48 protein-coding genes, 2 tRNA genes, 1 other RNA gene and 1 pseudogene (1 of these 52 cut by a window edge) are annotated in these 41643 nt (G+C 45.5%); 10 read left to right on the top strand and 42 right to left on the bottom strand.

The features are described from left to right. Together WKT10_RS09640 and WKT10_RS09645 are read right to left on the bottom strand one after the other, a co-directional pair. Positions 1-397, bottom strand: partial view of a hypothetical protein gene (locus tag WKT10_RS09640; protein ID WP_066546871.1) — the 5' end (the start) only. It extends 1241 nt beyond the left edge of the window; 397 of the gene's 1638 nt are visible here — the first part of the coding sequence; it begins with the start codon at positions 395-397; its stop codon lies beyond the left edge, outside the window. An 81-nt stretch (positions 398-478) separates the two neighbouring features. After that, positions 479-1150, bottom strand: coding sequence for an ABC transporter ATP-binding protein (locus tag WKT10_RS09645; protein ID WP_340276894.1), 672 nt, complete (start codon positions 1148-1150; stop codon positions 479-481). A 268-nt stretch (positions 1151-1418) separates the two neighbouring features. Here WKT10_RS09645 and ssrA point away from each other — a divergent pair. Beyond that, positions 1419-1758, top strand: a transfer-messenger RNA (tmRNA) gene (ssrA, locus tag WKT10_RS09650). Positions 1759-2285: 527 nt separating this feature from the next. Continuing rightward, on the top strand, positions 2286-2378 hold the full coding sequence (locus tag WKT10_RS16035; protein ID WP_445293008.1) for a putative holin-like toxin: 93 nt from the start codon (positions 2286-2288) through the stop codon (positions 2376-2378). Positions 2379-2522: 144 nt separating this feature from the next. Here WKT10_RS16035 and WKT10_RS09655 read toward each other — a convergent pair whose 3' ends face one another. The 18 genes and pseudogenes from WKT10_RS09655 to WKT10_RS09740 form a co-directional block, all read right to left on the bottom strand. Further along, complete coding sequence (locus tag WKT10_RS09655) at positions 2523-2846, bottom strand: hypothetical protein (protein WP_066546860.1); 324 nt, start codon at positions 2844-2846, stop codon at positions 2523-2525. A 4-nt stretch (positions 2847-2850) separates the two neighbouring features. Then, a complete protein-coding gene (locus WKT10_RS09660) occupies positions 2851-5856 on the bottom strand; it encodes a phage tail protein (RefSeq protein ID WP_340276899.1) in 3006 nt (1001 codons plus the stop codon). An 88-nt stretch (positions 5857-5944) separates the two neighbouring features. Next, a complete protein-coding gene (locus tag WKT10_RS09665) occupies positions 5945-6079 on the bottom strand; it encodes a hypothetical protein (RefSeq protein ID WP_278283957.1) in 135 nt (44 codons plus the stop codon). Positions 6080-6087: 8 nt separating this feature from the next. Beyond that, positions 6088-6585, bottom strand: a complete 498-nt coding sequence (locus WKT10_RS09670; RefSeq protein ID WP_340276902.1) for a hypothetical protein — start codon at positions 6583-6585, stop codon at positions 6088-6090. A gap of 261 nt (positions 6586-6846) precedes the next feature. Beyond that, the gene (locus WKT10_RS09675; protein WP_340276904.1) at positions 6847-6996 is read right to left on the bottom strand and encodes a hypothetical protein; all 150 of its coding nucleotides are present in this window, start codon (positions 6994-6996) and stop codon (positions 6847-6849) included. 44 nt (positions 6997-7040) lie between these two features. Continuing rightward, positions 7041-7742, bottom strand: a complete 702-nt coding sequence (locus tag WKT10_RS09680) for a hypothetical protein (protein WP_340276906.1) — start codon at positions 7740-7742, stop codon at positions 7041-7043. Further along, a complete protein-coding gene (locus WKT10_RS09685) occupies positions 7739-7951 on the bottom strand; it encodes a hypothetical protein (RefSeq protein ID WP_066546813.1) in 213 nt (70 codons plus the stop codon). The genes WKT10_RS09680 and WKT10_RS09685 overlap by 4 nt, the downstream gene beginning before the upstream one ends. A gap of 28 nt (positions 7952-7979) precedes the next feature. Beyond that, positions 7980-8348, bottom strand: coding sequence for a hypothetical protein (locus WKT10_RS09690; RefSeq protein ID WP_066546811.1), 369 nt, complete (start codon positions 8346-8348; stop codon positions 7980-7982). Then, on the bottom strand, positions 8349-8525 hold the full coding sequence (locus WKT10_RS09695) for a hypothetical protein (RefSeq protein WP_167544871.1): 177 nt from the start codon (positions 8523-8525) through the stop codon (positions 8349-8351). Positions 8526-8693: 168 nt separating this feature from the next. Continuing rightward, complete coding sequence (locus WKT10_RS09700) at positions 8694-9236, bottom strand: hypothetical protein (RefSeq protein WP_340276910.1); 543 nt, start codon at positions 9234-9236, stop codon at positions 8694-8696. 56 nt (positions 9237-9292) lie between these two features. Further along, a complete protein-coding gene (locus WKT10_RS09705) occupies positions 9293-9499 on the bottom strand; it encodes a hypothetical protein (protein WP_066546805.1) in 207 nt (68 codons plus the stop codon). A 111-nt stretch (positions 9500-9610) separates the two neighbouring features. After that, positions 9611-9691 (bottom strand): annotated as a pseudogene (locus tag WKT10_RS09710) (hypothetical protein); the annotation flags it as partial. 138 nt (positions 9692-9829) lie between these two features. Then, a complete protein-coding gene (locus WKT10_RS09715) occupies positions 9830-10051 on the bottom strand; it encodes a hypothetical protein (RefSeq protein WP_143331341.1) in 222 nt (73 codons plus the stop codon). Positions 10052-10088: 37 nt separating this feature from the next. Then, on the bottom strand, positions 10089-10859 hold the full coding sequence (locus WKT10_RS09720) for an ATP-binding protein (RefSeq protein ID WP_340276912.1): 771 nt from the start codon (positions 10857-10859) through the stop codon (positions 10089-10091). Then, entirely contained in the window at positions 10819-11550 is a 732-nt protein-coding gene (locus WKT10_RS09725) for a helix-turn-helix domain-containing protein (protein WP_340276914.1), read from the bottom strand. The genes WKT10_RS09720 and WKT10_RS09725 overlap by 41 nt, the downstream gene beginning before the upstream one ends. Next, entirely contained in the window at positions 11547-11696 is a 150-nt protein-coding gene (locus WKT10_RS09730; RefSeq protein ID WP_340276917.1) for a hypothetical protein, read from the bottom strand. The genes WKT10_RS09725 and WKT10_RS09730 overlap by 4 nt, the downstream gene beginning before the upstream one ends. Beyond that, entirely contained in the window at positions 11696-11902 is a 207-nt protein-coding gene (locus tag WKT10_RS09735) for a hypothetical protein (protein ID WP_317439178.1), read from the bottom strand. The genes WKT10_RS09730 and WKT10_RS09735 overlap by 1 nt, the downstream gene beginning before the upstream one ends. Before the next feature lie 338 nt (positions 11903-12240). Further along, on the bottom strand, positions 12241-12432 hold the full coding sequence (locus WKT10_RS09740) for a helix-turn-helix domain-containing protein (protein ID WP_340276920.1): 192 nt from the start codon (positions 12430-12432) through the stop codon (positions 12241-12243). A gap of 148 nt (positions 12433-12580) precedes the next feature. Between WKT10_RS09740 and WKT10_RS09745 the strand changes: the two genes are divergently transcribed. The 6 genes from WKT10_RS09745 to WKT10_RS09770 all read left to right on the top strand — a co-directional run bounded on the left by WKT10_RS09745 (position 12581) and on the right by WKT10_RS09770 (position 17462). Then, a complete protein-coding gene (locus tag WKT10_RS09745) occupies positions 12581-13138 on the top strand; it encodes a helix-turn-helix domain-containing protein (RefSeq protein WP_340276922.1) in 558 nt (185 codons plus the stop codon). Next, positions 13135-14085 carry a restriction endonuclease gene (locus WKT10_RS09750; RefSeq protein ID WP_340276924.1) on the top strand — a complete coding sequence of 317 codons (951 nt, stop codon included), beginning with the start codon at positions 13135-13137 and terminating at the stop codon, positions 14083-14085. The genes WKT10_RS09745 and WKT10_RS09750 overlap by 4 nt, the downstream gene beginning before the upstream one ends. A 53-nt stretch (positions 14086-14138) precedes the next feature. Then, positions 14139-14687 carry a Uma2 family endonuclease gene (locus tag WKT10_RS09755; RefSeq protein WP_340276927.1) on the top strand — a complete coding sequence of 183 codons (549 nt, stop codon included), beginning with the start codon at positions 14139-14141 and terminating at the stop codon, positions 14685-14687. A gap of 1047 nt (positions 14688-15734) precedes the next feature. Next, positions 15735-16769, top strand: coding sequence for a site-specific integrase (locus WKT10_RS09760; RefSeq protein WP_340276929.1), 1035 nt, complete (start codon positions 15735-15737; stop codon positions 16767-16769). 498 nt (positions 16770-17267) lie between these two features. Beyond that, positions 17268-17339: transfer RNA gene (locus tag WKT10_RS09765), tRNA-Glu, on the top strand. A 51-nt stretch (positions 17340-17390) separates the two neighbouring features. After that, positions 17391-17462 (top strand) — tRNA-Glu (locus WKT10_RS09770). 292 nt (positions 17463-17754) lie between these two features. On the opposite strand, the gene smpB is transcribed toward WKT10_RS09770, so the two are convergent. The 4 genes from smpB to WKT10_RS09790 form a co-directional block, all read right to left on the bottom strand. After that, on the bottom strand, positions 17755-18219 hold the full coding sequence (smpB, locus tag WKT10_RS09775) for an SsrA-binding protein SmpB (protein ID WP_317438943.1): 465 nt from the start codon (positions 18217-18219) through the stop codon (positions 17755-17757). An 80-nt stretch (positions 18220-18299) separates the two neighbouring features. Next, positions 18300-20483, bottom strand: coding sequence for a ribonuclease R (rnr, locus tag WKT10_RS09780; RefSeq protein WP_340276951.1), 2184 nt, complete (start codon positions 20481-20483; stop codon positions 18300-18302). 112 nt (positions 20484-20595) lie between these two features. Beyond that, a complete protein-coding gene (gene secG, locus WKT10_RS09785) occupies positions 20596-20847 on the bottom strand; it encodes a preprotein translocase subunit SecG (RefSeq protein WP_066546771.1) in 252 nt (83 codons plus the stop codon). A gap of 120 nt (positions 20848-20967) precedes the next feature. Further along, the gene (locus WKT10_RS09790; RefSeq protein WP_066546770.1) at positions 20968-21939 is read right to left on the bottom strand and encodes a hypothetical protein; all 972 of its coding nucleotides are present in this window, start codon (positions 21937-21939) and stop codon (positions 20968-20970) included. Positions 21940-22376: 437 nt separating this feature from the next. Here WKT10_RS09790 and WKT10_RS09795 point away from each other — a divergent pair, with 437 nt between their 5' ends. Together WKT10_RS09795 and WKT10_RS09800 are read left to right on the top strand one after the other, a co-directional pair. After that, positions 22377-23516 (top strand): RtcB family protein, encoded by a 1140-nt coding sequence (locus WKT10_RS09795; protein WP_340276935.1) that lies wholly within the window; start codon positions 22377-22379, stop codon positions 23514-23516. A 2-nt stretch (positions 23517-23518) separates the two neighbouring features. Beyond that, positions 23519-23695, top strand: a complete 177-nt coding sequence (locus WKT10_RS09800) for a hypothetical protein (protein WP_167544869.1) — start codon at positions 23519-23521, stop codon at positions 23693-23695. Here the strand turns inward: WKT10_RS09800 and WKT10_RS09805 are convergent. The 18 genes from WKT10_RS09805 to WKT10_RS09890 all read right to left on the bottom strand — a co-directional run bounded on the left by WKT10_RS09805 (position 23677) and on the right by WKT10_RS09890 (position 41575). Continuing rightward, entirely contained in the window at positions 23677-24669 is a 993-nt protein-coding gene (locus WKT10_RS09805; RefSeq protein WP_296038741.1) for a hypothetical protein, read from the bottom strand. The two genes, WKT10_RS09800 and WKT10_RS09805, sit on opposite strands and share 19 nt — an antisense overlap. 26 nt (positions 24670-24695) lie before the next feature. Next, positions 24696-25481: an HAD family hydrolase gene (locus tag WKT10_RS09810; RefSeq protein ID WP_066546762.1), complete on the bottom strand. Its 786-nt coding sequence runs from the start codon at positions 25479-25481 to the stop codon at positions 24696-24698. Then, entirely contained in the window at positions 25474-26097 is a 624-nt protein-coding gene (locus tag WKT10_RS09815) for a Maf family protein (protein WP_066546760.1), read from the bottom strand. The genes WKT10_RS09810 and WKT10_RS09815 overlap by 8 nt, the downstream gene beginning before the upstream one ends. A gap of 140 nt (positions 26098-26237) precedes the next feature. Then, complete coding sequence (locus tag WKT10_RS09820) at positions 26238-26678, bottom strand: divergent PAP2 family protein (RefSeq protein WP_081422999.1); 441 nt, start codon at positions 26676-26678, stop codon at positions 26238-26240. 73 nt (positions 26679-26751) lie between these two features. Then, positions 26752-28194, bottom strand: a complete 1443-nt coding sequence (glgA, locus tag WKT10_RS09825) for a glycogen synthase GlgA (RefSeq protein ID WP_066546758.1) — start codon at positions 28192-28194, stop codon at positions 26752-26754. A 100-nt stretch (positions 28195-28294) separates the two neighbouring features. After that, the gene (gene spo0A, locus WKT10_RS09830) at positions 28295-29125 is read right to left on the bottom strand and encodes a sporulation transcription factor Spo0A (RefSeq protein WP_066546756.1); all 831 of its coding nucleotides are present in this window, start codon (positions 29123-29125) and stop codon (positions 28295-28297) included. A gap of 215 nt (positions 29126-29340) precedes the next feature. Beyond that, positions 29341-30627 carry a SpoIVB peptidase gene (gene spoIVB / locus WKT10_RS09835; protein WP_337433463.1) on the bottom strand — a complete coding sequence of 429 codons (1287 nt, stop codon included), beginning with the start codon at positions 30625-30627 and terminating at the stop codon, positions 29341-29343. 71 nt (positions 30628-30698) lie between these two features. Further along, on the bottom strand, positions 30699-32375 hold the full coding sequence (gene recN / locus WKT10_RS09840) for a DNA repair protein RecN (protein ID WP_066546752.1): 1677 nt from the start codon (positions 32373-32375) through the stop codon (positions 30699-30701). Between the two features lie 5 nt (positions 32376-32380). Beyond that, positions 32381-32833: an arginine repressor gene (argR, locus tag WKT10_RS09845; protein WP_066546748.1), complete on the bottom strand. Its 453-nt coding sequence runs from the start codon at positions 32831-32833 to the stop codon at positions 32381-32383. 54 nt (positions 32834-32887) lie between these two features. Further along, positions 32888-33727, bottom strand: coding sequence for an NAD(+)/NADH kinase (locus tag WKT10_RS09850; protein WP_066546742.1), 840 nt, complete (start codon positions 33725-33727; stop codon positions 32888-32890). 20 nt (positions 33728-33747) lie between these two features. Further along, the gene (locus tag WKT10_RS09855; RefSeq protein WP_340276940.1) at positions 33748-34575 is read right to left on the bottom strand and encodes a TlyA family RNA methyltransferase; all 828 of its coding nucleotides are present in this window, start codon (positions 34573-34575) and stop codon (positions 33748-33750) included. Positions 34576-34593: 18 nt separating this feature from the next. Then, positions 34594-36507: a 1-deoxy-D-xylulose-5-phosphate synthase gene (gene dxs / locus WKT10_RS09860; protein ID WP_340276942.1), complete on the bottom strand. Its 1914-nt coding sequence runs from the start codon at positions 36505-36507 to the stop codon at positions 34594-34596. A 29-nt stretch (positions 36508-36536) separates the two neighbouring features. Next, positions 36537-37448 (bottom strand): polyprenyl synthetase family protein, encoded by a 912-nt coding sequence (locus tag WKT10_RS09865; protein ID WP_066546735.1) that lies wholly within the window; start codon positions 37446-37448, stop codon positions 36537-36539. Further along, positions 37441-37662, bottom strand: coding sequence for an exodeoxyribonuclease VII small subunit (gene xseB, locus WKT10_RS09870; RefSeq protein WP_066550643.1), 222 nt, complete (start codon positions 37660-37662; stop codon positions 37441-37443). The genes WKT10_RS09865 and xseB overlap by 8 nt, the downstream gene beginning before the upstream one ends. Positions 37663-37682: 20 nt before the next feature. Beyond that, a complete protein-coding gene (gene xseA, locus WKT10_RS09875) occupies positions 37683-38948 on the bottom strand; it encodes an exodeoxyribonuclease VII large subunit (protein ID WP_296038755.1) in 1266 nt (421 codons plus the stop codon). A 21-nt stretch (positions 38949-38969) separates the two neighbouring features. Next, the gene (nusB, locus tag WKT10_RS09880; RefSeq protein WP_340276945.1) at positions 38970-39488 is read right to left on the bottom strand and encodes a transcription antitermination factor NusB; all 519 of its coding nucleotides are present in this window, start codon (positions 39486-39488) and stop codon (positions 38970-38972) included. Between the two features lie 169 nt (positions 39489-39657). Beyond that, the gene (locus WKT10_RS09885; RefSeq protein WP_066546722.1) at positions 39658-40038 is read right to left on the bottom strand and encodes an Asp23/Gls24 family envelope stress response protein; all 381 of its coding nucleotides are present in this window, start codon (positions 40036-40038) and stop codon (positions 39658-39660) included. A gap of 733 nt (positions 40039-40771) precedes the next feature. Beyond that, positions 40772-41575 (bottom strand): N-acetylmuramoyl-L-alanine amidase, encoded by an 804-nt coding sequence (locus WKT10_RS09890; protein WP_340276946.1) that lies wholly within the window; start codon positions 41573-41575, stop codon positions 40772-40774. Positions 41576-41643 lie beyond the last annotated feature (68 nt).

The following is a 41643-nucleotide window of genomic DNA, read 5'->3' on the forward strand; positions in this document are numbered from 1 at the left end:
CATCCCCATAATAAAGATCCAGATTTACCAGATCCATTCCATTGTAAATGATTCCCATATTGGCACTGACTTTATTGTTTTCCACATCGTTTTTCGCATCGATCCGCAGTCCGCTCCCTGCATAGGTATTTACCGCAGGCTCAGAGCAGCTGTCCAGCTTTAACATCAGCCCCGAATTCTGGCTGGCAGAAACCCCTGCCTTCGCAAACTCCGACAGGCCAAACAGCTCCTCCATAGGGTCGGTCTGTCCCTCTGTATAAACATTTTCAAAGGCCTGGATCACCGTTTCCTTTGGATCGCCGCCGGCCAGCCGGGTATAAGCAAATACTCCTCCGCCAACCACTGCCACTGCTGCCGCTCCGACTGCTGCCATTTTCATCTTTTTTGTCATTTCCATACACGTTTCCTCCATTATTAACAGCACACGCCAACGTGCGCCTTTTTGTTCTTCGCCAATCCTTTTATCTGTTTGCTGCCATTAAAAATAGTGGATCAGTTCCCTGGAGCTTAATCCTGCTTCAATCTCTTTCAGACATCTGTCCTTCATTACATACAGACGGTCACAAAGCGATAGCTCTTCCATTTCATGGGAAGTAAGGATCACCGTTTTACCTTCATTTACATAACCTTTCAAATATTGCCGGATGGACTCCTTACACTCCAGATCCAACGCTGCTCCAGGCTCATCCATAATAAGGACAGGCGCATTTCCCGACAGAGCACAGGCAATACTGAGGCGTTTTTTCATTCCTCCGGACAGCTTTCCCGCTCTCATCCCCAGCATAGCAGGGATTCCCAAAAGAGCCGCGGAACCCGTTTTAAGATCCTCATTCATCTGCTTTTTATTTCCCCTGTGCCACAGGAGGAGATTATCTCTTACCGTAAGCTCTTCCATAAGAGGATTTTCCTGCGGAACATACGCCACATTCCGGGCAAATACCGATGGATGGCCAAGAGCCTCTTCCCCGTCAATCTTTACACTTCCCCTATCGGCTTTCCTGGTTCCGGCCAGAATAGATAAAAGGGTCGTTTTTCCGCAGCCATTTGCTCCCACGATCCCTACGCAGCTTCCCCTTCCGGCAAAAAACTCTGCCTGCTCAATAATCCTGCGTTTTCCATATGATTTACAGATTCCGGACGCCCGCAGCATCTTCTTCCCCCCTTCGCCATCGCACGATGTAATTTTTGTGCATTTTTAACATTTAATCTGCCAGTATCTTGAAATAAGTGTACCATATTCCCCCATTACAAGCAAAATATTTATATTTACAAATTTCTTAATGTTTTTCACCCCTTGTGTCTGCACCTGCATTTACGCTTAAATTACGTTTACGACCTTGACAGTCCGGTTTTGACCTGCTAAGATAATAAACAGCGAATTGCTTCGTTGGCACACCAGAATCCAATCTGAATATTCAGGGGTTGTACTGGTTTCGACGGGGATCATGCAGCTGGTGAAGCTATCCCTATGCGATGGGTTAAATGGCAAAATTAAAAATAAACGCTAACGACGAATTAGCATACGCTGCCTAATGGCAGCTGTCAGACTTAAGGCACCCACACTTTAAGACCCTGGCATCGACTATGTGGGAAACGACGTATACAAAGCTTTGAGTATATGGGCGTATTATGAAGCTACTAAAACCGTCAGAGTGTCTTTTCCCGGGCGGCGGAGGGAATGTTAAATAAGAGACTATGATAGTAGAAGAACAGGGAATTGGTTTTCGGACAGGGGTTCGATTCCCCTCAGCTCCACTTTTTAAAAACCGCGTAAATGCTGGGAAAGTCAGTGTTTATGCGGTTTTTTCGTGGTTTGAGGGGGTAAGGACAGGAAGCCAGAAAGTAATAAAAAACCCCTGTTTTCCGGGCAAGTATCACACGAAATATCACACGAAAAAAGAGCCGGAAAAGCCTGATTCTGCAAGGGTTTCAGGGCCATTGCAGAGGGCAAAATATCACACGGACAGCCAAAAGACAGCGGATAGTAATATAAAGGCCGGGGAAGCATGAGCCTCTCTGGCCTCTTTTGCAAAATGAAATTTTATGAAGTTGTTTCCGTGTCCTCTGGTTTGATTGGAGGAAGATTCTCATACTTCTGTAATGCCTCTCTGGCTCACAGAAAGGCCCTTTCCCATCCTTCCGTGGCCTTACATGATATTTTTATTGTGTTAGCCTATTTTGTGTGCTATACTGTCCACACGGAAAGTCAGAGCACATAAAGGCGGCCTACCCTCCCATTTTTCGGAGGGGCTAACCCTCCAGACGAAAGAAAGGAGGGCTTGCCAATGTATGTTACATATTCGGATCTGATCCAGATAGGTATCTTCATTGTATCCCTTATAGGACTGTGTTACACAATCTTTAAGGGAAGAAAATAGCCGCCACTACTGCCAATAGTGACGGCTTATGTTATATAGTCGCTAAACTATTCGGGTAGGCCGTGTGCTTCTGGCTTTCCCTTTTTACATCTTTACTATACCACATCTTTCTGGTCCATTCAAGGGTAAACCAATTTTTCTGCCCTATTGCGATATCGCAGCAAAGCAGTTCGTTCCCATTCTATTCCCCTGATCTTTCAGTAATAGTTTGAAAATATACAGTGCCCTGCGCCGATATGCGTAAAAATCATCTCTTTTTATAGGAATATATCTGCTGTGTCCCATGGCATCATACCCAATCCCTGTTGTCAATGAAATAAACAGCATTTCTGACAATCCCGGATTGCTTTCCATTACAGCATTTCTTATAAAGACTGCATTCTCTTCCCGTTTTGCCAGCTCCATAAGCACATTTTTTTCCTCTTCATCAATCCCGTAATCACAAAATTTCATTTTTCTGATTCTCATATGATTATACTCCCTCTGTTACCATGCGAACGCCTACACGGTTCTTTTCGCTATTTCCGAACTTAACTACTAACTGCCCGAATTTTGTACTGTCAAGCACCAGATCAGCTTTTATAACCTGATTTCCGCCCGAAATGTTGCTTTCTGACAAAGCTTCTTTGAGAGCCTGCTTCATGGTGGACAGCGGGGAAACCACTTCTGTCTCGCGGTTATTGTCACCGAGGATAGCTGCAAACATGCCTGCTCTGGGAGGCACTACCGTTCCGGTGGCAAGCATAGGCATTTTGTATGGGATGGATGCGTAAGCGGATGCAGGGTAGCCATATTTCCCCAGCAGATTCATCTCAGGAATAACGGGAATTGAAATTCCCACCTTATCCATTACATTATTGACCGCCTCTATAATTTTGTTTATTCCGGATATAACCGAATTCACCATGTTTTCCACACCAGAAACGATCTTTTCTATGGTATTCTTAATTACTGTCACAATGCTATCCCATATTTCAGCTGTCTTATTTTTCACGGAATCCCACACTGTTTCTATTGCCTGTCCGATTCCTTCAAATATGGTTTCCGCATCTCCCTTTAAAGTATTCCATAGCCCCTTAACAATATCGACCGTTTTCGCCCATGCAAATTCAATCCGTCCTATAAGAACGTTTAACGTCCTTTCTATTACTGCGCCAATAACTTCCAGCCCATCGCTGATAAAATCCCCTAAAAATGTTATCAATCCTTCCACAAGGCTCATTATTGCATCAATGACACCTTCTAATATCTCCTTAATACCTTCCCATGCCTTTTCCCAATCCCCGGAAAATACACCTGTCAAAAAATCAATAATTCCGGAAAATGCCGTTATTATCCCATCCAAAACGGATGCTGCCGTATCAATCAGATTAAGCAACGCTGTTCCTATTGTTTCCAGAATCGGAGCAATCACAGGCAGTATATTAGACGATATCTGACTAAGCAGAGGCTTTAAGCTTCCATCCCATATTTCCTTAATCAAATCGGCAATCTTACCTATCAGCCCAATAATCTTATTGAAAAGAGGCAGTATTGTTCCTTCGTATACCTCCGCAAACTTATCCGCAAGTTTTTGAAGTGTCGGGGCAATATACTGATTATATCCATCCAGCAAATTCCCCAAAATTTCAGACAGCCCATTTTTGATAGATTCAAACAGCGGGGCAATATGCTCATCATACATTTTATTTAAGTTCTCAAAAGCTTCCGTCATGCCACTCGAAACAGAATCAAGAACCGTTTTTATCGGCTCCAATGTATTTGCCAGCGCTTCTTTTATCTTATCTTTGTTCTCTACAAACGGGGTGAGGATTGTATCCAGCACATCTCTGAACAGCTTTGCAGATAATTCCGTGATCCCCATAAATACATCTGCAAAAATCGATATAATGTCAGCAGTAATCTGCTTTGCCGTATCACTTCTGAACACTGAAAAAATATCTGCTGCAGCTACGGCAAAATCAGCCCCTATTGTGCTGATTTCTGCTGTAATATCAAACATACTGATCAGATATCCCTTGATCCTGTCTTTGGCGCTTTCAAGATATAAAGCCATTCCCCCGGTTAGATTGTCCGCTATTGTAAGCCCGATACTGGAGAATGCTCCTGCGGTTCTGCCCAAATTGTATGAAATAGTGTTCAGCATCGTATCAAATGCAGATATAACTCCCTGATCTGTAAAAATATCCTTTAAGCTCTGTCCGATTCCTGCTATGTTTCCCTTTATGGAATCCAGAACAGGCGTGCAGTCTCCCAATCCCTGCCAGAATCCGGCGTGAAAGATATCCCCTATTTCAACTAACCTCTGTTTAATGGCATCCAGCGTTTCCACAACCTTATTTAAAAACGGGGATTCTTCCGGCTCTTCATCTGTAGATAGTGCCGGCGGCATTATTGCATTGTTTTCCGTATTTCCTGAACTTTCCTTTGCATCGCGCTGAATCTGAATCAGATTGTCGAATGGCGCCAATGATTTTTTTGCCTGTTTGCCTGCGTCCTCTACTCCGTCTGCAAATTCCTCTGCACCAGCGGCAGCCCCCTCATACCCGGTCTGTACTTCCGCCATTTCACCAGACATTTGGGCCATTCCGCTGCTTGCAGACTTACCGCCCATTACTGTCTCTGTAAAATTCTTAAATGCGGCTGTTGCCGCCGACAGCCGTTCAAGAACTACATTTACGGCCTTTATAACCGGAGTAAACAGATTGATAAAACCCTGCCCTATTGTGGCTTTTAAAGATTGTAATCTCAGCTGAAAAACCCTTACCTGATTCACCCATCCGTCAGAAGTCCGGATAAAATCGCCTGAGGCGGCGGAAAGCTGATCCTGCACAAACTTATACCGCAGGGCCACTTTCTCCATCTCAGACATCTTTGCTGTGGTCTTACCGTATCCATTCGCCAAGGCATACGCATCAAGGGCGCTCTGGGTCATAACAACCCCCAGCTCCTTCAAGGTTTCCGTTTCCCCGGTAAATACGCTTTTTAATTTGGTATAAGCCTCTTCCTGAGATAAATTATAAAAAGATGCCACATCCCCAGTCAGTCCCGTCAGGGCTGTTGCCATATCATAGGCCGCCTTTTCTGAGTAGCCGAATGACTTTGCCATACTTCCAAATGTACCAACATATTGCTTTGCCATTGTCTCAGACAAACCAAATGAATCCGCTGCACCTCTGGCGAATTCCTCGACCTGTGCACTCATTTCCGGAAATGTTACATCTACAACATTCTGTACCTCCTGCAAGTCCGATCCAAGCTCCAGGCATTCTTTCCCAAACTGCACGATCTGTTTTACTGCAAATACCGCCGCTATCGCAGAACCTACCTTCTTTGCAGCTCCTCCCAGCCTGGATATAGAATCCTGTACATCACCGATTTTTCTTGTTATTGAGGTTTTAAGCTCGTTTACCCCAGCTTCCACACCATCAGTCTCAATACTGGTGTTGATAATAATACTTCCATCAGCCTTACTCATTCTGTCATTTTCCTATCTAATAAAAAAAGAGCCGCCAACCTGCATCCAGCAGGCTAACAGCTCCCCTCAGCTCTTAATAGGTACCTTTTTACCCATTGTCCTGATATGTAATTTTTCTGTTTACTTCAAGAACGATTATTCCGTCCTTTCTCTGTTTGACTTCTGCGGTATTCCCGCGTTCTAATATTTCCCGAATCGCCTTAAGCATACGTTCATTATCCATACTCTCATTTACTCCACCGGAAACGGATATTTTTTCCCATTCATCTCTGCTTTTTTATAAGCTCCGCTATATTTTGCTGCTCTATCCTCCATACTTTTTGCAGCTTTCTCCAGACGTTCCTTTACAGCCTCAAGCGCCGATTCTAAAAACACCTCAAATAAAAAGCGGTTATCCCTGCCGGTTAAAGATAACGGGGACTGCCTTCCAAATGCTGCACTTGTTACATCCGCATTAAAAATATAATTCAGCTTCTCATTGATGGATTCATTAAACTCCTGCAGCCTCCTTGCATTCTCTGAAAGTTTTGAATGCTGCATTTCCGCAAGACTCCCGTCCGCTCTGACCTCAATATCCGATATACTGGAGCTCTCTTCCTTCAATTCCTTCATGCTTTTTTCAAAACGTGTCAAGATGTTCACATCCTTGGGATTAATGCGAATAACCCGCTGCAGATCGCCATTGATTGTAAATTCTTCAAACCCATCATCAAAACGAATATCAGCCATTTCCGCATCCCTCCCCCTCGTTTTCCTGTTCCCCACAAGCCATGCTTTCACACATAGAAGCCAATCCCAAACGCATAATTTCTACCTGATGCTTTTCCATCTCTAAAGCATTCTCTGATAACTTTGCGCACCCACATACACAGTCCTTAATTATTGATATCTCTCTGCTCATTTTTCATTTCTCCAATCTTCTCATAAATTGCCGCCAATTCACACACAATTACAAACAGCAAAATTCCTATTATTATCACTGTCGCCCCCCTAATCTACATTCGGGCGTATTGGAAGCGCCTGAACACTTGTTACAACCTTCTCCGCCGCCTCATTAAACGCCTGCTCATAAGTCGGGGACATACCCTTATCGCGAATGACTTTTGTGGCAAACTCCCGCAGATTATCAAAATATTCCATCTCTGTCTTTCTGCCATGGTTAATATAATATTCAAGGGTCGAAATCAGATCGGAGCGCAGCCCATTTTTTTAGCATACTGTATCAGTATACGGAGCATAGTAGGATTATCTGTATATCTGGCAGCCAAACGGTCAAATTCCTCTTTTTTAAACGGGAATCCAATATTCAACAGCTTCATTGTCATATCATCAATCCGGCTTCCGTTAGGATCATAAAAATCATTCAGATGCTCCTGTAACTGCTCCCTCACATTGTCAAATGCCTTACCCGCTTCGGATTCCAAATCTGCAATACCCTTCTTAAAATTCTCTTCCTCCTGTAGGTACTCTGCTTTCCAGGATGCCTTGGAAACCTCGCTTGCGTCCCTATCATTACATACCTTTTCCCATTTAGACCGGGCATTCTCCACTGTGCTGCGGATTTTCTCAGCCCTGGGCCTCATATCTGCCTCTATCTTCTGTACATCCCGCATATATTCAGAAAAATCCTTGTGTATCATCATTTTGTACTCCTTTCTGCCGTCCCTTGAAGAATAATATTCCCTGATTTCTGCTTTTACCTGTTCTGTAATCTCCTTACATCGGTTTTGAATCTCCGGATATTCTTCCAGATCTCTAGAATTTGCATAAATAATTACCGTTTCAAGCGGCAGGTTTTTAAATTCCTGTGTAACATCATATCTCCTTGCCGTGAATGTTTGGTACAGTTCATCGTCAACCGTAACCCCCGCCAGCATCCTGCTCATAAAATAAGCTCTCCTTTTTCATTGAATCTTGGTAAATTGTTAATAATGGCTACCTCTGCCCCACACCCATGCATATAATCCTTTAAGTCTGCAATGGGTTCTCCGTCAACATAATATTGACCCTTATAAAACCGCGGAAAAACAATATACTTCCGACGTTTCCTCTCCTGTTTTTCTTCCAGTTTTTCTATTTTCTGCCTTAAATTCATTCTGCATAGCACCCCCTAAGTCCGTCAATTATTCCTCTTGGCTCTGCCTTTCTAATGCTTCTACCCGTTCTGCCAGATCTGCCGTTTCTGTCCAGGACTTACACTGTGACATCATAATCTGAATTGCATTCACTCTTATTTGGGGAGAAATGCTGTCATCAGCGATAATGCGATTCAATACGTTCACGCAGTCCGTCAATGACTGCTGCATCTTCTGGACGCTTCTTCGGATAACCTGAACCCTGCGCTGATTTAAAATATCCTGAAATTGTGGATCATCCCGGTACCGCGTCACAGTATTCCGGCTTAAGCCTGTTGCCCGCATAATATCTGAGATCTTATCATGTTCCAGAAAGGCCGCTATCATACTCTCTGTAAAAACCCGTTTTCTTGCCACTCAATCAACCTGCCTTATCTCTCCGATTGCCCTCAATATTTCCTCTCTGCGTTTTTCCGGGAGTTCATGCCGCATCATTCGGTAAAATGTACTTTCAGCCACATTGAGCGCATCTGCAAGCTGCCAGCAATAAATACCTGACCGCTTCATTTCCTGACGAATTTTTTCATTGCACATGATTTTCCTCCTTCAACTTCTGCCACTACTACTATTTTACTACCTTTTCAGTAATCATCCATCCCCACATTTTCAGAGAAAACAGGGCCAGATTCACACTGTTTTAAGTATTTTCACTTATACAGCCAGAATCCGGCCCCATAATATCCGTGCTACGTCTATCAGCCGCTATTTAATAATATCTTTCAGCGCTCCTGATCCCAGGAGATATCCAAAATAAAATTCATACATATTACCATAATTTGTTAGCCTGTTTAGAGTGGGTCTGTTGAGGTCATATCCCTGTTTCCATATTTCATGGGCAAGAAATTCGTCATATTTCACTATCGGATTTTCGTTATTTATTTCCTTTTCAATCAATGGGATAATCTTTCCGGCGGTTTCCGCTGCCCGCCTCTTCTCTTTCTGCTCCATACGCCACGCATGGGCCTCTGTTAATGCCATGTATACATAATGTCCATATTTTTTGTACACATAATCAAGGATTTTTCCTGTTGGGGATTCATCATCACACACCCAATATTCAGGAAACGTAATTATCTTTACAAAGCCGTCAATATCCCTCTGCGGAACCTCTTTATTGACGAACAGAATTTCTTTCCTGTCATCTACCATCACGATAAATTCGCTTAATTCCACATGATAGCGATATTCTAAATAAAATACATACTCTGATGGAAGTTCTTCCGGTGCTATTCTTTTTATATACATTTTTTTCATCCTTTCTCTGATCCAGTTAATAAGGCATCTCCAATGGGGCCTCATACTTAATTGTTTCTGCCTGTATTGCTTGTCCTTTCTGACTGCTCGCTGTTGGTTTTTGTTACTCTTCTCATCCCTGAAACTCTCATAACCTGCTCCTGCAGGGCATATGCAACTTTCTTACGCTCCTCAGGGGTAAGAGAATCCATAGGAACGTCATTCCCCGTGTTGCCTATATCAATGTAATTCGTAAATCCGTATTCCTTCACCATAATCACCTCCTTCCTAAATTTTATGCGTTGTAGGTTGTTTTTGCGGATTGCCGGAAGGACCTCAGATGTTACCCAGCGTTTAAAGCGTTTAGCTGATTCCAGTTTGCTTCCAAAGATTAAAGAATAAAGGCCGGATTCGTTAATGATATACATTTGTCTGTTCTGACCTGAGTCGGCAAAACACCGAGTCAGCTTATCCTCATCGCTGACATGGTTCGGGACTGCATTTCTTGCATTTGCCTAACGCTTCTGCAGCATCCTTGCCAACGAAATAATTTTCTCCATCAACCTCAATTTCAAAGCTATATCGTCCATTTATAAAGCCTTGTTTTATCCTCTGCCTAATAACCATAGTGGATTGATAACCGCAGCCATACAAGCGGCAACGTAAGCCATCAGGAACGCCACAAGGCCATCAGCCTGAAATACCATTGCCGTTACCATAAAAGCCACTGTTCCAGCCCCGGCAGAGGCCAACAGCGTGTTAATAAATAATCCTGCCTTTTCTTTGCTTCTTCTCTTCTCGTTTCTGATCCGTGAAATTCTGTCCATAATATCCTCCTTCCCCCCTCCTGCATCAATGGGGGCTTTATCCATTCTGCAATATGCTCTGTATAAAGTTCCGGTTTTCTTCCTCTGCCGTTTTGGCCCTTATGCTTTCCTCCGGGAAATGCAGAGGGATGCAGAGCCGGTTCAGCCGGTCTGAAATCCTTGTATCGCATTTCAATTCCGAAATCGGCAGATTAGAGGTCACAATCAGCAGTTTCCCGTGATTCATGCGGTAATCAATCAGCCGGAATAGTTCCTGATCCTGCCACTCTCCCCTTTTTTCGCTCCCAAAATCATCCAGAACCAAAAGGTCGCAGTTCATATAGGCGTATAAGCCATCCTGCTGCCATGGCTCCCTTTTGTACGCTTCGGAAACTCTGGAAAGGTACTCCGGGGAAGAAATGAACTTTATACGCCGCCTGTATTTCACCTGTACAGAGGATGAAAGGCAGCAGGCCAGAAGCGTTTTCCCGCTCCCCCTCGTTTGGCTCCAAAGGTACAACCCCTTATTTCTCTGTTCCCAGCGTTCAAACTGTTTCCAGAAGCTGGAGGCCACTGTTTCAAAGTTCGGGTTAATGGCTTTATACCGCCCGAAATCAAAATGCCTCATATCTGCCTCAAAGAATACAGCCGGGATTCCCGTTGCATCATCCTGACAATGCCCTTTGCATACCGGGCACGGATCACAGATCTCTACCGGCGTTTTGGGATCGTACTCCGGTACGATTGCCGACCGGATAACATAGCCTGTATCATTGCAGAGGCGGCAGTTATATGTATGAATCAATGTATCCCTGTTTGTTTTCTCCACTGCGTACTCCTATCTGCTGGCCGTTTGTGCCTCTGCCCTGGTTCTGGCTCCGATCCAGCCATGAGTTAATAAACTTTGTAACGCCCCTTCGGGTTTTCCTCTTTGTGGGATTGGCATCACACCAGGCAATTATCTTTTTCAGTTCCTGATCTATGTTTACAGCCGGATATGCCTGCTTCCATAGCGGTATTTTATCCTCTGGAACGTCAAAATAAGTGCCATCTGCTAACGGAATCTTGATTCCGGTTCCGCTCGGAGCGGATTTTTCCGGCTCTGAGCAAATAGTATTTATATTATTATTTGTATTGTTATTATTTATAATGTTATTATTACTACCCACATTTTCTACACTTAGGTTTTCTACACTTTCATTTTCTACACTTTCATTTTCTACGGGTTGAAAATGGATATTTGGAGTTAAGACATAAAGGTTATTTGACCTTTTTCCGTTTTTTCTACATATCTGCTTTTCTACAATTCCCGCACCTATCAAAAGATTCATGTGAGTATAAAAACGTCTTTCGCTGATTTGTAGTGAACTGCACATAAATTCTACACTTGGGTAAGCTGTTCCGCCTGTTCCGGCATAACTACACAACATACCATAAATAGCCTTTGCTTCAATGGTGAGGTTGTCCATCAAATAAACATCCTGATAAGTCAAACCCCATCCCCCTCTCTCTTTCTTCATTCATTGTATGATCTCCTTTCTGATCTGGGCGCTACCTCTGAAAACCCCGGCCCTGTAAGCTCATAGCCATAAATCCGCAGAAAAAAACATTTATCAAGCCTCATATCCGGCCTGATGCTCTGCAGCAGTTCCTCACGGCTTGCCATTAGTATTTTTCCTTTGCTTCTTTGAGCATTGACTGTACTTTAAGAATTAAAGCACCGTTTACGCTACTGGGATTCCGGCGCATATTGCCGACCGTCCGGGCCGTAACCCCCAAACGCTTCCCCAGTTCTTCATCCGTCCAACCTTTGAACTCTTTCAAAGCGTACAAATCCACTTTGAACTCTATCGCCCACGCTGGCATTTTCATGTAATCACTTCCTTTTCTATTTTCGTTTTACCCTCTTATACGCTCAGACTTCCGTATCGGCATTTTAAGGCCATCAAGCACATTTATGTGAAACTTTATCATCTCTCAGCGCAAAACAGCAGGAAACTGCCTTTCCGTTCGCCAGAGTGGTATTTTAAATACAGTGTGGGTATCAACTTCACCCGTCAACTGTCATATACCGTAAAAAATCTAAAAATATTCATCTATCAGCCCAGCCAGAACGGCCAGCCCTTACCCGATCGGGAACCAGCGCAGAGTTGCGCCGGTACAATGAAGGGATGTTTCTTCCCCTCATCCATGCGCCCCAGCCCGGAGCGTTATTCAATAATTTCTTCTGGTTCTACTCCCAGAGCCCTGCTGATTTTCCCCAGCAGCTCCGGGCGGCAGTTTCTGCCATTCATTACGGCAGAAAGCGTTTGACGGCTGATCCCGGCCTTTGCGGCAAGAGATGCCTGATTGATTACCTGTTTCGCCATAAACAGGTGAATCTTGGTTGCATTAATCCTCATGTTATTCACCTCTTTTTATTTTAGTGCTATATGCACTAAATATATTAGTGCATATAGCACTATTTGTCAATACATTATTTTATTTATCTTGCATTTTGCACTAATTCGTTTTACAATATAAATATCTACTATAGTAAAGGAGTTAATTGTGGGATTTGGTAATAAATTAAAAAAAGTATTAAAAGAAAAAAATATGACAATAAAAGAATTATCTGAAAAAACAGGCATATCGGTAAACACTCTTTATTCGATCACTAAAAGGGATACTCGCTTTCCTAGCGACGATATTCTATTTAAAATTTGCAAAGCACTTGACACTGAAGTTGGAGATTTACTTACACTTGAAGACACCACAGATTGCAAGAGTATGCCTATACAGAAACGCCATTCCTCAGAAATTAAAAATAAACCTTCAAAATCCATTCAAACAATAAATGACTATGTATCAGAACCATCACCTAAATCACTCGTGCAAAAACAAGACACACCAAGCAAATATCTTAACGCCTCAAAAGTCAACAAAGAACCTACACATACAATAGCCACAACCTCTGATTTCACTGGGTTTTTAACGAAAAAAGAGGATGTTGTCTTTATGAAAAAATTTATGGAGGTCTATATGGAATTAGATGAAAGTTCCAAAGAAATTTTGACAAAAATGGCAGAAGAAATGGCAAAAAAATATACGAGAAGGAAGAAAAAATGAGTATCAAAGGCAAGTCTCAGGAGCTCTTTGTTGGGAAAAGCGGAATAAATATCATTACTTTTATGGGAAATAGGATATCTATTAAATATACAGAAATGAAACGTATTGATTATTGTTATGCCAATGCCATTCGTTCAGGATACATGAACTTTGTTTTAAAATCTGATAAAATACAAAACTTTGCTTTTACCATATCCGCTAATGAACCTATCGGGAGAACAGTATTCTTTATAAAAGAGCATGCCCCTACACTTATATTTAAAGAGAACTGCTTCAAAAAAACAAAATACGAACTTAAAGCCCAAATATCTCCCAATGAATTAGATCCAAAATTTAAAGAAGCTGGAGAATTTATTATAGTTCGAGGCAAAGCCTCTATCGGAATGGTTCAAAGAGCTTTCAAAATAAATTTCAACTGTGCTGCAAAAATTATAGATCAGTTAACCAGTTGTGGAGTAATTGAAGGGCAAAATGGAATCAAGCCAAGAAAAATCCTCGTTTCTCTTCAAGAATTTCAATATTTTGTTTCTGATTATGAAAATATATATTATGCAATCAACTCCGAAATATCTCATAAAGCTCAACTATATAATAATCAATATGATTGCATGGAAGGTCACGATTTTGAATGTTTTTGTGCTAATCTCTTACGAAAAAATGGATATAAAAACGTTGAAGTTACGCCCAAAAGCGGAGATCAAGGAATTGACGTAATAGCCTATAAAGAAAAGGTGAAATATGGAATACAGTGCAAATGCTACTCTTCTGATATCGGCAATAAAGCTGTCCAAGAGGCTTTCTCAGGTGCTAGATTTTATGATTGTCATGTGCCTGTCGTACTGACAAACCAACATTTTACAAAATCAGCAATAGAACTTGCTTCGAAAAATAATGTTATATTATGGGACAGAGAACATCTCAATAATTTAATCAATTCAATTAAATAAAAACCTCCTCTGCGCAAATAGAAACGATCCCAACAAAGAAAGGACGGTACTTCATGCCATTACCAAAAGAACAGTACACCTCAAAAGACTATTGGGCCCTGCCAGAAGGTTCACGGGCTGAGCTGATTGATGGACAACTTTACAACATGGCCCCACCCAGCCGAATCCATCAGGAAATCACATTCCAGTTAGCTCGTAAACTGGCGGATTATATTGATTCAAAAGAAGGAAACTGCAAAGTATATCCCGCCCCCTTTGCTGTAAATCTGGATGCTGATGATAAAAATTGGGTGGAACCGGATATTTCTGTTATCTGTAATCCTGATAAGCTGACTGACCGGGGATGTTCCGGTGCTCCTGACTTTATTGTTGAGGTAGTATCTCCCAGCAGCCGCCGCATGGATTACGCCCATAAAGTTTCCCTTTATCTGGATGCCGGGGTCCGTGAATACTGGATTATAGATCCCTTAAAAAAATATACTACTGTATACCTCAATGAGCAGGATCCGGCAGAGTTTGCCCCCATTATCTTCCCGTTTGAAAGCAGTATAAAGGTCGGGATCTTCTCCGATCTGTCTATCAATATCAGTCAGCTGCTGTGATTGTTGCGACGTCGCAACACCATGGAGTAACAAAACGTTACCCCGTCGAGAAGATCTACACCCTTTCGCAAATGCGGCGCCACTGAATAACAAAACGTTATTGAGCTGTCGTGAAACGCGACACCTTTTTTGCTGAGGTTGCCATATGCCCCTACCGTTTTGGTGCCTGAGGCTGCCAGAACGAAACGTTATAGCCCTGTTCTCCTCCAAGGGTAGGACATTTGTGGGACACCCTTTAGAAAACGAACCAACTCAATTTTGAGCGGGTTGATTCTGAGGGGCAGAGGCCTAAAAGTGGCAGCTGAATTTTCAGCCGAGCGCAATTTTGCGTCCAAGTGCGAAACCTCACCACCAGTAGCAGGCTGAGCGAATCGTTCACCCAGTCGAATCCAGAAATGGACAGAGCTCTATACCTGTACCCCAAAACAAGGGACAGGTATTACAGATCCCGGAAGTTGGTTTAACCAACCGCCCAAAGGGTATACGGTAAAATACCGTATACTTTAAAGTCGGTATTCCAGACCTTAGACTTTCAGGTGTGACTAATGGCAACATCTGGGGGTGTCCAAGATCTGGACACCCGACACCTTGACAATATAATATACTTAACCGGGGAGCCGGGGGACGTGCTGCACCCGTTCCGAGCCTGTCGAAGGTGGTGCCAATGAGTACATATGAGGAATTAAACCTGATAGTAAGCGTTGCCTTACTCATTGTTGCAATTCTGAATTATACGCATAAAAAATAGCCCATCCTGACCCTGCAAAAGTCGACGAGCTATTTTTCAATAGTTTAAAGCTTAATCACCAGGGCGGGAAGCCTTGACCTCCCTTACTGGCTGTCTTGTTAAGTATATTATATTCCAATCACACCTATTTGTCAAATACGCTCTTCCTTCCATCCATGCGCCCCAGCCCGGCAGAGGATCAGGAGGAACCGCATTGAAACACATTACAACGTATACAGGGGGCCTCTGCCCTTTTGTAGAACTATCACGCTGTCTTTGCCGTCCTGTGCGGCTCTCCCGATCAGAAAGGAGCAACGCACATGACAAACGCAAAGAAAAAGAACACTCTTCCATCTGGAAACTGCCGGATACAGGTATACGATTATACAGACCTGGACGGGAAGAAGCATTACAAGAGCTTTACAGCTCCCACTAAGAAGCTGGCGAAAATGGCTGCTGCTGAATGGAAGGCAGCCAAGGAGCAAAACCGCATCACACCGGACAATCTAACGGTATACGATGCCGCAGGGCGCTATATCGCAGCCAAAAAAGGCGCGCTTTCCCCTTCAACCATAGTCGGGTATGAAAAGATACGCCGGAACTATTTAAAAGGCCAGATAGGCATGACACGGCTTCCGGAGATAGACAGCGCAACCGTGCAAATATGGGTAAGTGAATTATCTGCCTGTTTAAGCCCCAAGAGCGTGAGGAACGCCTATGGTCTTCTTTCCGCTGTTCTGGATATGTTTTCCCCAGATACCCAGCTGCACATCAAACTGCCAGCCGCTAAAAAGCCGGCCCTGTATTGTCCAAATGATACGGATATAAAAAAGCTTCTTGCCAGTATCAGGGGAACAGATCTGGAGCTTGCTGTACTGCTGGCAGCCTTTGGGCCGCTTAGACGGGGTGAGATCTCTGCTCTTGATTCGGACCACATCCGGGGGAATACCGTGACAGTAGAGTTTTCTATGGTTCTGGACGAAAACAAAAGCTGGGTTATCAAGCAGCCTAAAACCTCCGGAGGATACCGCACCATTGAAATGCCGCCTTTTGTCATTGAACGCCTGAAACAGAAAAAAGGCCGGGTGGTAAACCTCACCCCAAACCAGATCACGCAGCAGTTTGGGCGCAGGCTTAAACAGCTTGATGTACCTCACTTCCGCTTTCACGACCTCAGACACTATGCCGCCTCGATCATGCACGTGATCGGCGTACCGGATCAGTACATACTACAGCGGGGCGGCTGGGCTTCTGATAACGTAATGAAAGCCGTATACCGGAATGTGATTGATCTGGAGACAGCCCGGCAAAACAGGAAGATCAACGAGCATTTTAAACAGTTCAAAATCATGTAAGTATCACACGAAATATCACACGCGGCCCGGAAATGCTGATAAATACTAGGGTTTTTTAGGGGTTCGATTCCCCTCAGCTCCACTTTTTAAAAACCGCGTAAATGCTGGGAAAGCCAGTGTTTATGCGGTTTTTTCGTAGCCCGTTTTCCAGATCTGCCAAGGTTTTATCCTGCATTTCAGACCTCTCACAATTTCCATTCACAAACTTCTTACACTCTGTTCATAATTCTGTTACAGATTGATCAAACTCTCTTCATGTTTGCTTTCTATACTGAACATTGTAAAGAGTTAATGCTATTAAACTTTTTTTCATAATACTCGGCCGGCTGAAAAGAATTCAGCCGGCCTCCTCCTTTTTTAACAAAATGAATTTTCTGAATATTATCTTTATTTTTATCAATTAAACATCTTTATTTTTTTTACAAAAAACACTGGACAAATCGAAAAACTCATGGTAGACTATACGAGTTCTCAGCGATGAGGATACAGTATTAATAAGGCCTGATGGTCAAGCGGTCAAGACGACGCCCTCTCACGGCGTAAACCCGGGTTCGATTCCCGGTCAGGTCATTTGAAAGTGTTTTATAATTATACTTTCGTATTTATGTGTCAATTTAATAAGGCCTGATGGTCAAGCGGTCAAGACGACGCCCTCTCACGGCGTAAACCCGGGTTCGATTCCCGGTCAGGTCATTTGAAACAAGCAGTGTAATTTTCTGCTTGTTTTTTGTGTTTTTACCATCTACAGATAAGAGGACGTGAAAAAGGTCAGCGCCTTCAATATTCCCATGCTGTTTCTGTTAAATGCCGTCTTTGGCATGTATGGCCTTGTTTGGTCTCAGTTTACAGCTGATATATTTACAGTAATCCTGTCCTTCCAGGTCTACAGAAAACATTTTAATAAACTGTAAACAAAAACGTACAGCCTTTCGGAGCACAAGCTTCCTGCAGCTGTACGTTTTCATTTGCATAAACTCTTTTCAGATTAATACAGATTCCTCACCTTGAATTCTTTTTCCAATTCTCTGCGCTGATCCTTTTTGGCAATATCCGCTCTCTTATCGTAAAGCTTCTTTCCTCTTGCCAGTCCGATCTCCACCTTTACCAGACTTCCCTTAAAGTATACCTGAAGAGGCATCAGGGTGTATCCTTTTTCGGATATCTTTCCATTCAGCTTCATAATTTCTGATTTATGAAGAAGAAGACGACGGGTTCGCAAAGGATCTTTATTGAAAATATTTCCCTTTTCATAGGGGCTGATATGCATTCCGTAAATGTAAACCTGTCCCTTATCAATCTTTACAAAAGCTTCCTTCACACTGCACTTTCCCATGCGGATCGATTTGACCTCTGTACCGAAAAGCTCAATTCCGGCTTCATATTTATCATCAATAAAATAATCATGGTAGGCTTTTTTATTATTTGCTACCAGCTTAATACGATCGTTCACCTTTTACCTCCCTCTGCCTCTCTTTTGCTCAGACAGATGTTATTATCATACCACAGGCCCACAGTGAAGTAAAGAAATTGTTACAGATCTCGATCCAGCACAAAATCTACCGTTCGAAGCATCCGGTCCGTCCCTGATACGATCACGCGCACCGGCTGTCCCAGCTTGTATGTTTTCTTTTTCAGTTCTCCTGTAAGCTCATATCGGCTCTCATCAAAAATGTAGTAATCATCCCGGAGCTCGCTGATATGAACCATTCCCTCCACCGTGTTGGGAAGCTCCACATAAAAGCCCCAGTTGGAAACGCCGGAGATCACCCCCTCAAAGGTTTCTCCTATATGCTTTGCCATATACTCGCATTTCTTTAATTTCTCCGTTTCCCGCTCTGCTTCCTCTGCACGGCGCTCTAACACAGATGTCTGGACTGCCACCTGAGGAAGAAGCTGCTCATAATGCGCCTGTTTTTTCTCCTTTAACTCTCCATGGATCGCTTCCTTTATAATGCGGTGGATCTGAAGATCCGGATACCTGCGGATGGGAGAGGTAAAATGGGTATAGTAGCGGGCCGCCAGTCCAAAATGGCCCGAACATTCCGTTGTGTATTTTGCCTGTTTCATGGAACGCAGCGTCAGCCTTGCTAAAAGCGGTTCCTCCGGTGTTCCTTCAATTTTGTCCAAAAGTTTCTGAAGCTCCTTTGGATGGATTTCTCCTTGCTGCATACGGATAAAATAGCCGAAATTATTGATAAAAACACTCAGCTGCTTCATTTTTTCCGGATCCGGCGTATCATGCGTTCGATAAAGAAAGGGTACGGACTGCCAGTAAAAATCCTCTGCCACCGTTTCATTTGCCAACAGCATGAAGTCCTCTATGATCTTTGTAGCTGTATTGCGCTCATAGGGACGAATCTCCAGAGGGCGTCCTTTTTCATCCAGAAAAATTTTACTCTCAGGGAAATCAAAGTCAATAGCCCCTCTTTTCCTGCGCCGTTCTCTCACAATTCCCGAAAGCTCTTCCATCCGTTTAAAAAGCGGCACAAGCTCTGCATGTTCCTCCTGAAGCCCTTCCATTTCTCCAGTCAAAATTCCGTTCACCGCAGTATAGCTCATCCGCCTGTCTACGCAGATTACTGTTTCGCAGATTCTGTGGTCTGTCACATTCCCCTGGCCGTCTATCTCCATGATACAGCTTAACGCCAGACGGTTCGTTCCCTCATTTAAGGAGCAGATTCCATTAGAAAGCTTGTGCGGCAGCATAGGGATCACGCGATCCACCAGATACACGCTGGTTCCTCTCCGAAGCGCCTCCCGATCCAGAGCGCTGTTCTCCTTTACATAGTGGCTTACATCCGCAATGTGGACTCCCAAAATATAATTACCCTCCGGTGTCCGTCCAAGCGTCACCGCATCGTCCAGATCCTTGGCGTCTTCCCCGTCAATGGTCACAGTCTGAAGCCCGCGAAGATCCAGCCGTCCTCTGTAATGCTCCTTCCACCCGTCATTAGAGACCAGATCATCCAAATAATACGGCATATCCTCACGAAAGCGTTTTCCTTCAGGCGCTGCTTCTGTCTCCAGCTCATCCGGTATCGTTTTTAATTCCTCCATCACATCCTCAGGAAATGATTCTGCAAGCCCATAGGCCCGCACCAGGGATAAAATATCCGTGCCGGGATCATTGACATGTCCCAGGATCTCTGTAATCCGTCCCTCCGGCTTTCTTCCCGGACCGCCAAAATCTGTAAGCTGCACCACTACCTTATGGCCCGTTACAGCCCCCTGGCTGCAGCCCTGAGGGATAAATATATCCCTGGAAAGCTTCACATTATCAGGCACAACAAAGCCAAAATTTTTACTTTTCTGAAAATATCCTACAATCTCACGGTTTGCGTGCTCCAGCACCCGGATCACCGCCCCTTCCGGACGGCGTCCTTTCTGTCCATCGGATGTGATCACGATCTGCACCCGATCTCCATGCAGGGCAGCCCCGGTCTTGTCCTCTGGAATAAATACATCCCTCTCCATTCCCTCAACTGTAACAAATCCGAATCCTCTGGAATGGCCGCTAAAAAGGCCGTTCACAGAAAAAGTCTCTGATCTAGCATATTTCCCCTTTTTTGAGACTCCGATCACACCATCCTCCACCAGCTTATCAAGGACCTCCTGAAGCTCCTCTCTTCTGGATTTTGGAATATCAAGCAGCATGGCAAGCTCTTTTGCCTTCATAGGCACATATGCTTTGTCATTCATCAGCTCTGTCAGCATTTTCTTTCTCTGTTCCAATTGTTCTTTTTCCATGTATCCTCTTTTCTGTCTATTCATTTAAAAAAACACCCTTCAATGCGATACATGAAAGGGTGTTTTTGTGTCCGTATTATTATCCCTGAACCTTTAAAATAATATTCAGGATCAGTGTGATGATCATAAATACAATAGCGCCGTATCTTGTAAAGTGCTCTAATGCACCCTCCATGGAACGGCCTTTATTTTTGCTCCAATAGCTCTCAGCCATGCCGCCGATAGCGCCGCCCAGTCCATTGGACTTACCCTCCTGCATCAGAATTACGATTGAAATAGCGATGCCAAGGAGTACATATATGATCGATAAAATAACCTGAATCACTGCCATGACCTGTACCTCTTTCCGTTTCCTTATAGTCAAACAAAATTAATATATCATACTTTTTCTGTAAACTCAAGGCTTTTCTTGCGGTTTTACCCGAAAAGACCGCCTTATATCCCGAAAAAGCTATGGAAGAATCTTAGCGCCGTCTTCTCCTACCGAATATCCATCCGGCGTTGTACAAGATACCAGCATAGCTCCTGATTCGCTGCAGAAATAGGATTTTCCGTTCCAGTCAATCCATCCTGTTTTCATATAGCCTTCACTGTCAAAAAAGTACCAGTCTGAATCGATCATCTGCCAGCACTCCTTCGGCCAGGAGCCGTCCCTGTTTTCATACCACCAACCGCGCTCATTCTGCTTCCAGTTTCCCTTCCACTCAGATAAATCCTCCTCTGTCACCTCAAACCATGGAGATTCTTCCCAATCGCCCAGATTGTCCCTGATATCAACGGCTCTTACTTTAAAATAATAATTTCCTGCCTTGGGAATCTGCTCTGCAAAATCAAAGCTGTTTTCTGTCACCGTATGAACCGAGCCCACGCCATCCTCCGTGGAGCTTCCTCCCCGGCCCCGGCACAGACGCACCTTATATTTTTTTGCGATCCCATTCTGATCCCAGTGAGCAATGGCATTGTCCTCATCCCAGATAAGTCCTGATACCTCCAGATCCTCATCCTCTTCATCCAGCTTGTCAAGCGTTACCACCAGACGCATCATTTCCCTATCATACTTGGTAGAGCTTGAAACATACTTTACATCATCCCCCGTAAAGGTAAACGCACTTTTTCCTGATTTTTTAAAATAACAGTCGCTGTCTGCCTCCAGCCATATTTCCACTTTGGGGCGAACGCCTCCTGCCCAGTATTCCTGCTCATTGACAAAATCTGCGCTTTCCACGGAGCAGCTTCCATCTTCTACCGATACATCGATGTACGCCTCTGAGTCTCCCGCCTGAATATCCGCGCTGAAATTCAGCGTAATGCGGCCTACCGGCGTCCTCTCCTCTTTCGCCGATGCCGGAACAGCAAGAAGACAGGATAATACTGCTGCCGTAAAAATCCCTTTCCACAGTCTATGCACGTTTACTGCTTTCATTGTGTTTTCCCCTTTCCATTTCTTATGTATTTTTTCTTTTCTAAGTATATCATAATCCACTCATTTAAGCTACCTTAACCCATTTCATCAAAAACCGAAGAGTTCTTTCAATCATAACGCATTTTTGTTTTGCCATTTTCTCATATTGACAAATCCTATCTTTCCCGCGTATAATGAGGCCATAAAACAGGAGCACGACTGTTTGCAGCTATCAACCCGGACGAAAGGAGGATTTACTATGAATGCAGCTATAAACAACGATACAGCAGTCAAATTTCTCAGAGGTTCTAAACTCCATATCTGATTGGATATTTCTGTATTCACAGGCAAAGTCCATTCCAAATATTTCCAGTTTCCCGCCTCTGAGCCTAACCGTTTATGAGGTGTTTTTTTGCGCCCTTTTTCAGGCAAAACACCCTTACAGAGAAAGGAATACAATGAAAACAGTAACTGGAATCTATACATCCGCTATCATTTATCACACAAATAACCCCAAAACCTCCATTGAGCCATATGCTTTGGCCCAGATCCAGATGCTCTGTGACAATCCAGCCTTTGAAGGCAGCAAGATCCGCATCATGCCGGATGTCCATCCCGGAAAGGCAGGCACCATCGGTTTTACTGCCACTGTCGGAAAACAGATCTTGCCGCAAACGGTAGGAATTGATATCGGCTGCGGAATTACCATGGCCAGACTGTCCGGCAAAGTCCGAACGGATCATTTTCCCAAGCTCGACTCACTCATCCAGGAACAGATTCCCTCTGGCTCACAAATCCGCAGAACACTCCACCGATACGCAGATCACTTCCATCCGGAAGCCTTCTGCTGCAAAAACAGCATCAATGAGGTAAAAGCCGTTTTAAGTCTGGGAAGTCTGGGCGGAGGAAACCATTTTATTGAACTGGATCAGGATGAAAATGGCTGTTTTTACGTTATCATTCATTCTGGAAGCCGCTGTCTCGGAAAGAATATTTTCGATCATTATATGAAAAAAGGCCAGAAATACTTAAAAAAACAGGGCCTTCACGTTCCATATGAGCTCACATGGCTGGAAGGCGGTTTAAAAGAGCAGTATTTAAATGATCTTGAACTGACACAGCAGTTTGCCGCACTGAACCGGGAAGCTATTCTGGATGAACTTCTCCGCGGAATGAAGTGGAAAGCGGATACGGTCATTTCCTGCCAGCATAACTATGTGGATCAGACCCAAAATCCCCCCATCCTGCGCAAAGGCGCCATTTCGGCCCAAAAAGATGAACCTGTTATTATTCCCATTCATATGAAAGACGGGGTTATTCTCGGAAAAGGCCTGGGAAATCCTGACTGGAACTGTTCCGCCCCTCACGGCGCAGGGCGGATCATGAAAAGAGTAGATGTGGGAAAACACTGGACTCTTTCTGATTACAAAAAAGAAATGAAAGGGATCTATTCCCCCAGCATCTCCAGGGGGACATTAGATGAAGCCCCCTTTGCCTACCGGTCTCTGGAGGAAATCCGTTCGGCGGCGGCTGATGCCGTATCCATAGAAAAAATCCTGCGCCCGGTATACAACTTCAAAGCAGGAGAGGAGGCGTAAAAATGGCTAAGTACAGAGAAATCCCCTGTAAGTATTATGAAGCGTTTGGCCTCTGCCAAAAAGGGCGGAACGCCTGCCACAAAACCTACTGCCAGCACTGCGGCAAATATGTTCCCCGGGCAAAGGTTCGCTGTATCAACAAAAAGAAGGAATTTCGCTTTCATTCCCCCATCTCATGATACAGCTGAAAAAAATCATCGGAGGTGCACTCTTCTCCCTGTGAAAAGTCCACGCCCTCCCAAATCCCGTTTTTCAGGCGGATCGGATGGTTCTGAATAAACGGCGTATAAATCTGGTCAAAGGCTCTGGCTTTTTTTTCTTCCAAAAGCCGGAGCTTTCTGGCAGCTGTAGCTTCCTCATCATAGGCCGATATGCATTTTTGAATATAAAATTTCCCTTCCCAGGAAATAATTTCGCTGATCTGATCCTGTTCCAGAGAAAAAGCCGTCTCCTCCAAAGCATTTAATGTATCGCTCCACTCCAGCTGAAACTCGACCTGGCTGCCGCCCGACTCTTTTTCAGCGATAGAAGCAAAATCAGCTTTTGGCTCATTGACCTTTTTCCACAGCGTCTCCGCCTTTTCTTCTGTATCTGTTTCAATCTGCAGAATTCGGATCACTTTTGCCTCTGCGTCACTTACCTCCAGCGCTTTTTCATCTGTCAGCTGAGATACGGTTTTATCCGCCAGATAATATTTGCTGTATAAATCGTAGATTTCATCCTTGGATACCTTCATATAATCCAGATCCTCCGGTGTAAGGGATGAAAAATAGGTATCCGTCAGACTCTGCACCTGCGTCTTTTCCTGATTGGTAAGCTCAACCCCTTTTTCTTCTGCCAAAAGATTTATGGCTGCTAGTTCTGTCAAAAACTGCTCCATCTGGCCTTTTAAAAGGGATTCAAAGGTGGTTCCCGATCCATCAGCCGCAACAGACCAGAGCTGTCCGGTGTAGATGTTCTGATAGCGGTTGCGCTCCGTCGCCGCAACAGTCATGATCTGCCCCGGCGTGTACTCTGCTGCAGAACCCTTTGCGTTCTGATAGGATGCCGTCTGTCCACAGGCCGCCAGACATCCCGCTGAAAACGCGATCAGAAATCCCTGCTTTAAAGGCCGGAACCATTTTCTTTTTTTATCCTTCCTTCTCTGGTCCAATGAAGTCTCCTTTCCAGTCGTACATTCTACAGAAGATATTTAAGAATTTTCAAAACTCCGTCATTTACATTGCTATCCGCCTGAAATCTGGCAGCCCGGCGCACTTCCTCTCTGGCATTTGCCACAGCAAAGCTGTAGTATGCCTGATCAAGCATCTCAAGATCATTGAGCTGATCGCCAAACGCCATTGTTTCTTCCGGGCGGATATCCAGACTCTCCTGAATGGTTTTTACAGCATTTCCCTTATTTACCCCCAAAGCCATGCAGTCCATCCACATATCTCCGGCACAGGCAAGCTTAAGCTCTGTTCCAAATTCATCAAACACAAAACGGGTGGCCTCCTCGATGCCGTCCGGCTTGTAAATAGATATTTTTACAGGGGGCTCCTCAAGATCTAATAAATCTTCCACCCGGTTCAGCTTAAATTTATACCCATCAACAAGCCAGCGCACAAGGTCTTCATTTTTTGAATCCACATAATCTCCTCCGGCACAGGCATAAACAAGTTCAAGCTCCGGATGACGGCGGACGGAGCGGATCACCCGTTCTGCCAGTTTCTTATCAATCGTATAGGTATAAAGACTGCGGCCATGGCAGCCAATATAGGAACCGTTATTGGAAATATAAAAAATCTTTTTCTTTACCGGGTCAAAGGTATGCTCTACACTGGACCAGGGCCGTCCGCTGGCTATGGCAAACTGAATCCCCTTTTCTCTCAGTTTCAGGATCACCTCAAACAGTTCCGGATTGATATCGGCAGATCCGTCCTCTACCAGTGTTCCATCTACATCGGATACTATAAGTTTAATCATCCTGTGTTCCTCCATTTTCTGTCAAAAGTGTGTTCATCTCATGGACCAGACGCCCTAAAGGCAGTCCTACCACATTGGTATAATCTCCCTGTATCCCCTTTATATAGGCCGCAAAACTGCCCTGTATCCCATATGCGCCTGCCTTATCAAGCGGCTCCCCGCTCTGTGCATATGTAGAAATTTCATCCTCTGTCATGGGCCAGAGTTCTACATTTGTGCGCTCCGCAAAGGATGTTCCGTGCAGTTCTCCATTCTCCATACACAGGATTACCGTAACACCGGTATAAACCTGATGTTCCCGGCCCTGAAGCTTCTGTATCATTTCGACAGCCCTCTCCGGGGTCTGAGGCTTTCCAAGAATTTTCTCATCCAGGACAACCACTGTATCGGCTCCAATGACTAAGGTTCCAGACTCACAGCCTGCGGCAATATCCTGCGCCTTTACAGCGGCCAGTTCCATCACCAGCTCCTCCGGCGTCTCAGCCTGGGACTTTTCCTCCTGCACGCTGGGCCTGATCCGGGCTTTGATCCCAATCTGTTCCAAAAGTTCCTTTCTTCTGGGAGAACCGGAAGCTAAAACCACCGGATGACCCTTAAAATATTCTGTCATTTTCATTTCTATTCTCCTGCTCTTATCTGTAAATATGGGAATATGCCTGTACGCGGGAAAATACCTACGACGCAAAAGGGGCCATGGCAAAAGCCACGGTCCGCATCTGCTGGTTCATATGAATGTAAGGGGCTGCTGATGATTTCTCAATAATAGGAATCCAGAAGCAGAGACAGGCCAATTCCCAAAATCGCTCCGGCCAGAACCTGAAGGGGCGTATGGCCCACATACTCCTTAAGTTTCTCCTGAAGAACCTCCGCATTGAGCTTCAGAGGATTTTCCATCAAAATGGAATTTAAAAGCTTTGCCTGTTTTCCCGTCTCTCTGCGCACTCCGATGGCATCATACATGACGACCATGGCCAAAACAAAGGATACGGCAAATTCAAAGGAGCCTGCGCCGTATTCCAGCGCCGCAGCCGTCGTCAATGCACAGACCGTAGCTGAATGGGAGCTTGGCATACCGCCCGATCCCACCAGACGTTCCGCATTAAAGCTTTTGTTTAAAGCGCAGTCGATGAGCGTCTTTAAAACCTGGGCTACTGTCCAGCCTACTACGGCACTTACAAGGATCTGATTGCCAAGCATATCGTTCCAAACATTCATAGTGTAGTTTCTTTCCCCTTTCTTCGGGTATTTATCTGTTTAAATGCAGTGTCTCTCAGCCGATCAGCCAGTCATAAAGCTCCTGATATTTAGCTGCTGAGGTCTTCCATGAAAAGTCTGCCGCCATGGCACGGTCGATTATCTTGTTCCACTCCCGGCGTCTGCTGTAATATACATACTTGGCATAGCGTATGCTGCCTAGCATCTCATGCGCATTGTAATTGGCAAAGGAAAATCCCGTTCCAGTACTCTCATATTCATTATATGGCTGAACCGTATCCTTCAAACCGCCGGTTTCCCGGACAATGGGTACCGTTCCGTAGCGCAGGGCCATAAGCTGGCTTAAACCGCAGGGTTCAAACAGGGACGGCATCAGGAATGCGTCACAGGCTGCATAAATCTTGTGAGACATGGCCTCAGAATAATAGATCTGGGCGGAAACCCTGTCGTGATACTTCCAGTCATAGTGACGGAACATATTTTCATAGCGTTCATCACCCGTTCCAAGAACCACCAGCTGCATGTCGTCACTGCAGAGCTCATCCATCACACACTGGATCAGATCCAGGCCCTTCTGGTCTGTAAGACGGGATACAATACCCACCATAAACTTCTTCTCATCCACAGGAAGTCCCAGCTCCTGCTGGAGCGCCTTTTTGTTTTTCGCCTTTTCCTTGCGGAAATTCTTTGCATTATATTTCTGGGCGATAAAAGGATCGGTCTCCGGATCAAAATCATCATAATCAATTCCGTTTACGATTCCCCGAAGACTGTTGGCCCTGGCCCGCATCAGGCCATCCAGGCCTTCTCCGTAAAACGGCATCTTGATCTCCTCTGCGTATGTATTGCTTACCGTGGTAATGGCATCCGCATATACAATACCGCCCTTTAACAGATTGCCGTCCTTATAGGCCTCCAGCTTATCCGGAGCAAAATAGTAATCTGGAAGCTCTGTAAAACGCTTGATGGTCTTTACATCCCACACCCCCTGGAACTTTAAGTTGTGAATGGTGATAACAGACTTCATATTGCGGAAGAAATCACCTCCCCGGAAAGTATCCTTTAATAGTACAGGAATCAGGCCTGTCTGCCAGTCATGGCAGTGGACCACATCCGGCTGGAAGCCGATTACAGGCAGGGCAGAAAGAGCAGCCCTGCAGAAAAAGCAGAACTTTTCCAGATCCCAGTACCAATCGCCATATGGCTTTTCTCCGTTAAAATAGCTTTCATTATCAATAAAATAAAATGTGATCCCCTCATGGACATACTGTAAAATGCCTACATAACGGCTCTGTCCCAGATAATCCATGTAAAAATGATCCACATACTGCATCCTGTCTCTCCACTCCTGCTTGATGCACAGATATTTGGGAATCATGACTCTTACGTCAAAATAATCCTTATCAAAACATTTTGGCAGAGAACCTACTACATCTGCCAGTCCCCCAGTTTTAATAAATGGTACTGCTTCAGAAGCTGCAAATAAAATCTTCTTCATCCAAACCTCCCTCTCCTGACGTATCCAGGCGGCGTTTTGCCTTACCATATAGTATAGCGTACTTTTTCAAAATTAGGAAGCTGTTTTCTTAGGATTTGTCTTAAATTTTTTTGTATTCCAGGAATATTTTATCAGAAATCAGAGCAATGAATTCAGAATTGGTAGGCTTTCCTTTTCCCGTACTGATGGTGTATCCAAACAGCTCATCAATCGTTTCCATTTTACCTCTTCCCCAGGCCACTTCAATCGCATGGCGGATCGCGCGCTCTACGCGGCTGGCTGTAGTCTGATTTTTCTTGGCAATCGCTGGATAAAGAATTTTTGTAACAGAACCCATCATTTCCTGATCCTTTACAACCATAATGATCGCATCTCTTAAATACTGGTAGCCCTTGATGTGGGCGGGAATTCCCAGTTCATGAAGCATCTTTGTGATATCTGCTTCCAGATGTTCTTCCATATACTCTTCCTTTGTAACCGCAGGCTCTTCCATCACAGCCGGCCTTGGCACTTCCATCATCTTTCCTGCCGTGATCCGGCGCGGAAGATGGCCTGCGTGACGGATCTTCCTCATGAGGATATCCCGGTCAAAGGGCTTCATCAGATAATAATTTACTCCGGCCTGAAACGCTTCCTCCGTAACCAGCTCACTTCCGGCAGCACTGAGCATGATAAAAACAGGATGCTTGCGAAACGTGTCTCTGTGATTGAATTTCTCAACAATTGTAATCCCGTCTACTTTTGGCATAACCATATCCAGAAGCACAATATCTGGTGTAGTGTCCTTTATCATATCAATGGCATCCTCTCCATTGTCAGCTTTTCCAATGACCGTCAGCCCGTCCTCGGCATTGATCATCTCATCCAAAGTACTTAATACCATGGGATTATCATCCACAATTACCACGTTTAATTGTTCCTGCTTTTCCATTTTTCCTCCTTATTACATCAGGACCGGGAGTATTATCCCCCCCTTGTCCAAACTAGCACAAAGGAGCCGCCCATTTACGGCCCCTTTTGTCTTTAAAAGTAACATTTTATATTATACCGTTACTTATTGTCATTTGACAATATATGGTAATCGCAAATTTAGACACAAAATTTCGACCATTTTTAGTGTTTTTCGACTATTTGTAACCCATCTTTTCATTCTTCCCCATATTTCATCATATCATCTGCCAGTATTCCATAGCCTCTTGATGGATCCTGGACAAACACATGTGTTACAGCTCCGGCCAGTTTTCCATTCTGAAGAATGGGAGTACCGGAAAGTCCCTGGACAATACCGCCTGTAAGCGAAAGAAGCTCTGGATCTGTTACCTTAAGAACCATTGCCTTATTTCGTTTGGACGGGCTTTGATCCACCTTCTGTATTTCTACTGTATAGTCCTTTACTTCACCCGAAACAGCCGTTCGGATGACTGCCGGCCCCGGCTTTACCTCCTGACATCTGGCGACCTCCATCGGTTCTCCCTGGATCTGCTTTTTAAGCTGCTGATCGACCATTCCAAAAATACCGTCCTCCGTATTAGCGGTAATCTCTCCCCTGCAGGACTGCGGACCATAGTAGATCACCCCCGAAAGAAGCCCCGGCTTTCCCGCCTCTCCCTTTTCCACTCCCATAATCTTAGCTGTGTAGAGAGCGCCTGTCTCTATTTCCACCAGTTCTCCCGTATCACTGTCGCTTATCCCATGGCCCAGGGCTCCGAAATGTCCGTTGGGATCCACATAAGTGATAGTACCGATCCCCTGGGTATCATCCCTGACCCAGGCCCCCAGCTTATAGCTTCCGTCCTCTCCCTTTACCGGAGACAGGGCTACCTCCATGTTTTCTCCTCTGCGCCGTATGGTAAGACTTGCTTCTCCCCCGTTCCACTTCCCCACTTCCCTGACCAGATCCTCCTTGGTTGACAGCGGCGTTCCGTTAAACGCTTCAATGTAATCCCCTGATTTTAATTTGCCGAAAGCCGGCTCGGTCTCCCGGCCGTCTTCCCTGGTAATCCGTCCGGTTCCTACCACCATGACTCCCTGAGATTTCAGATAGATTCCTATGGGACTTCCGCAGGGTATGGCATACCTGGTATCCACTACATCCACCTGTATTTCTTTCAGCTTGATCAGCCCCAGAAGCTTCAGATTCATCTGATAACTTCCCTTTTTTCCCGCAAAAACATGAAATGGCTCGCTGCTGTTTACAGTGATCTCATCCCCCGGAATATTGCTTTCATTTCCCAGGGATACCTCTGCGCTTTCGCTGGAAAGCGTAGCCCGCCAGGGCAGAGAAAATGAAAATTCCTCTTTCTGGTTTTCAAGCATACTGATCTGATCGGGTACTGCCCGGTATGCAAGATGCCACACAAAGGCCCCTCCGGCTATGGCTGACAGCCAGAACCCCAGGGCCAGCTTCCGGTAAAATCCCCCTGTTCTCCTCATCATATGCCCTGCCTCCTTTTCTAATGATCCTGTCATTAGTATGAGTCTGTATGGCATATTTCAATCTGGTTTTATCTTTCCATCCATGGCTTTTTTGTCTGGTCTGCCAAATCCTTCATTTCGTGTGCATTTTTAAGAACTGCCTCTGTGATCTGCGCGCCGCCTAACAATCTGGCAAGCTCTCTTATGCTTTTCTCCCGTCCAAGACGTTCAATGGTGGTAGCAGTGGAACCCTCACTGGCCGATTTAAGTATTTCAAAATGGATATCCGCCATAGCTGCGATCTGAGGCAGGTGGGTGATACAGATCACCTGGTGGCTGCCTGCAATATAAGAAAGCTTTTCTGATACTTTCTGGGCTGTGCGTCCGCTGATGCCTGTATCAATTTCATCAAAAATAAGCGTGGGGATCTCATCTGAATCCGCCAACACCGTCTTGATCGCCAGCATAATACGAGAGAGCTCGCCTCCGGAAGCCACATCCTTTAAAGGACGCATAGGCTGTCCCGGATTGGTGGAAATAAGAAACTGAACCTCATCCCAGCCATCCGGCGTAAAATGATCCAGCGTTTCAAATTCCATATCAAATTCCACATCCAGGAAATTTAAATCAAGAAGTCCGCTCCGGATCCGTTTTACAAGCTCCACCGATGCTTTTTTACGTATTTCTGATAAGTCTGTACAGAGTCTGCAAAGATGATCCGTGGAAATTTTCAGCTTCTTTTCCGTCTGTTCCCTAAATGCATCATAATTTTCCAGTTCTTCCAGGCGTTTCCTTTTTTCTTCCAGACTGGCCTGGATTGCCAAAACCGAAGCTCCGTATTTGTTTTGGAGGCTGTGGATCTGATCCAGACGCTCCTCCGTCTGTCTCCAGCTTTCCTCATCAAACTCCATACTGCTTATATAAGCTGAAATTTCCCTTCCGGCATCACTTAATATGGCCTCTGCATCATAAAGCTGATCTCTTATGCTCTGCAATGCTTCATCATACTCTGTCACCTGCTCCACCGACCGAAGGGCTCTTGTAACTGCATCTGCCTGAAGGCTGTCATAGGCTTCATTCAGATTTTCAGCAATGCGTCTTGCATGGGAGAAACGGCGGTAACGAGCAGTCAGCTCCTCCTCCTCCCCTTCTTTTATATTGCCCTCTTCAATCTCCTGGATTTCAAAACGCAGGAAGTCCGCTTCTCTGAGTCTGGCGTCATGATCCATCTCAAAGGAGGATAGCCGTTTCTTTAGAATACAGTAATTTTTGTATTCCTCTTCCATCTTCTTTTTTGCCGGTTGGGTTTGAGCCTTGACATAGGCATCCAGGATTTCAAGATGTTTTGATTTATACAGCAGAGACTGATGCTCATGCTGACCGTGAATATCTAAAAGCAAGCCTGTGATCTGTCTCAGCCTTGCTGCCGTAACTGTCTCATCATTGATGCGGCTGATACTGCGTGACGGGGTGATTTTCCTTGAGATGATCACCAGGCCATCCTCGGTAGGTTCTGTATCCAGTTCCCGCAGCGCCCGCAGCCTGTCTTCTCCCTTGACTGAAAAAACGAGCTCTATATAGGCATAATCGGCTCCGTGGCGTATGCTGTCTCTGGAAGCCTTTCCTCCCAGAGCCATACTCACGGAGCCGATTATAATGGATTTACCGGCGCCGGTCTCGCCGGTAAGAATATTTAGGCCCTCGCCAAACTCCACATCTGCTCTTTCAATAAGGGCCAGATTTTTAACGTGCAGCTCTAATAACATATCGATCAGTCCTCCACCATCTTTTTGATCTTTTCCATCACGATGATCGTGTCATCCACACTGCGTACCGCACACATGATGGTGTCATCCCCTGCAATACAGCCTACTACCTCCTGAAAATGGATGGCGTCCAGGGCGGCCGCCACTGCCATTGCCATACCGGCTACGGTCTTGATCACAAGAATGTTCTGTGCCATATCCATGGACATAAAACCATCCTTTAAAATACGGATATATTTGATCGCAGAGGTTCCTCTTGGACTTTCAAGAACCATATACCGTTGTCTTCCGTTTTCTCCCTGAATCTTTGTAAGCTTTAATTCACGGATATCTCTGGAAACAGTCGCCTGAGTCACATTAAAACCAGACTGGTTAAGCTTTTCAGCCAGTTCCTCCTGCGTTTCGATCTCATATTTCCCGATCAGTTCCACAATTTTACTGTGGCGTTCTACCTTCATCTATCTTTCCTCCTTGTTAAGCTCTGCAAAGCGCAGAGCTTTTGTGGCTGTTTCTCAGATTCCGCTTAAATGATCGCTTAAATTCTGCATAAACGACTGCTTTTTCCTTCGGATCATCACTGTCTCCAAAGCGGAACGCTCTGCGATCAGGCAGTCCCCCGTCTCCAGATCTGCCCAGGAATCTCCGTCAAAGGAAACTCTTCCGCTGCTTAATACCCCGATCTGGATCCGATCCTCTGCTGCGAGCACAATGCTTCTCGCATTTAGGGAATGAGGACACACCGGAGTCAGGGCCATCATCCGGCCTGCCGGAGCCATCACTGGCCCACCGGCGGACAGGTTGTAGGCCGTGGAACCGGTGGGCGTTGCCACCAGGACTCCATCTGCGCTGTAATGGTTTAAGTATTCATCATTCACTGATACCTGATACCGGAGTACCCGCAGGGGAACCCGGCTGGTAACAGCGATTTCATTTAGCGCAATATCTTGAAATACGGGTTTTCCCTGATGAAACACTGTTCCCCGTATCATCATTCTCCGCTCCAGCTCAAAACGGTTCTCGATCAAAGAAGCAATGGCTTCTTCAATCTCATCCTGAGAGCTGATCTGGTTTAAAAATCCCAAATGGCCCCGGTTTACTCCCAAAAGAGGGATATTCCTGCCTGCCAGATCTCTGGCCGCCTGGATCAGGGTGCCGTCTCCGCCAATGGTTATCACACATTCTGTATCCTCCGGAACCAACTCAGAAGGCGTATGCTTTCCGTATTTATTATGCTGAGCCAGGGTGAGAAAACGGCACTCAGCCCCTCTTTTTTCCAGGCATTCCCGGATATACGCCCTGGTTTCAGGAACAAACTCTTTCGCCAGATTGGCAATCAAAAAAAATCGTTTCATCTGCCACTTACCGCCATTTCCTATGAACGATCCAGAGTTTGATGTGCCTCAGCTACCACTGCCTTCGGATCGGCAGCCGCTTCCCGGCGCACCGCATACTCTGCCTCCTGATCCTCTGGATGCTTCTGAAGATAGAGCAGGTACTCAATATTTCCTTCCGGCCCCTTGATCGGAGAAAATTCCAGATTCAGGGCCTCAAATCCGATGGAAAGCGCATAATCGATCACCATGTCGATCACTTCCAAATGAACGGCCGGCTCTCGAACAACGCCTTTTTTCCCTACTTTTTCCCTGCCTGCTTCAAACTGCGGTTTAATCAGGCAGACGATCTGCCCATTGTCCTCTAAAAGAGCCTTCACAGGTCCCAAAACCTTAGTAAGTGAAATAAAGGACACATCAATACTTGCAAAGCCAATAGAATCTGCAATATCCTCCGGAGCCACATAGCGGATATTGGTTTTCTCCATGCAGACCACACGCTCATCATTGCGCAGCTTCCAGGCAAGCTGTCCATGGCCCACATCGACAGAATACACCTTCACCGCTCCATTCTGCAGCATACAGTCTGTAAAGCCGCCGGTGGAAGCCCCTACATCCATGCAGATCTTTCCATCCAGGCGGACGCCAAAACGATCCATGGCCTTTTCCAGCTTCAGCCCTCCGCGGCTTACATATTTTAAAGTACTGCCTCTGACCTCAATGGGCGCCGTTTCCTCAAAAGTCGTTCCGGCTTTATCCTCCTTCTGCCCATTTACATACACAATACCGGACATGATCAAGGCCTTTGCCTTTTCCCGTGACTCTGCCAGATTACGCTTTACAAGCAGTACGTCTAATCTTTCTTTCATCTGTATTTCTCCTGTCTTTCATTCAGACGGTCTCTGCCGTTCTTCTCCGTTTTCTTCCCTGTGGATACCGGAAAGCCAGCCCTCTTCCTTCAGTCTTCGGATAATGGAATCGCTGTCAATTCCCAGTCCTTTCCGAAGAAGCGATACATTTCCATGCTCCACATATGCATCCGGAAGAGCAATATTCACAACCTTAACCTCCGGATAATGGCTGTGGATATAGGCAGTCACTGCAAGGCCATATCCGCCCTGAAGCACATTTTCCTCCAGGGTCACAAGCAGACGGTGGTTTTTTGCCAGGCGTTCTGTCAATTCTTTATCAAACGGTTTTACAAAACGGCCGTTTGCCAGGCTGCAGGAATACCCCTCTTCCTTAAGCTTTTCCCTAATATGCTCTGCCGTACTTACCATGCTTCCAACCGCCAGAAGCGCAATATCACTTTCCTCACAGAGCAGCTCTCCCTTTCCGTAGATAATGGGCTGCCTGTATTCCCTAAGCCCCCTGTAAGCGGTTCCTCTGGGATAACGGATCGCAAGGGGTGCATTGTAATCCATGGCAAATTCCATCATAGCGCGCAGCTCCCAGAGATTTTTCGGAGCCATTACCGTCATATTGGGGATGGAGGTCAGATAGGAATAATCAAAGATTCCCTGGTGGGTCTCTCCGTCGCTTCCCACCAGTCCTGCCCGGTCTACGGCAAAAAGGACCGGAAGATTCTGGATACATACGTCATGAAGCACCTGATCGTATCCTCTCTGCAAAAAGGAGGAATAGATTGCCACCACAGGACGCAGGCCCGCAGCCGCCATGCCCGCAGCGCTTGTCACTGCATGAGCCTCCGCAATTCCCACATCAAAAAAGCGGTCCGGAAACTTTTTTCCAAAAGCTGCAAGTCCCGTACCGTCAGGCATAGCCGCTGTCACGGCTACCAGCTTTGGATGGGTTTCCCCAAGCTGGCACAGCTTTCTGGAAAATACCTCTGTATAGGAGGTTTCCTTCTTTTTCCCATTTTCTTTTCCCGTTGCAATATCAAAAGGACCCACACCGTGAAATATGGAAGGATTCTTCTCCGCAGGTTTATATCCCTTTCCCTTTTTTGTGATCACATGGATCAGAACTGCGTGGTCTAATTTCTTAGCCTCTTTAAGAACCTTGCACAGGGCAGGTATATTGTGGCCGTCCACAGGACCCAGGTAGGTGATCCCCATATTTTCAAAAAGCATTCCAGGAATAAACAGCTGCTTAATGCTGTCCTTGGTGCGCTTTAGCTTGTCGATCACCGCATTTCCCACCAACGGTACCCGCTCTAAAGCCTCCACGATATTCTTTTTTAAATCATTGTAGCCGGTTCCGGTTCTGAGTCCGCTTAAATACCTGGACATACCACCTACATTTTCTGATATAGACATTTCATTATCATTTAAGATAATAATGAAATTCTTTTTCATACGGGCAGCATTATTTAAAGCCTCGTAAGCCATGCCGCCGGTGAGCGCGCCGTCTCCGATCACGGACACCACCCGGTAATCCTCTCCCAACAGATCCCGGCCCTGGGCAATACCAAGGCCGGCAGAAATAGAGGTAGAGCTGTGGCCCGTGTCAAAGGAATCATAGGGGCTTTCCTTTCGTTTAGGAAAGCCGCTGATCCCTCCATACTGGCGCAGCTCGTCAAACTCAGCCATGCGTCCGCTTAATATCTTATGGGTATAAGACTGATGGCCCACATCCCAGATAATCTTATCCTGAGGCAGATCAAATGTTTTAAACAGAGCAATTGTAAGCTCCACCACGCCTAAATTAGAAGCCAGATGGCCTCCTGTACGGCTGATCTTTTCGATCAGAAAGGTGCGTATCTCTTCTGCCAGAATGGCCAGTTCACGGGATGAAAGCTGCTTTAATTCCTCCGGCCCCTTTATCTGTTCCAATATCATAGGCTCGCACTTCCTTCATTTTTATTTCATTATCTCTCTCTGTTTACCAGAAGGCGGATCAGCTGCTCCAGAAATTCATTATTTCCGGGAAGCTTATCCAGATCCCCAATAGCGGCTGCTGAAAGAGCCTCTACCTCTTTCCTGGCCTTTGAAAGCCCTTCTAAAGTTACATAAGTGGTCTTCTGGTTCTTCTCGTCGCTTCCTGCCGCTTTTCCGGTGACAGAGGCATCTCCGGTCACATCCAGAATGTCATCCTGAATCTGGAAAGCAAGTCCTACCTTTCCAGCCAGATCCTCTACAATCTTACAGTCCTCATCTGCGGCTCCTCCAAGAACAGCTCCTATGAGCATCGCTGCCTGAAGCAGGGCTCCCGTCTTTAAGCGGTAGATAAAATCCAGCTTATCCTTGGGAACGGGACCTCCTGCCAGCTCTACATCTACCGTCTGGCCTCCGATCATACCGTAAACGCCCGTCTTTGCTGCCAGGATCCCCATTGCCTTTCCGGCTCTCAAAAGCGCATCTGCATCCTCTGCCGCATCAAAGGCCTTGGATGCCGTCTCAAAAGCGTACATCATCAGAGCATCTCCCGCAAGGACGCCAATGTCCTCGCCATACTCTGCCCAGGTACTGGCTTTGCCTCTGCGGATCATATCATCATCCATACAGGGCAGGTCATCATGGACCAGAGATGAGGTGTGGATCATCTCAATGGCAGCCATAAAGGGCTTTACAATCTCAGACACCTCTCCTGTAAAAAGACGGCACACTTCCTGCATCAGCAGCGGGCGCAGCCTCTTTCCTCCTGCATTCATGCTGTAGTTCATGGCCTCAAAAATCGTCTTCTGGCAGCCCTTTTCCTCTGGAAGATACCCTGCAATGCCTGCATTTATCTCTTTTACTCTCTCTTCCAGTTCTTTTTTAAATGCTGTATTATCAATCATTATCTTCACCCTCGCTCAATATCTGAATCTGTTTTTCTACTTTATCAATCTGTCCGTTTAAGGACTGTACAAGCTTCATGCCTGCTTCATAGCCCGCAAAGGTCTCCTCTAAGGACTCTTCTCCTGCTTCCAGCCTTTTTATAATTTCCTCCAGCCGGGCGAAATTTTCCTCGATGCTGGCAGCTTCCTGCGGCTCTGCTTTCTTTCGCGGCACGGTCATCCCTTCCTTTCCTGCTATGAATATTCCACTCTTTTTACGATCCCGTCGATCCTGCCGTCTGCGGCATAGATCCGTATCTCTTCCCCTTCTTTTACCTGGCCTGCGGAGCGCAGGCACTTTCCCCTCTCATCCTGAATAAAGCCATAGCCCCCACCCAGCTTTTTTAAAGGCGAAAGGCCGTCTAAACGGCTGGATGCCAAAGCCAGCCTGTGTTTTTCTTTTGTAACAGCGGTTTGCGTCAAACGTTCCAGAACAAGTCTGTCCTCTTTTAAACGAATTTTTTCCGTTTCCAGCAGATCCTTCATCTTACGCTGCAGCGCCTGCTCCAAATCAGCCAGCCTCTGCCTCTTATCATTTACCATACGGACCGGATCCTTTAACTGCAGACGCATCCGGCACTGCTCTAAAAGGAATCGCGCCTTTTCAATCCTGCGGTAAACGGAACGTTCCAAAACCCGCTTATAAAGAGCTGTCTGTTCCTCAAACTGGCGATGATCAAAAACCGCCAGCTCTGCTGCCGCAGAAGGCGTAGGCGCCCTTAAATCTGCCACATAGTCTGCAATGGTAACATCTGTTTCATGGCCCACAGCCGATATCACCGGAGTCGTACAGTTAAAGATGGCTCTTGCTACGATTTCCTCATTAAAAGCCCATAAATCCTCAATGGAACCTCCGCCCCGGCCTACGATCAGAAGATCCAGTCCCATCCGGTCCAGAGTCTCGATTCCCTTTGCAATACTGTATTTGGCCTGCTCTCCCTGCACCAGAGCAGGATACAGCACCAGCTGTACATAGGGATTGCGTCTGGCCGCAATATTCATAATATCCCGGATGGCAGCTCCGGTTCTGGCTGTCACGATCCCAATCGTTCTGGCATATCTGGGAATGGGACGCTTATAACAGGAATCAAACATCCCCATTTCTTCTAATTCCGTGCGCAGCTTTTCATATCTGGCAAAAAGATCACCGATTCCTTCTCTTGTAATCTCTCTGGCATAGAGCTGATAGCGGCCGTCCCGTTCATATACGTCTACCGTTCCCTTTACCACTACCTCCTGTCCCTCCTGCAGTGTAAAAGAAAGTCCCTTTCTCTGGCCTGCAAACATGACGGCGGCAATCTGAGCGCCGCCGTCCTTTAACGTAAAATATATATGACCGGAGGTATGGTATTTACAGTTGGAAACCTCGCCCCGGATGGAGATCCGGTTCAGGGCAAAATCCTGGGTAAACATATTTTTGATATATGAGGTCACCTGGGATACGGTAAATACACTTGCCATCTGCTCCCTCTGCTTTCTTTCCTACGCTTCTGTTTCCTGAGCCTGCGCAGTCTTCTCATTCGCCGGTTCAGTCTCTGTCGTTGTCTCTTCTTTGCGGATAAACTTTGCAAGTACACCATTTACAAAAGCCGGAGAGTCACTTCCTCCAAACTTCTTAGCAAGTTCCACCGCCTCGTTCACCGCTACCTTTGTAGGAACCGTATCATCATAGTCCATCTCGTAAAGGGCCAGACGAAGAATAGTAAGCTCCACCTTTCCCATACGTCTTGTCTTCCAGCCTGCAGCCACCTCATCGATCCGGCTGTCGATTTCCTGGATCTTATCTACTATATTTCCTGTTTTTGTCTGCAGATATTCCATATCCTTATCTGTAAGCTCTACTTTATGAAGGATCGTAAGGCTTCCCTCATCATTTGTCTCATATTCCTGAGGAGACTGGAAATACTGCCACATCTGCTCCTTTGCTTCCTCTGTGGTTTTATAAAAATCCGCGGAGAACAGCATTTTAAAACAGTGTTCTCTTAATTCTCTTCTGGTCATATCTTCTGCTTGTACGAAAAGCCTGGGCTCTCGAATACATTTTCCTTTCTCTATTCTGATCCGCTAACTGTGATTATACCAAAGGCGCCGGATAAACACAATAAAAAATATCAAAAGGTGCTGCAGACCCTTATTCGGACCTGAGCACCCAAACGCATTAAACTTTCTGTCAGTTTTCTTCCATATTCACGCCTGCAATCCGGATATTCACATCCAGCACTGTAAGCCCCGTCATATTTTCGATGGCAGCACTGACCTTTTCCTGCACCTGCTCGCTGACAGAAGGGATATTGAAGCCATAACGGATATTTAAGGAAAGATCCACAGATACATGGTTCTCTGTCACATCCACCTTTACTCCCTTGCTAAGATTCTTCATGCCAAGCTTTCCTACCAGCTCATTGGTAATATTGCCTGCCATAGAGTCTACTCCCTCAACCTCTGTAGCTGCCAGCCCTGCAATAATGGCTACCACCTCATCTGCGATCTGAACCTCTCCGATCCTGTCTTTTTCATATAATTTATGGGTACCGCGATTTTCCTCAGACAATCCTCTTTACCTCCTGTTCCTGAAGCTTGATTTTTATTACTCTTTATTATAACAAATCGTGGGAAATCTGTATAGGGGGATTTCTCTTTGAATAGGCGGCAATTCTTCCCGTAAGAAGTCCAAATGGTAGACAAAACCGCATCTATATCCCAAAAGCCACAAAAGAGGAACCGTCAAAAGACGATTCCTCTTTCTGTTTAAAAGTTCATTTTTCCTTGTAAATCCAAGGTTTTTTATTAGAACTTGCCTTCTTTTGCTGCTTCCTCGATCGAAACAGGAAACCTTGATTTTAAACCACTTTTTCTATCAAAATACACAAGTAATGCAGCAATAGTCTGTATTCAAACACTTCTAAATGCAAAAAACATAGAATCAAAAGATTTTCAGGAATATTGCATTTCAGAATTGCATATGCTATAATGCCAGTAGGCAATAAAGGATATAGTTGTTCCATAGTGAGCGACAACAAAAAACCCGAAGGTGTGCGAGACCTTCGGGTTTTTCTATTCCTATTTTTGGAGCGGGAAGGCTTAACCCCACAGGCTGGTTACCGGTTATTTATCGCCGTCCAACCATTTGATGATGTAGTGGCAAACCACACCAGCCGCGACAGCGACGATAAAGGATATAATAAATTCCATAGTAAGCACCTCCCTTCCTTACCAGTATAGGAGGCGGTAACATCAGCATTATATCACATCCATATCGTCCCTGCTACTTCTTTTTTTTTGCTTTATTCTACCAGCCCGGGCCATCTTAGCGCCCCATCCTGATCCGGCGTAAGCGTCACCGGCTCCACAATCATCCGGCCCTCAGTATCCATGATGTACCACTTACCGTCTATGGTCTGCTGGCCTGTTACCATAGCACCGTCTGCTCCCAGGTAGTACCAATGATCCTTGTACTTGTACCATGTATCATGTACCATCATGCCGGAGCCGTCGAACCAGTACCACTTGCCCTCATGCCAGTACCAATCGTTGCATACTGGCTGACCGTTGCCAAGGTAATACCTCCAACCGCCATCTTCCTGCTGCCAGCCGGATTTCTTTACAGGTTCTGACAACGCTGCCTTGAAGTCTGTCCATAACTGCGGCTGATCCAGCATCTTACGGGGACAGTGCTTGCGCTTTGCATCATAGTGCCGGATTACATGATCGGCACTGATACCTGTCTCTGCCATGATCTGGCGTACAAGTTCCACGCAGTTAGCACGGGCCTGATCGTAATCAGAGTCTGGATTAACGCAGATCTCAATGTTGATGCTGTTGGTATTGGTTACTCCTGCTACCAGAGGCGTACCGTACTGTCTACCGACTGCATAGGCACCGTCGCTGTAATATAAGGTCTGTACAGCCACCGTATCGTCTACATACCAATGCACAGACGTGGACAGGTTGCCGTTTCGATGGGCTTCGGAGTGTTTGAGTGCACCGGCCCCCATCTTGTAGTTGTCCGTCTCGTGGATCACGATCCACGCTGGACGGTTTTGACCCGCATAACAGTTAATCTGTCTGATTTCTTTTCTTATATCCATGGTAATTCCTCCAAATAAAAAAGGCCCCAAGATACTCCCGGGGCCTGTCTGCGTTGCGACGTCGCACG

Origin of the sequence: Enterocloster sp. HCN-30185 (assembly GCF_037890305.1) — a bacterium.
Taxonomy (GTDB): domain Bacteria; phylum Bacillota; class Clostridia; order Lachnospirales; family Lachnospiraceae; genus Enterocloster.

Coding starts and splice junctions, on each gene's coding strand:
- WKT10_RS09645 (WP_340276894.1), bottom strand. CDS start 1,150: ATGCTGCGGGCGTCCGGAATCTGTAAATCATATGGAAAACGCAGGATT.
- WKT10_RS16035 (WP_445293008.1), top strand. CDS start 2,286: ATGTATGTTACATATTCGGATCTGATCCAGATAGGTATCTTCATTGTA.
- WKT10_RS09655 (WP_066546860.1), bottom strand. CDS start 2,846: ATGAGAATCAGAAAAATGAAATTTTGTGATTACGGGATTGATGAAGAG.
- WKT10_RS09660 (WP_340276899.1), bottom strand. CDS start 5,856: ATGAGTAAGGCTGATGGAAGTATTATTATCAACACCAGTATTGAGACT.
- WKT10_RS09665 (WP_278283957.1), bottom strand. CDS start 6,079: ATGGATAATGAACGTATGCTTAAGGCGATTCGGGAAATATTAGAACGC.
- WKT10_RS09670 (WP_340276902.1), bottom strand. CDS start 6,585: ATGGCTGATATTCGTTTTGATGATGGGTTTGAAGAATTTACAATCAAT.
- WKT10_RS09675 (WP_340276904.1), bottom strand. CDS start 6,996: ATGGAATATTTTGATAATCTGCGGGAGTTTGCCACAAAAGTCATTCGC.
- WKT10_RS09680 (WP_340276906.1), bottom strand. CDS start 7,742: ATGAGCAGGATGCTGGCGGGGGTTACGGTTGACGATGAACTGTACCAA.
- WKT10_RS09685 (WP_066546813.1), bottom strand. CDS start 7,951: ATGAATTTAAGGCAGAAAATAGAAAAACTGGAAGAAAAACAGGAGAGG.
- WKT10_RS09695 (WP_167544871.1), bottom strand. CDS start 8,525: ATGTGCAATGAAAAAATTCGTCAGGAAATGAAGCGGTCAGGTATTTAT.
- WKT10_RS09700 (WP_340276910.1), bottom strand. CDS start 9,236: ATGTATATAAAAAGAATAGCACCGGAAGAACTTCCATCAGAGTATGTA.
- WKT10_RS09705 (WP_066546805.1), bottom strand. CDS start 9,499: ATGGTGAAGGAATACGGATTTACGAATTACATTGATATAGGCAACACG.
- WKT10_RS09715 (WP_143331341.1), bottom strand. CDS start 10,051: ATGGACAGAATTTCACGGATCAGAAACGAGAAGAGAAGAAGCAAAGAA.
- WKT10_RS09725 (WP_340276914.1), bottom strand. CDS start 11,550: ATGAAGAAAGAGAGAGGGGGATGGGGTTTGACTTATCAGGATGTTTAT.
- WKT10_RS09730 (WP_340276917.1), bottom strand. CDS start 11,696: ATGGCAAGCCGTGAGGAACTGCTGCAGAGCATCAGGCCGGATATGAGG.
- WKT10_RS09735 (WP_317439178.1), bottom strand. CDS start 11,902: ATGAAAATGCCAGCGTGGGCGATAGAGTTCAAAGTGGATTTGTACGCT.
- WKT10_RS09740 (WP_340276920.1), bottom strand. CDS start 12,432: ATGAGGATTAATGCAACCAAGATTCACCTGTTTATGGCGAAACAGGTA.
- WKT10_RS09750 (WP_340276924.1), top strand. CDS start 13,135: ATGAGTATCAAAGGCAAGTCTCAGGAGCTCTTTGTTGGGAAAAGCGGA.
- WKT10_RS09755 (WP_340276927.1), top strand. CDS start 14,139: ATGCCATTACCAAAAGAACAGTACACCTCAAAAGACTATTGGGCCCTG.
- WKT10_RS09760 (WP_340276929.1), top strand. CDS start 15,735: ATGACAAACGCAAAGAAAAAGAACACTCTTCCATCTGGAAACTGCCGG.
- rnr (WP_340276951.1), bottom strand. CDS start 20,483: ATGCTGACAGAGCTGATGAATGACAAAGCATATGTGCCTATGAAGGCA.
- secG (WP_066546771.1), bottom strand. CDS start 20,847: ATGGCAGTGATTCAGGTTATTTTATCGATCATATATGTACTCCTTGGC.
- WKT10_RS09790 (WP_066546770.1), bottom strand. CDS start 21,939: ATGAAAGCAGTAAACGTGCATAGACTGTGGAAAGGGATTTTTACGGCA.
- WKT10_RS09795 (WP_340276935.1), top strand. CDS start 22,377: ATGAAAACAGTAACTGGAATCTATACATCCGCTATCATTTATCACACA.
- WKT10_RS09800 (WP_167544869.1), top strand. CDS start 23,519: ATGGCTAAGTACAGAGAAATCCCCTGTAAGTATTATGAAGCGTTTGGC.
- WKT10_RS09810 (WP_066546762.1), bottom strand. CDS start 25,481: ATGATTAAACTTATAGTATCCGATGTAGATGGAACACTGGTAGAGGAC.
- WKT10_RS09815 (WP_066546760.1), bottom strand. CDS start 26,097: ATGAAAATGACAGAATATTTTAAGGGTCATCCGGTGGTTTTAGCTTCC.
- WKT10_RS09820 (WP_081422999.1), bottom strand. CDS start 26,678: ATGCTTGGCAATCAGATCCTTGTAAGTGCCGTAGTAGGCTGGACAGTA.
- glgA (WP_066546758.1), bottom strand. CDS start 28,194: ATGAAGAAGATTTTATTTGCAGCTTCTGAAGCAGTACCATTTATTAAA.
- spo0A (WP_066546756.1), bottom strand. CDS start 29,125: ATGGAAAAGCAGGAACAATTAAACGTGGTAATTGTGGATGATAATCCC.
- spoIVB (WP_337433463.1), bottom strand. CDS start 30,627: ATGAGGAGAACAGGGGGATTTTACCGGAAGCTGGCCCTGGGGTTCTGG.
- recN (WP_066546752.1), bottom strand. CDS start 32,375: ATGTTATTAGAGCTGCACGTTAAAAATCTGGCCCTTATTGAAAGAGCA.
- argR (WP_066546748.1), bottom strand. CDS start 32,833: ATGAAGGTAGAACGCCACAGTAAAATTGTGGAACTGATCGGGAAATAT.
- WKT10_RS09850 (WP_066546742.1), bottom strand. CDS start 33,727: ATGAAACGATTTTTTTTGATTGCCAATCTGGCGAAAGAGTTTGTTCCT.
- WKT10_RS09855 (WP_340276940.1), bottom strand. CDS start 34,575: ATGAAAGAAAGATTAGACGTACTGCTTGTAAAGCGTAATCTGGCAGAG.
- dxs (WP_340276942.1), bottom strand. CDS start 36,507: ATGATATTGGAACAGATAAAGGGGCCGGAGGAATTAAAGCAGCTTTCA.
- WKT10_RS09865 (WP_066546735.1), bottom strand. CDS start 37,448: ATGATTGATAATACAGCATTTAAAAAAGAACTGGAAGAGAGAGTAAAA.
- xseA (WP_296038755.1), bottom strand. CDS start 38,948: ATGGCAAGTGTATTTACCGTATCCCAGGTGACCTCATATATCAAAAAT.
- nusB (WP_340276945.1), bottom strand. CDS start 39,488: ATGACCAGAAGAGAATTAAGAGAACACTGTTTTAAAATGCTGTTCTCC.
- WKT10_RS09890 (WP_340276946.1), bottom strand. CDS start 41,575: ATGGATATAAGAAAAGAAATCAGACAGATTAACTGTTATGCGGGTCAA.